This window comes from Microseira sp. BLCC-F43 (assembly GCF_041929235.1).
In the GTDB taxonomy this organism is placed as follows: domain Bacteria; phylum Cyanobacteriota; class Cyanobacteriia; order Cyanobacteriales; family Aerosakkonemataceae; genus Microseira.
Genome location: NZ_JBHFNP010000057.1, coordinates 1 through 57,671, shown reverse-complemented (window position 1 = coordinate 57,671; position 57,671 = coordinate 1). Strand labels below are relative to the sequence as shown.

The following is a 57,671-nucleotide window of genomic DNA, read 5'->3' as shown; positions in this document are numbered from 1 at the left end:
CGCCATTTTGTAAAAAACCTAAATCTCCAGTCCTTAAAAATGCCCCTGTGGGGCAGGCATCCTGCCTGCCATCAGCTAAATAGGCGCGAAAAGTTGCTTCTGTTTCTTGTTTTCGATTCCAATAACCCTGACCAATACTTGGCCCAGATACCCAAATTTCCCCCACTTCATCGGGTTGACAGCAGGCTAATTTTTCAGGATGTACAATAACAATTTGCTGTTCGGGTAAAGTGCGTCCGCAACTGACAAAACTTCGGATATCCTCTGTTTTATTATCAGCTTCAATTACGCGATCGCACTCCAACCCCGATGCGCTAACTGTCTTCACCGCCGGAAAATCTGCCTTTACTTTGCCGGAAATCATTAAAGTTGCTTCCGCCATCCCGTAACAGGGGTAGAAAGCTTCCCGACGAAAACCGCATGAGGCAAAGGTTTCCGAAAACCTTTCTAAAGTTTCCCATCGAATCGGTTCGGCACCGTTAAAAGCCACACTCCAACTGCTTAAATCGAGAGTTTGGCGTTGTGCGGGAGTAATCTTTTGAATACACAATTCATAGGCGAAATTAGGGCCACCGCTAGTAGTACCTCGATAATCGGAAATAGTCTTTAACCAGCGATAAGGATTCTGTAAAAAAGATGCCGGAGACATTAAAAAGCAAGGAAATCCGCCATACAAAGGTTGCAGTATCCCACCGATTAATCCCATGTCGTGGTAAACAGGCAACCAAGAAACAAATTTACTTGCTGGCGAATGTTCCATGTATTGGTAAGTCGTGGCAGCGTTATGCAATAAATTGCCATGACTCAACATTGCGCCTTTCGGTATTCCCGTGGAACCGGAAGTATATTGTAGAAAAGCTAATGTATCTGTTTGAATAAACGGTTCTTCCCAACAATCTTCTATTCCCGCAGGCAAGTTATCGGTAGTTAACCACTGTAGAGAACTTACATCAATTAAAGATTTAATTTTGGATTGAATTGCCGATGTAGTAAGCGCGATCGCAGCCTGTGCATCCGATGCGATCGCTTTGATTCTTGGCGTATTCCGATGATTGCGTGGCGGATAAGCAGGAACCGCCACCACTCCCGCATACAAACAACCGAAAAAACCCGCCAAATAATCCAACCCCGGTGGATAAAGCAATAAGGCACGTTCCCCACTCAAACCCATTATCTGAAGTTGAGATGCGATCGCTCGGCTGCGTCGATCCAACTCACAATAAGTCCAGCTTGCTTGTGCAGTTTCGACCTCTTGCAAGAAAGTAAAAGCAGATTGCTCGCTCTGGTGCAAAGCCCTGTGGCGCAACAGTTCTACAATTGTGGAACCATCAACCGGAAGTTGTGGAAAGTCATTCTTGGGGGTCATTCTTTTTAGTGCCAACTCTACCTAATAGCAATGCAGTTTCCGTCGCTCTTGTGGGGTGGGCATCCTGCCTGCCCTTGAGGTTGTTTTTTGAAGAGGTCTATTGGTGTCTGCGAATTTTTGCGGGGTGCAAGCGATCGCAACACCTCTAATCGCCGCAAAGCTGGACAAAGGTGGAAAACGCATACATTTACCCCTCATTTAACGTCAAATCAGCAATTCTAAGCAGGCGCAAGCATTCTGAGATTGTGCAAGACAAAACTTACTTCTTCAGGACGCATTTCGCTTAACTCGACTTTTGCACAGGGGTAGGGGGTATTAGCTTTGGCGACAGCCAGCCGCTCGTCCATAGCGACACGGAGTCCGGGTGATACGCTACCGATCTTCGTGGCCAAGATATCAGACCTTGAGCAGCAATGTTTCCGTATCCAATGCCGTAGTGCTGAGCTTGGCGACTACGAGGGCAGTCTGGCTAACCAGCTTATTTAACAGCTTCTCCTTTAAGCTATTGCTTTTTTTTATCAATAACTTTACTAACAGTAGAGAAACTTTGCGATCTTGACAAGCAGTAAACGAAAAGTATTTGCAAATTATTTCGGTATATATATAAACAAAGCTAATATTCTGAGTCTCTAAAATTAGGTTGAAGTTATTTAAAGTCCTCTGAGGACAATCAATACCAACGATCTGACGCTCCAAGATCCCCTCGTCTTAAAGTAACCGCCTCATGGCTGGCTTAAAACTTTTACTGTAGAAAATTGGCTCAAGCGATCGCATTCAGGATGAATCTCCATCTATCCAGAGAGGCAAAAGCTGTAACCCAGCCAGATGGTTAAAACTTAATGCATAAAATTTTCATTAAACTTGCTTGCTATTCTCAACTAGAGCATGATACTTATTGAAAATTATTCTTGATTACTCAGGCAGATGGCTGCATCGGGACGCTGCAAGCAAAAGATCTTTGCTGCGCCCACCGACCGCCTTGAATTTTCAACGATTGTGTGAGGAGACGCGAGTGAAACAAGTACAATTCCTGAATGCCCTTGGATTGGCAGGTATCGTATCGGTGTTGGTTTCCACACCAGCCTCGGCGCAGATTGTCGAGGTGACTGGCGTGCGACTTAACCCAACACCGGGAGGCGTAGAGGTAATCCTAGAGACGGAAAACGGTAAACCGCTACAAGCCTTCAGTGCCAGCTACGGTCAAACTTTCTTTACAGATGTAATTACCGCAAAGCTGCGTTTACCAGAAGGCAAACCGTTTCGTGCCAACAACCCAGCACCAGGAATTGTTTCCGTCACCGTTGCACCATTGGATGCAAATAGCATCCGAGTCACAGTTATCGGTGAGGCAGGTGTACCCACCGCAAGAGTGACTTCCGGGAATAGGGGTTTAATTGTCAGCTTGAATTCCACGCCTGATAGCACCGCTGTTCGACCCACACCGACTCGACCCCCAGGAGAAGTGGGGATAGAAGTTCGTCCTGTCGAACCCACCAGACCATCGGGTCAACTGGGGACACAGGTTCAACCTACCCAACCAACCATACCATCGGGTCAAGTGGGGACACAAGTTCGCCCTACCCAACCAACCACACCAGAAACTCAGCCACAAAGAGAACAGCCAATTGAAATCGTCGTCACAGGACAGCAGGAAACATATCGAGTCACCGAAGCGACGACTGGGACCAGAACAGATACCCCCATACGAGACGTTCCTCAATCGATTCAAGTTGTTCCCCAACAGGTATTAGAAGACCGACGAGTTACCCGCTTAGAAGAAGCCCTCAGAAATGTCAGCGGCGTCAATCAAACAACTTCATCGCTGAGTACGTTTGAGCAATTTAACATTAGAGGCTTTCAAAGCCTAAATATTCTCAGAAATGGTTTGAGGGATAGTAGTAACACTCAAGTGCCAAACGAAACTGCACTGATTGAGAGAGTAGAAGTCTTGAAAGGGCCAGCCTCAGTTTTGTTTGGTCAAGGCAGCCCCGGCGGTGTGATTAACATTGTGACAAAAAGACCCGAACGCGATCCCTTCTATGAACTTGAATTCACAGCAGGAAACTATAACTTTTATCGTGGAACAGTCGATCTGACCGGACCGCTGAACAACCGCCGAAATCTTTTGTATCGATTCAATTTTTCCTACCAAAATTCAGACAGTTTCGTTGATTTTGCGGAAACTGAGCGCTTATTAGTTGCCCCCGCGTTGACTTGGGCGATTAGCGACCAGACAAGAGTAACCCTACAAGGAGAAATTATCAGATCGAGTTTTCCAAACTATCGCGGTTTACCAGCCATTGGCTCAGTGCGCTCCAATCCCAACGGTAGAATACCGATTAACCTCAATATTGCCGAACCCGGTAAAGACTTTAACGATAACCGCGTTGAGCGAGTTGGGTACGAGCTTGAGCATCGATTTAGCCAAAACTGGTCGTTGCGTAATGCTTTCCGGATTACACTATTTTCTTACGACCAAGACAGTTTCTTTCCGAATAGTCTAGAACCAGATGGTCGCACGCTGAATCGCGGTTACGCAACAGGAACTAGCAGTACAGATACCCAAATTTTTACAACAGACTTGGTTGGTAACTTCTCCACAGGGCCAATCGAACATAAGTTACTGGTTGGAGTCGAGTTATTTAGAGAAAATCTGTTCAAAAACAGATTTGATATTGGAGATATTGCGCCCCTCGACGTTTTCAATCCAGTCTATGGCGCGCCTTTAGGCCCTATTACCTTCAGTATTGACAATGGGACCTTGACACAATCGGCTGGGTTTTACATCCAAGATCAAATTTCACTTTTAGATAACTTGAAATTAGTTCTGGGTGGACGTTTCGATCTATACGAACAAAGGCTAACAGATAAATTAGCCGATACCAGAACAGAGCAATCCGAGCAAGCATTCAGCCCCAGGGTAGGCATTGTATATCAACCCATTCAACCTATTTCACTTTACGCTAGCTTCACGAGGTCATTTAATCCTGTCAGCGGAACTGGCTTTGACAACGCGCTATTTCAACCCGAAGAAGGCACTCAATATGAAGTGGGCGTCAAAGCTGATTTGTTAGGAGGAAGACTTTCTTCCACCCTCGCTTTTTATCAACTGACGCGCCAGAACGTTCTCACCCCAGATCCTAGAGATGCTAATTTTTCTATCCAAACAGGCGAACAGAGAAGTCGGGGAATTGACTTAGATATATCTGGCGAAATCTTACCGGGATGGAGAATAATTGCTTCTTACGCTTATATAGATGCGCGGATTGTTGAAGACAACGCCTTTGCTATTGGAAACCGACTGGATAACGTGCCTCAACACGGCGCTAGTTTGTTTACAACTTATGAAATTCAAAGCGGTAATTTGCAGGGGTTAGGTTTTGGTTTGGGTTTGTTTTATGTTGGAGAACGCGAGGGCGATCTTGGCAACAGTTTTACTTTACCAAGTTACTTACGCACCGATGCTGCAATTTTTTACAGGAGGGGAAACTTGAGATCGGCTCTCAATGTTAAGAATTTGTTTGACAATAGATATTTTGAAAACGCTGAAGGCCCTTTGCGCGTTTTTCCCGGTTCGCCTTTGGCAATTCAAGGTTCAATTGGTTTTGAATTTTGATGGCTTTTTTGTCAGTTGTCACTAAATTTTTTCAACCATTAGGAGGCTCAGCAGCAATGAAGTTACGGCAAGTTGCATTATCTTTGCATAGGTATATAGGTTATATCGCTGGATTGGTGCTAGTTTTTATTGCTTTAACTGGTAGTTTGTTGGTGTTTAAAAATGAAATAGATCGCTTTTTTGAGCCGCAGTTACTACAAGTTGTTCCAGGAGAAAAGCGCGTGCCTCTACAGTCTGTAGTGGACAAAGTTCGCTTCAACTATCCAGAGCTTTCAATCAAATCTGTTGATATCCCGTTGTCAGCGGCAGGAGTTTATAAAATTTGGAGCGAATCTAAGAGCAAACAAACAGTTTTTTTGTACGTCAACCCCTACAACGGAGACATTCTTGGCTCCCGCTTGCAGGAAAAAACTTTGATGGATATTCTCGTTAACTTACACATCAACTTGCTTATGGGTGAAACAGGTGCAGTTGTAGTAGGAATTTATGGGCTGTTATTGCTAATATTATGCGTAACAGGGCTGTTTTTATGGCCTGGGTGGAAAAAATTTGCTTCAGGATTTAAGATCAGGTGGAAAGCTCCAGGGAAATTGATTAACTACGATGTCCATAAAGTAGTTGGTATATTATCGGTTGCGTTTCTCTTGCTGATTGTATCGACAGGGGTAGCAATGAGCTTTTTCACTCAAGTTGAAAAAGCACTGTACTCGCTGACAGCAACTCCAATGCCTACTATTCCTTCAAAGTCCCAGCCTGCTGCTGGTAGGAAAACTGTGGCAATTGATTTGATTTTGAGCAAAGCTGAGCAAGCTTTACCAGGTACTCAAACAATTTGGATCGATCTACCGCCTGATTCGCAAGGATTGTTTAGAGTTGGTAAACGATTTTCTCAAGATACTTCTCTGAGTAGCGCTAGTAGTGATAGCCAAGTATTTGTTGACCAATATAGCGGAAAAGTTGTGCAGGTTAATACGGTTCAGAATGCACCTTTAGCTACTCAAATTATATATTCGCTTTACTCTTTACATATTGGTAGTTATGGTGGATTGGAAATGCGAATACTTTATGTATTTATCGGGTTAGCACCGGCTGGATTATTCTTTACTGGCTTGGTATTGTGGCGATCGCGCCAGTGGGCGATCGCTCGTCGCCAAGAAGCTATTCGGCGGAGTCAGCAAGTTATATCGTAACTCGATTAAAATTAAAAATTTTACCGATAAGCTATTGACAAATAGCAACAAAGATGAGTAAAAACATAAGCTGTCTTACAAAGCCAACATCAGAATATTTGTCATCTCCTGATTTGTTAGCTACGAATTACCAAAATGCCCCAATTAATCGATCGCGTTCTTAAAGGTTTGTTACTAGCTTGCTTGTCTTTTTTCTTGGTGGCAGGTTGCAGCGGCAATTTTCATAAAAATATAGTAACTTCTCATTCGCCAAGGGCGATTTCAGCCTGTAGAATTATTAAACATGCAATGGGTGAAACTTGTATTCCTGCTAATCCCCAGCGCGTCGTAGTTCTTTGGACACCCACTCTAGCTAACTTGCTTGCCCTTGGTATTAAGCCTGTTGGAATTACTTCCTATCCGGCTGCTTCTGGGATACAGATACCAATTTACTTGCAAGATAAAGTGACTGGGGTTGAATGGGTTGGAGATCAGAATCAACCTAATTTAGAAAAAATTTTGCGACTGAAGCCCGATCTGATTCTGGGAATTATTATTAATCGGAAGATCTACCCGCAATTGTCTCAAATTGCTCCTACAGTGTTGTTCGACTGGGAAGGAACATCATTTTGGAAAAAAAATTTTATTGATGTAGCCAACGCACTTGGTAAAACTGAGACAGCAGGGCGACTGCTGAAAGATTATAGCCAACGCTTGAAAAAGTTGGAAATGGCCTTGAGCGATCGCAACAAACAACAGAAAATTTCTTTTGTACATCTCTGTTGTGATGAAATAGCTGTCGATGCAAAAAACTCGTTCATTGGCTCGATTCTTGAAGCAGCAGAACTGCAACGTCCTCCCGCACAGGATATTGTAATTCCTTCGGGCAGAATAAAGCTTTCTTCTGAAGAATTAGAAAAAGCAGATGGTGATATTCTGTTTGTGGCAACTTTTGCGGAAAACGATCGGCAGATATGGAACAGGCTCAAGCAAAAACCTCTTTGGAAAAAATTGCGAGGTATCCAACAAAATCGCGTATATTTAGTCGATTACTCGGTCTGGCGCGGGGGAGATATTCTGGCGGCAAATGTAGTAATCGATCAGTTGTTTAAATATCTTGTTTTGGCAGAAAAGCAAACCTTATTACCTAGTATATCGTGCGTACATTCAGCATTATTTGGAGCGGTCAACTTGTTTCTACAATTGGCAGTTATATGACCGAATTTGCCCTGACCTTATGGGTTTGGCAAATTACAGGTTCGGCAACTGCACTCAGTTTAGTTGTTTTCTTCTCCCAACTGCCTCGTATTCCCATTTCTTTATTTGCTGGTGCTATTGTAGACCGCTGCGATCGCAAGCACCTGATGATGGTGGGGGATGCGATCGCAGCACTTTGCACGATTGCTATTTTACTGTTGCATATTACAGGCAATCTACAAGTTTGGCATTTGTTTGTCACCAGTGCCGTTAAGAGTGCCTTTGGTGAAATACAGTTTTTGGCATACTCGGCTTCAATTGCGTTAGTTGTCCCCAAACAACACTATACTCGCGCCAGTAGTATGGGTGCCGCCGTGCATTACGGTTCTAGCATTGTTGCTCCTGCAATTGCCAGTATTTTCTACCCGTTGGTTGGGCTAGTTGGAATTTTACTGATAGATTTAATTACCTTTGCGATCGCTATCTACACGCTGTTATTAGTAACGATTCCGCAGCCCACTCACCCAGAGCAAGATTATCCTAATATTTGGCAAGAATTGATTGTTGGCTACCGTTATATTGTTGCCCATCCCAGCTTGCTAGCCCTCTTAATTTCTATGTCATTATTTGTATTTGCCCATGACATTGGTGATGGGATTTATTCACCCATGATTTTGGCTATAACTGGCAATAATGCAACTTTGTTAGCTACTCTTTACTCTGCCGCTGGAATTGGTGGGGTTGTGGGTGCCTTTTTGGTTAGCATTTGGGGAGGCCCTAAACGGCGAATTCACGGGATGCTAATCGGTTTTATCGGTGCTGGCTTGAGCAAAACTATCTTTGGTTTGAGTCAATCGCTTTTTATCTGGATTCCTGCCCAATTTAGTTCATCGCTCAATTTTCCCTTACTGGGTAGTGCTAATGATGCTATTTGGCTGACCAAGGTGCAGCCACACCTACAAGGGCGAGTGTTTGCTACTCGTTCTGTAGCAGTACAAATCTGTGGGGCACTAGCCAGCTTGATTGCTGGGCCGTTGGCTGACTACGTTTTTGAACCAGCTATGATTGAGGGGGGCAATCTTTGGGCTGTTTTCGGTGGCATATTCGGTACGGGAAAAGGTGCAGGAATGGGGCTGCTATACGTTATATCTTCTGTGAGCTTGTTGCTTGTTGGCGCTATTAGTTATACCTTCCGCATGTTGCGCGAAGTAGAAAGTATTGTACCCGACCACGATGCAGGATTGGACTCTCAGAGGTGAAGATAATTCCCGTCCGAGGCAGTCCGATTGGGGGTTTGATTTGACGAACCTGTCGCGATGCGATCGCATGTAACAGGGGCTTTAGTCCCGATCTGTTTGTATTTCCTCGCGATCGCCAGCTTGCGAAGTGGGATAAGTTTGTCGAAAAATCCGCCTGACAAGGCGGATTTTTAAGCATCGACTGACCGAAAATTCTGAAGTTGAATTATTTGTCGGTTATCAAAGCACAGAAGCAATGGGGCATGACTTTAGGGGAAGGCGAACTGACTAAAATAGCTGTCACATTTGAGCGCGAAACCGAACCGCAAGTTATCCAGCGCCTATGGGAATTAATTGCCGATTGGGTTGATACAAATAAACATATTCCTTTAGAGGTCGCTCACGTTATTGGTTGCATTCCAGATCGCTTGCATTCGCAGAATTTGTTGGAAGGCGGTGTGGCTGGCTCTGTTATTGATACGCTCAATGTCATGGCACTGTTGGAAGATTCTAGACTCCTTCCCCTCCTGGAAGAATCGACGCGCCAACTGCTACATCAAATCGATATCAAACGAGTCCAAGATTCAAAAGTTGTTGATTTGTTGGGAGCGTTGGGGCGAGTGGACGGTCAATTTTTGCAGACCCTGGTTGAGCGAGATTGTCCGCCATTTCCTAGCAGAAATATTCGAGCAGTGGCTTTAGCCATTCGACGAGTAGAGCGAGAAGCTTCGTCCCTACTCGACCCGATGTTGGCTAGCGATTGGTGTCCGGGGGAAGTCAAGAGCCTAATTCTGGAGTGGCGCAGGGCTTGAATACTTTTGCATCCAGTACGATTGGAGATGCGATCGCTACAACGACAGTCAAATTGCGGTTGCTCGCAGCCTAACTTTGACTGTTCATTCATTCCACTATCTTGTAAAGGTGTCGCTGCCATCATTTTTTTTCCTAAAAATAATTAAAAAATAACTCAAACCTCTTCTTTAAGTTGATCGCAAACCGCCATGAATCCTGTTGAAAACAATGAGAAATCATAAAGCTTCTAGACTGGGCTTTCCGCGATTTCGCCGCCGCGACTGCTTCTTCTAGCACCGCCAAGCGCTGCATAATTTGAAGACATTATCAGCACATATAAATACTGCGCCTTCATCCTGGCTTTGTATTATCTAAGCCTAAATATTCTGTGTAGCAAATACACAAGTATTATAAAACACAGCCAAGCTTACTTTTGTAAGTATAAAAATTTATTTTATTAGTTTTTTTGTGTTTTTTGGGAAAGATTATACAGAAATAGTTGTCATTTATGGGTTTTATAAAGCATCATTTTTGTTAAATAACCGATCGCATTTCAGGCAGAGAAAAGCGATCGCTCTCCTTGCGTGTCAATAATGATGAGGAGATTAATCATGCTGGAAAAAATTGCCGTAGCAGCTACAGCAGCAACACTGTTTACTTTCTCTGTTGCAGAGGCGGTACAAGCTGCAAGTTTTACAGTTTTAGCCAGCGGATTGGACAATCCCAGAAAGCTTGCCTTTGGGCCGGATGGCGCTCTTTATGTCACAGAAGCGGGAAGAGGCGGATCTGGGCCTTGTCTGACATCTGCTGAAGGGGTATCCTGCTATGGGACAACCAACGCCGTCACGCGAATTCAGAACGGCGTCGCCGAGCGGGTGCTAACTGGTTTACCCTCCACTGCTTTTCTCAATGGCGATTCTGGTAGTGGAGCTACGGATATTGCTTTTGATAACGCTGGAAACCCCTTCATTCTGTTGAGTTGGATTGGCACACCAGAACAACGTGCTTCGGATAGTCGATTCTCCCCTTTTGGCACCCTCGTGCGCGTTGATAACTTAAATTCCAACCCAACTTTCAGCACAATCGCAGATTTAGAAGCGTTTGAAGTAGCGCAAAATCCTGATGGCGGAGAAATTTTAAGCAATCCCTTTTCTTTACTAATTGAAGATAATACTGCTTTTCTAACTGATGCCGCAGGCAACGATGCTCTGAGGGTGGAAACCAATGGCAGTAATTTAGCGGTGCAATCGGTATTTCCGCCACGCTTCGTACCCAGTCCTTTTGGTGGCCCTGCTTTTTCAATGCAATCGGTTCCCACATCAATTGCTCGTGGGCCTGATGGTGCTATTTATGTAGGCGAACTGACAGGATTTCCCTTTCCCCAAGGTCAGGCACGTGTCTATCGAATTAACTCTAATACTAATCAACCAGAAGTTTTTGCTACAGGATTTACCAATATCATCGATATTGACTTCGATTTGTTTGGCAATCTTTATGTCCTACAATATGCCGCGAACTCGCTTTTATCACCAGACCGAACCGGTGCGCTGCTGCAAGTCTCTCCTACTGGTGAGCGCCAGACTTTGATTATGGATGGACTAATCGCGCCTACAGGTTTAGCAATTGATTCAAATGGTAATATCTATGTTTCAAACAACGGTTTAAAAGCTGGACTTGGGCAAGTAATTCGGATTAGTCAAGTTCCTGAACCTAGTGCCGCATTAGGTTTGCTAGCCTTTGGTGCTTTAGGTGCAACTTCAGCACTTCTTCGCCAGCAGAACCAGCACAAATCAGCTACCAAAGGAATCTTCTTTTGATAGCAACCCGTAAAACTGATGCTTTGACCAGTCTTTTTCAAGTCGCGGATTGCATCTCGTGCTGCCGTCACATCAATTTCTAGCAGGATGGGGATATGATGCCGTTTGCTGCCCCAAATTAGTGTGAAGAGTTGTAATCAGGAAAATCATCTATGCAGAAGTTAGTCACAATTTATCTAGATCGAGAAGGTTATCGAATATTAGGAAAGCGATCGCCAGAACAAAGTCACGGTATTGTGCAAGAGCATTTAGAAGATTATCTCGCTGCTGGTTGGGAAATTAAATCGATCGCTGGTGGTGGTGCTGGTGCTGGTGAGGGTACTGGAAGTATTGGTTGTACTTGGGTTGTTGTTCTTTTAGAGAAACCTTGATTGCACTCGGTAATCAGGTGAAGTGACGGGAGAGAAGGTTTTTTACAGCTGCCAAGGGAGCCGTTATGCCGACGAATCGCAGGCAGGGTGAGGCACAATAAAGAGTTAGACAGCAGCGTTAAGGAAGGTAACCATGAAAACTGAACGCTCTGAAGATGTTCTCCAGTTCTGGTTTCCCAGTCAACCAAAAGGCGAAATAGCAGCAATGGTTCGTCAGTGGGAATGGTGGTTTCGTTCTGGTGCTGATGCCGATATAACGAAGCATTTTTCATCACTGCACCAACAAGCGGCGCGCGGTGAACTTGATGCCTGGTCGAATGAGCCACGGTCGCGGCTGGCGCTGATCGTCGTTCTAGACCAGTTCTCACGCACGCTCCACCGGGGAACTGCTCAAGCATTCGCACAGGACTCGAAGGCTTGCACCCTGGCACTCGAAGGGATTGAAATGGGTCACTACGCGGCTCTGGAAACCCCCTGGGAGAAGACGTTCTTCTTCCTGCCACTGGGGCATTCTGAGGATCTCAGAAAACTAGAGTTGGCGGTCAAGCTGGCAGAAGAACTCGTGCAGGAAGCATCGCAGGAGTATCGCGAGTTGCTAGAGTTTTCCGCCGCACAAGCACGCAGACATCGCGATGTGATTGCCCACTTCGGTCGCCATCCACATCGCAACGAAGCTCTAGGACGCCAATCAACCTCCTCTGAACTTGAGTACCTTGCCAGTGGGCAGCTCGTTCATACTCGTTCAATGCCACCCCACCTGTCGCAATTTCTTTCCAATACTTGAGGTCCCTTGATGGACGGAAGCCAAGGCTATGCAGGCAATTACAGAACACAAGGGAACGGGAGACACAGGTGAATGTTCGCCAAATCGAAGCTGCTATCTCAAACTAAGCAGTTCAATATCGAAACTACCATCATCCTCGAACACAAACGGGCCGCAGGCAATGTCGAGTGTGGAACGGTAGTGGTTGGAAACTGCCAAACCTCCAATCGTCTGGGCAGCAACGAGCGGGTCTGTACCGGGTGGTACAGTATTGATTGTTTGGACGTGCATCCAGTGAAACCAGGAACCCAAGGGAACGCCAGCAGCAGAAAACTCACCGTAGTAAATGCACAAACGTCGTTGGCCTTTGAGCAGTTCTTTTTCATCTTCGGTGAGTTCTTGCCTTTCCAGCAGGCGGAAAAACTGTTGCCGCAGTTCGTTGGAATTTGGATATTCCTGGATAGACCGCAAAACGATGGGGTAGCTTTTATCGATGCGATTAGGTCGTAGCAGTGCTATGCAGTGGTAGTTTTTGCCGGAAACGCGGCCTTCTAAACAGGGAATTAGCACCCCAAACAACTCAATCGTATCTGTAGGGGCGTAAAGTTGGCGATCGCTGAACAATCGATGGTACAGCAGCGTATGCGGGTTCTGCCGACTGGGATCTTCTGCGTGTGTCAAGATGCCTTTGTTCGTTCTACGTTCGTATTCCCACTTAGCCTCCAGCTGGAAGGGAGTCCCTGGTAAGGGATATTGGTGATAGTTAAGTTTGACTTTGGTATATTCTGCTTGGGTAATCGCTCCGTCCGGTGGCGGTGTGGCCTGCTGGCCTTCTCTGGTTGGGTCAATCTCGTCGGAAAGGGCAGCCGCCAGGGCAACCGCAGCCGCAGCCCCCGCCAGAATACTACCGCCTACGGTATCTGGGGTATCAATTCGCACAAAGTTCGCCGGATGGCAAACGTCGAGTTGGAAGCCAATCTCAAAGCTGTCATCCAAGCCGACAGGACTGGGTTGGTGAACAGTTTCTCCAATATCCCCATCCAACACGTGTTCGTTGGAAAGCACCATCGGGTTGTTGGCATTATCGAAAACAATCGCACCCAAGGTGCCATAGGTGAAGGGGCTAGAAGCATGTCCGATAGCAAGTCCGCCCAATAAGGGGTCTTTGCGGTTGGCACGGCTTCCAGATGGGGCAACGGACTCAGTAAATGGCCCCAATTGCACCACATCCGTTGGCACGCCGTCTATATCTGGAGGGACAAGTTGCCAGCCCCGGTGATTTGCGTCGGTAGCAGGTAACTTTTGTTGTACGAAGATTTGAATCGCAATTTCATTGGTGGTGGTAGCATCTTTGACTTTATAACCCACACCAATACCCGTGACGTTTTCCTGCTGCAACCAACTGTCTGCCACCCGATCCTTAACCGCGATCGCTTGTTCAATGGCTTGGCGGATTTGTTCGCTTTCTACTGGTTTTTGGAATTCAATTACATCCACTGGTAAACCATCTAATTCTTGAGGCAGCGGTTCCAAATTTCGTTGTGGCAGAGTTTCTAAGCTCAACTTTTCTCGAACGGTAATCACAACCGCAGCTTGACCTGTTAACAAACCGGCGCGGCGCTTCACACCAGCACCAACAGCAACAACACCCGGTCGCCGCAATAATTCTGAGCTGTATTGGTTGGCAACTGCAATTGCCCGTTCCAATTCGGCAGAAAATTCTGGAGTCGTCATAGCCTTTTTCCTATACGTTGAAGTGAAGATCGAACAAATTGACCACGTCTCGAATCGGGTTAGCGATCGCATTGCTGCCATCGTCGCTGACTGGTCCTGCGAAATTCAGCGCCACGGGTCTGCGACCGATCAGATCCACCCATAAGGAACCGGAATCTCCCCCTTGAGACAAAGGCTGATTGTTAGGCGCAGCCAGCTGTGCAATCAGCACTTGGTTGGTATAGCTAACACCATCGACGTTAGTGTTCAAGCTGATACTGGATACCAAGCCTCTTGTAGTGGCACTTCTGGCACCAGATTTGAAGACCGCATTGCCCAAGATGGCATTTTGAATTCCCCGATCGCCGTTATCCGAACGGTCGATGGCAACTGTACCGCCCGTGCTGCCGTTGATCGGTAAGTTGTTGTTACGGTCATCGCTTTGGGCTTCCAACACATTCAAGTCTATGGCTCTAGAGCCGTTCAGGCGGGCGATCGCTGCATCCACATTGCTGCTGCTGCGATTAGACTTGGCAGTAATATTGCCAATGACGAAGTTGGGGTCTTGTCCGGCAAAGATATAGTCGTAAACCAGGGAAGCCGCCGCTAGCAATGCCGCCAGAATAATTAAGATAACTTTCCACCACGGGTCCTCAAAAGCTAACGGGCCAAATTGACCGGCAAACGGTGGCGAAGGCACAATCCGATATTCAAACTCGACAGGTAACCAGTTAAAAGGTTTAAATCGACACCAGTTATCGCCTCCAGGGCCATCCCCCAAACCACCAGAACCGGGGTTAGTTTCGCCTGTGCCTCCCCCATCTTTGCATTCCGGGGAACCGCTGCAACAGGTATCCAACAAAGCATGTAATCGGCAAGGATCGACTGGTTTACCCGACAATAAATCTTCCAGGCTGCGTTTCAAATCATCCCGCAACCTATCGCGGTCAGAAGTTTTGCTGTCTTGTCCTGGTCTTGGCGGCTGTCGTTTGCAAGGATTTTTGAGTGCAGCCAGGGTTGCTTTCTCCAAACTTTCCTTATCGACAATAACCTTGTTCAACCGCATGTAGACCGTACCTTCCGGTACTTCTGCAACCAATTCTCGGTTCAGCGGGTCATAGGTAGAACGGGAGATAAAGATTTGCCGTGCTACTTGCCGTGAAGGTGCATCGTAGGCAGGGTCCCACGCCACCCGTTGAGCCACAAAATTCACATTGGGTTTACTTGGCTTGGCGCTGCTAACATCGAGTTTGAAGTAAATTGTGCGTTCTTGCCCTTTTCTCAAGACAGGTATTTTGACAAAACCGCCAGACATCTCTTGTTGCAAAGCCTTTTGTTCTGGCGTTGTCCACGCATCAATCACGCGAATTCCCTGAGATTGCAATTGGATGCGACTGGTGTTGGAAATCGAGATCGTCACACCCGTTGTTTCATCCCAGTCGTAATCCCAATCGTTGCGGATACGCACACCCATATATTGAATGCCTTGGCTGACATCAAAAATGCCGTCCGGTAACATGGTCAGAGTACCGCGATCCACTGCAAAGGGACGCTGAACCACATCAAAGATTGGATCGAGATCGACAGCAACGATCGTTAAATCGTCAAAATCTCCATCTCGCTGGTCGGGGTAATTGTCATCTGCCCCTAAAATCCGAATCAGTACTAACGGACTGAGAGAACCAACGGAACTTAAGACAGCGCTTTCCTGCCAGCCAGAACCAACTCCATTGTTCCATTCCAAAGTAACTGTCCAATTATCCCCATTGACAACTACTTCAGTGCCAACAACGCCAGGATAAATTCCATTCCCGCTACTGGCTCCTTCGATGCGAAAGCGCTGGTCAAATCCGGCATTCTTTTCGGTCACGCGCCATCGCCAATTTCCTTGAAAAACTTCAGACATTTGTTAATCCTCTATTTACTTGATTGCCGATTTTTTCGATAAAATTAGTATTTTTACAATGAGCAACCTATACCTAGAATCAAAAACTTGAACCTAAGTAAGTCGGATCTTCTACTACGTCTCTCAGCCGCAAAATTGTTAGCCTGATTTCGCTGAATGTCCTTAATTAATAGATCTAACTGTTTCCCGGACAAATTACCAGTCGCTTTTTTTGGTTAAACACGACTTGGGTAGATCATTTGAGTGTCACTTAAACATGCAAATATTGAGGTGCTTTACGAACGAATTTTATCGCTATAAATCTGCTTATGGCTTACGCTCATATTCCCAGCTTCTAAGAAAAATCGTTTGTTTGGTAACTAAAGAAGAACGAATAAATCTGGTTGATAGCCTCGTATTGCATAATTCCTACAATGCGAAGTAAAGCAAATTTTTCAGTACAAAATAGCGAGCAATCAACCAGATTTGCCCTAACAAATTTGATCTATTATCGTTTCCAAGTCGAGGTAGGAGTCTGCCACCTTGAGCAAAGCATCACTGGTTCTAGAACCAAAGCTGACGACCTCCACCCGCTTACCTCGGCTTTGCACGCTCTTAACCGGAAAGGTAAAGTCTCCATCCCCACTGACTAAAACAGCCGTATCGTAAGAGTTGGCTAAATTTACCAGATCTAAAGATAGTTCTACATCCAGATTTGCCTTTTTTGAACCATCCGCCCGCCGCACCACTTCTTTGCTCACAATCCGATAACCCTGCCGCCGCAACCACGATAAAAAACTCTTTTGTTTCTTGTTCGTTGGCTCGACACCCGTGTATAAAAAGACTTGGCAAACACTAGACTTTGCTTTCAGAAGCGAAAGCAGATGAGTGTAATCAATCTTGATACCTAGTGATGAGGCAGCGTGATAGAGATTGGCATCATCAACAAATATAGCCACTCGTTCCTTTTGACTGCGATAGGGCGATTTAGCAGTTGCTGGAATTGCTACCAAACTGGGTGGAATTGTTCGGCTAAAAACCTCTATTTTTAATGCCTGTTGTACTTCTGCTAGCTGCTGTTGCCATTGCTCCCAATTGCGAGTACGGTCGTGTAGAGCTTCGGTGCTGGCATCCAAATTTTCTAGCAGTTCCTGCTGTTCTTTCACCTGCTGTGTTAATGTCTGAATCTCTCCTAGCTCTATAATCTTTAACTGATGCTGGAGTTGATGCATTTTAGAGATAATGGGCGTTAAATGCGTCTTGGTTAAATACTTTTGAGGCATTGGGTCTGGTTGAGTGTAGGCTGCTTTCAAATTCTCTAATTCTGGAGAGTGCTGCTCGACATCAGCAACAGCACTCTGGTAGTTTTGTCGGGTCTGTTGTAGCCACTCAAAGCGGCGACGGTTGGAATCGTTAAGCAGCACTATGGCAAAAGAAAGCGGTACGACAGCATAGACTACTTGCCCGGAGATTGCTGAAATTCCCGCTCCAATTACCGAGCTAAACAGAGATATTTTGTTGGCAAGATTGAGTAGCTTGTGTTGCTCGTTATTAAGCGTTGACATAACTTACACCTAGACTGTAATAATTTGGTATTTGTCAATTAGTTAATTCTGGATTTTTTGGTCAGCTTTTGAAGTTACGAGAGATTTTGACTAGCTCCTGATGAATTCCAAATAACAAAATCAAGGCTTCACAAAAAATCCGCCACAATAAATTAGCCAGGATGATGATTCCCAATCCCACCAGAAGATTTCCCAAAGCTTGCTGTAACCCATAAATAGTGATACCAAGCAATCCGATAGCGTAAATGATTCGGATAATCAAAGAACTCACCATCATCCGAAAACCCAAAAAATCAACTACAAAGTTATTCATTATCCCTTGTCCTCCATGCTGTTGCTTGTCTAAAGGTTTTGCTTTATAGTAGATGCAGACTTAAACCGGCACGCGAATGTCTAAAACTTCGCTGATGCCAAGCCAAAACTTTTAAGTTGTTATCGATTCATCGGTAACTATCAAAAAATTGTTCAATTTGTTAGAAAACTTTACATTCAGATTGGGACGGGCTACAGCTTCACAAGAATTAATAATTTTTGGGGGCAGTGCTGCGTAATTTTTTAACTGGCTGCTGATGACTGAATGTTGGGTGAGATTCACGTTTGAACAAAAATTGGGCGATGAATGACCTGACTCCTGAGAAACAATGGGATTTATTAAAGGCAACCAATCTAATCTGGGGTCGTTGTTCTATGGATGAGCTAAGCGCGAAGCGAAGCAAGCTAATTGAAGATACCTGTAAGCATCCTCCCAGGAGTGTTGAGCGACAAAAAGGCTTGACGGAGATTATACGAGCCATAGAGCAATCCGGCAGGCTATGGCAAGAGAACATCCCCGATTATGAGGACGCCTTGCAACAAACGTGGTTGTATTTGTGCCGCAATCTTTGCGAAGCGAATACGGCTCAACAACCCTACGATCCCAATCGCAGTAGCGTTATTACTTGGCTGGATAAGTACCTCAAGCGACGACTGCAAGATTTCCGCATCGAGGCGGACAATCAGAAAGCTAGAACTGTTCAACCTATTCCAGGAAGTGAGGGAACAACCGATCCAGTGGATAATCTGCCAGCAGGTTCGGATCGTCCGCTGGCTATCCTAGAAGAGACAATCGAGTGGGTTCAGACAGATCCGGATGGGGAGTTAAGGCGCGTTCATATTAACGGACATCCAGAGGTCAATTGCCAAGTTTTAATTCTGCGCTGCTTACCTCCAAGAACTCCGTGGAAAAAGTTATCAGAGGAATTTGGCCTGCCGATTTCAACCTTGAACTCTTTTTATCAACGCCAATGCTTGCCCCGTTTGCGTAAATTTGGCGAATCTGAGGGATATCTCAACGAAGATTAGCGATCGCATTTTCCCAACCAAATGCCTTCTAACAACCGAACAATTAGGAAAACATTATGATTGGCAGCTTCCAAAGCATCGAAGAAAAATTCTTACCCCTACCCATCACTACCCAAGCACGACGGATAGCACGACAGAATGCTGACCAAATTCCCGATGCACCTACAGCACAGCAGGTATATCTCAACACATTGGCGGTATTGGCTGTCAACGACTACTTGCAAATGATGGGAATTGACACCGATCTCAAAGCCAGCGACAGCTTTAACCCCGTTCTGCGTCTAGCTGCCGATGTCGCCGACCTTAAAGTCACCGGACTGGGACATTTAGAATGTCGCCCCGTTACGCCAGGAGCGTCAACCTGCCACATTCCCCTTGAAGTTTGGGACGATCGGATCGGTTATGCGATCGCACAGATAGACGAATCTGCACGCAGAGCAACGCTGCTAGGATTTGTGCCATCGGTAACAACTGAAGAATTACCTATCAGCCAATTGCAACCCTTAGAAGCACTGCTGCGTCACCTGCATCAACTGAGGCAACCCGCAACTGCCGAAACACCAACGATCCTCAGCCAATGGTTTGAGAATCTGTTTGCCGCTGGTTGGCAGACCCTAGAAACCCTGTTTGGTTCCGATAGCGGGAATTTAGCGCCCAATTTTAGGGCCAGCTCCTCCTTGAGAGACTTGACAGAGGGGAGCATTAGAGCAGCCAAGCTGATTGATTTGGGCATTGAGTTGGGGAGTCAAACCGTAACCCTGCTCGTAGCCTTAATCCCCGAAGCAGACGGGCAAGTGGGGATTTGCGTGCAAGTGCATCCAGTACCAGGAGAAACCTACCTACCACCCGATCTCGTCCTAGCCGTGCTTTCGGAAACCGGGGAAACATTGCGTTCGGTGCGATCGCGCAGTCTCGATAACTATATTCAACTGCCCCGCTTCCAAGGTCGTCCGAGCGAGAGTTTCCGAATTCAAATCGCTCTCGATCGGGTTAGCTTGACGGAATATTTTATCATTTAATCGGCGTTTGTTGGTTGTTGTTTATTAATTTTGCCTGAATATGAAACTCGAACAATTAGCCATAATTGATTACCACTTACCTATTCCCAAAATAGTATGAGTTGGTTGGTGGTCTTGCGGCTGGGAAAAGGTTCCTGGCAGCAAGGATTTCCAGATGTAACGGTACAAATTGGCGAGGATGACAACCCTCGCCAGATGCAATTGACTGCCAGCTTACCGCCAGCTCCTGATTTGCCCCGACTTTACCGTAATTGGCAGTTGTTTTATACAGCGCTTTACGAGCGTTTGGGGTGGCGGCTCCGCATTACTTTTAACGAAACTGAAGCAACGGTGACCAATGTTTCCGAAGCCGAGTTTCACAATATTTGCCAGCAGTTAAAAACCCGTTTCAATACGTGGCTGCGCTCAGAAGAGTTTCACCCGATATCCAAGAAATTATGGCAGGAATTAGCTAAAAAAGACCAAGAAATTCGGCTGCTAATTGAAACCGACGATCTGCAAGTGCGGCAATTTCCTTGGCATCTTTGGGATTTGTTTGAGGATTATCCAAAATCAGAAATGGCTCTGAGTATTTCAAATTATGAGTTAGTGCGATATCCGGCTCAAAAAACACCAGGTAAAGTCAGAATTTTGTCTGTTTTTGGCAATAGCCAAGGTATCGATCGAGATCGAGACAGGACTGTATTGAAGCATTTACCGGGGGCAGAGGTAAAATTTCCGACAGAGCGATCGCGCAGAACCATTAGCGACGAATTATGGCGGCATAGGTGGGATATCTTCTTTTTTGCCGGACATAGTTCGACCCGGATAGAACAGGGTCGGATGGAATTAGATGATACTCAAAGCCTAACGATTGACGATTTGCACAATGCTTTGCGTCACGCGATCGCCCAAGGATTGCAACTGGCTATTTTCAACTCTTGCGATGGGTTGGGATTAGCTAACCAGCTAGCCGCATTGCACCTACCTCAGAGTATCGTGATGCGAGAACCGATACCAGACCGCGTGGCAGGGGCATTTCTGACCTATTTTCTGGAAGCGTTTGCGCGGGGGAAATCCTTCTATCTGGCGGTACGGGAAGCGCGGGAACGGTTGCAAGCACTGGAGGATGAATTTCCCTGCGCCAGTTGGCTGCCGGTCATTGGTCAAAATCCTGCCGCCGTACCTCCCACCTGGCAAAGCTTGCGCCGGATTGAACGTCACCGACTGCGAGTAGCTTTGTGCGCGAGTCTGGCAAGTACTTTTTTGATCGTAGGATTGCGATCGCTGTCCCTACTCCAGGGATTAGAACTCAAAGCCTTCGATGGATTGGTGCGCCTGCGCCCCGCCGAACAGCCAGATCCGCGCCTGCTGGTGGTTGGGGCGACCGAAGAAGATCTCAACCAATATGGATTTCCCCTACCGGATGGTATTTTAGCGCGTGCGATCGCCAAGCTAGAGCCGCATCAACCGCGATTCATCGGCTTGGATATCCATCGCCCGCAGGTCAAAGATAGGAATTTAATTGCCCAGATGCGTCAAAATCGCCGCCTGATTGCTGTATGCAAAGTCAGCGAGGGAGACAATTCGGGAGTTCCTCCTCTACCAGGAATTCCCGACCAACGTTTGGGGTTTAGCGATATAGTGTATGACTTTGATGGCATTACCCGCCGCCATCTTTTAAGCCTTACCCCCACTCCTGATTCTGCTTGCAGCACCCAGTTTTCTTTTAGTCTCCGATTAGCATTGCACTACCTGGCAGCAGAAGGAATTGAATCGCCCCCAGAATCAGTTTTGCAGCTCAAAAACATCATTTTCAGAAAATTGCAACCCACTACCGGAGGCTACGCCAAACTGGATTCGCGAGGTTATCAAATACTGCTCAATTACCGCTTTCCCAATGTTTCCCAACAAGTTAGCCTGACTCAAATTCTCAGCGGTCAATTTGAATCCAACTGGGTAAAAAATCGCATCGTCCTGATTGGTGTAACTGCTCCTAGTGCTAAGGATCTATTTTTCACTCCCTACAGCGAGGGAGGACAAAGTTATCAGCAAATGTCGGGGGTAATTATTCATGCACAGATGACAAGTCAGATTCTCAGTGCTGTTTTAGATCGCAGACCCCTATTGTGGGTTTGGTCTCCGATAATTGAAATGCTTTGGATTGGGGTTTGGTCTTTAGTAGGCGGATTGCTATTTTGGCGCTGTTCGCCGATGCTATTTTTAGTGGCAGGAGGGGCGGCGATTATTGCTTTATCTGGAATCTGCTTTGTATTTCTACTTTTGGGTGGTTGGATACCGCTGATTCCAGCTGCGTTAGCTTTGATAGCAACTGGAGGAATTTTGGCAGCTTATAACGCTTATCAAAATCGACAACATCCGTAAAGAATGAGCAGGTGTATGATGGGAAAATACGATTGGGATGGCAGATATTCAAATTTAATCGGGATGCTTCAGCAGCACCGCATTTACCTGGGCATAAATCCTACCAGAAATTTTCAAGTTGCAACTATGTTTGTTGAAGTTGCACTTATACTGACAGTGCTTGGCTTGAGCGGTAGTCCAACAAAGTTGCAGGCGCATCCAGTTTCGCCGAAAATGTTAGCAAAGACGCCTACTGAGCGATCGCTGCCTATCAATCTAAGCGTACAATTCCAACCCCCAAATGACGGCGCTCCTGGGCCTCGCAAAGGTGGGGGAACCCGACCCGGTTGTCCGGCTGTCAATCAGCCTTTAACTGCTTTGGTTCCTACAACAAATTTGGGATGGACAACGGCGGCACATCCAACTTTTTGGGTGTATATTCCCTATCAGGTGGCATCCTCGCGCCCTGTTGAGTTTATCCTGCGGGATGCCAACCAGAATCAAATTTACAAGAGTACTTTTCAGTTTACGGGTCAACCGGGAATTGCGAGTTTCCCCCTGCCAGAAACAGTGTCGCCGCTGGAAGTTGGCAAGAAATACCGTTGGTCTGTTTCTTTCTTTTGTACCAACAATCGGGATGAAGCTCCAGCGGTATCGGGATGGGTGAAGCGGGTGACGCCAAGTGCTGCTGCTGTGAGTCAGTTACAAGCGGTAACAGCAAGAGAGCGAATTGTAGTTTATGCCGAAAATGGCTGGTGGTACGACACTCTGACGGCTTTAGCCGAACTGCGCCAAACAGCGCCAGATGCCTCGCTGGATGCTGCTTGGGCTGATTTGTTGCGACATCGAGGGGTGCGTTTGGATGAGCTAGTTTCGCAACCTTTGGTTCGGTGCTGTACTTCCCAGCAGTAACCGCGAAATGGATTTAATATTGCGCGATCGCTATGAAACTCAAAAGCTTTTATCTCACCGCATTGATCGCTCTTTTCGCCACTGTTTCGACTCCTTGGTTGGCGAATTTTCCAATTTTTTTCCCAACGCAACAGGTATTGGCTAGAACTACAGAGGCGCGGAAAGCAGAGGCAGACCGACTTTTACAGCAAGGGATGCAGCAGAACGAGGCAGGTAATTATCAGGCGGCGTTGCAGCCTTTGCAACAGGCGTTGAAGATTTATCGGGAAATTGGCGATCGCGCTGGGGAAGCGCAAAGCCTTGTCAATCTTGGGCTAGTTTACTCAAGTCTGAATCAGTATTCCAAAGCTCAGGAATTTTTCAGTCAAGCTTTTACTCTGATTAGTCAATTTGACATCACCCCAGAGACCGGACTAAACCTTGACAGCTTTGAGCAATTTTACAGCAATTTTTCTCGCCTGATGTCTCAGTCAAACAATAGCTCGATGCCTTTCTCTCCCAATTTTCTAGCGCAATTAACACCGCCGTCTGAGTTGGATCGAAGAGAACAGCGTGCCCAAGAAATCGTGCGACTATCCCAGCAAGGAATGCAGCAGATTAATACCAGGCAATTTCCAGCTGCATTGCAGTCTTTTGAACAAGCGCTGACTATCTCTAGAGAAATTAACTCTCCTATACTAGAAGCTGTGAGCCTCAGCAACATTGGGAACGTTTATTGCTCTCAGGGTCAGGCTCGCCAAGGATTGGAAAAACATCAGCAAGCTTTGAAGATTTGGCAACAGCGAGTGACTATTTCCGATCCAAGCGATCGCCAAATAGAAGGCAGGATAATCAACAATATGGGTATAGCTTATTATTCTTTGGGTGAGTATTTACAAGCACAGCATTTTTTTGAGCAAGCCTTAGCTATTCATCAAGCAATCGGCTTCAAACTAGGTCAAGCGGAGAGCCTTAACAACCTCGGAGAACTTTATAGCAGCCAGGGCAAGTATGACCGAGCTTTAGATTTAGTGCGGCAAGCTTTAGCCATTGTCAGAGAATTTAAAGACCCCTTCAAAGAAGCTACAGCGATCAACAACATTGGGGTGATTTACATGAATCTAGGTCAGTATGCTCAAGCTCTAGAATCTTATTACCAAGCCAATAATATTTTCAAACAATTTGGTTTGGTGGTAGGAGAAGGACGAATCCTCACCAACATCGGGCTAGTTTACTACAATCAAGGTCAGTATTCCCAAGCCTTGGATTTTTATCATCAAGCTAACTCGGTTTTGCAAAAAATAGGCGATCGCGCAGGAATGGCACTCGTCTTTAACAACTTGGGAGCCTTATATGAAAACTTGGGGCAGTATGAGGAAGCCCAAATAAATTTTCAGCAAGCTCTAGAAATTAGCCGGGTGATTGGCGATCGCGCTTTGGAAGCAGTGACTCTCAATAACCTTGGGCAAAATTACTTCGATCGGAGCAAGTACGATCGAGCGGTAATGCTGTTCGAGCCAGCCTTGGTGATTGCCAAAGAACTCGGAATTCGCACAGTTGAAGCGGGCACTCTGAACAATATAGGGATAGTTCACCTCTATCAAGGTAAGTATCCCCAAGCCTTGGAGAAATTTCAGCAAGCTTTGGCGATTGAAAAAGAAGTTGGTAATCGATCTGGGAAAGGAACAAGTCTCAATAATATTGCAGGAGTTTATTTCGCCCAAGGTGCGTATACCCAAGCACTGAATTTTTATCAGCAAGCCTTGGCGATTCCAAAAGAACTCAATGAAAAAGCTGTTGAAGGACAAATCCTCGGCAATATGGGGGTTGCTTTCTTTATATCTGGCAATCTAGTATCGGCAGAGAAAACGCTGCGCGAGTCCGTTGAGGTTCTAAAACCTCTTCGCTCTAAATTAAAGGACAGGGATAAAGTCTCGATTTTTGACACGCAAGCTGGTCTCTATCAGGCACTGCAACAAGTTCTAATTGCCCAGAATAAAACCAATGAGGCTTTGGAAATTGCCGAGGGAGGTCGTGCCAGGGCATTTGTGGATTTATTAGGTGCAAAGTTAGCTTCCTCTAATACAGATGTTCAACCGACGATCAATTTGGCAGAAATTCAACAAATTGCCAGATCTACTAATGCCACGATCGTTGAGTATTCGATTATCTATGACTCGTTCTGGTTACAACTCCAAAAGCAAGAATTAGGACTCTATATTTGGGTAATTAAGCCAACAGGTGAGATCGCTTTTCGCCGCAGCGAACTAAAATCCTTAAAAACTCCGCTCAAAGACCTTGTTTCCAATACCCGCGAATTGATTGGCGGCAGAAGTCGCGGTAACACCGATCAACTAGCTTTTGCTCCAGGCGATCGCATCGCGTTAAACGACGATATCCCCAATTCGCCCCCTTGGGAAGTAGTATCAGTTAATACCCAAAATGCAACGCTTACTCTCAGGCAACCAGACTGGGAAGCAGGAACGACCATAGAACGAGCGATCGCAGATGTAACAAGCAAGACTGAAAATCTCCGCATCACTGACCCCCGCCTGCAACAACTTTATCAAGTACTGATCCAACCGATTGCCGATTTGCTGCCAACTGACCCCAATGCCCGCGTTATTTTAATTCCCCAAAGAGAATTGTTTCTGGTTCCGTTTCCAGCCTTGCAAGACGCTGCTGGAAAATACTTAATTGAGAAACACACGATTCTCACTGCTCCTGCAATTCAAGTTCTGGAATTAACTCACCAGCAAAAGTCTCGCGTTTCCGGTGCGGCTAAAGATATTTTAATAGTTGGCAATCCCACCATGCCTAAAGTGTCGCTGGTATTGGGAGAACCCCCGCAACAACTATCTCCCTTGCCGAATGCCGAACAAGAAGCGCAAGAAATTGCCCAACTGTTGCACGCACAACCTTTGATTGGGGCTAGAGCGACTAAAGCAGCGATTGTACCGCAGTTACCCAGAGCCAGGTTGATTCATCTGGCGACTCACGGCATACTGGACGATCGGCGGGGTTTGGGGAGCGCGATCGCTTTTGCTCCTTCTGGGAATGATAGTGGTTTGCTCACTGCTGAAGAAATCCTAGACTTGAAGCTGAACGCCGAATTAGTGGTTCTGAGTGCTTGCAATACAGGTCAAGGTCGAATTACAGGAGATGGGGTAATTGGACTGTCTCGTTCCTTAATTTCTGCGGGTGTTCCCAGCGTGCTAGTGTCTCTGTGGTCAGTACCGGATGCTCCTACGGCTTTCTTGATGGGTGAATTTTATCGCCATTGGCAGCAGCAGAAGTTGGATAAAGCCCAAGCGCTGCGTCAGGCAATGTTGACGACGATGCAGCAACATCCTCATCCTAAAAACTGGGCAGCCTTTACGCTGATTGGAGAACCTTGAGGAGCGATCGCAATCTCCAAATTGGTAGCGATGTTCCCGTGGGGAAAACTCCGAATTAGATTACTAAAATTAACAATTGCTTCTGCATAGATTAATGCTTCTATTGGCTGTACTCCAAACCAAGTAGTTGTTGCCCAATCACGCAATATCTTAATTACAGCAGATTGCAAGCGAGTGAGGTACAGCTTTTTGGTGCATTTTCTGTAACTGTAGAGACGTTACATGTAACGTCTCTACAGCGCCTGCGATCGCGCACTGTACCTCATACGGCTGCAAGGCGCTATAAAGTGTCATCCAATTTATCCAAATTTTCTGGCAACAGGGAGTAGACGATCTGGGGTTGCGATCGCTCTCTTGCACAGTTTTGAGAATCAACTGGAGGAAGTCGAGATATGCTTCTGGATTAGAGGGTAGTTTAGAGTTCATTACCGACCTATTGTACAAAATGCTGCCCAATAGAAAGGAGATTGAAAAGGTTCGTCGTTATCTGAGATATTATTTAACCTACGACCCATAGACATCCTAATTGTTTCCTATAGAAAAATTTTACTGTCTGCAATCCATATTTCCAGTTCCTTCTTGGTAATATCTCTCAACCATATTTTGGGTTGGAAATAGCCCAACACATGCTTATCTGACAGACGCTGTTGTTGCTCTAGTTTGCGTTGTTTATGTTTGAGCGAGCGCTTGCTAATTGACTTACTTTCTCAGCAGTTGCGATCGCTTTGGATTTGGCGATCGCTCACCTGTTGGGGGGCTTAAACCGAATTCAGGTATTTCGACTTCCTCTTTTGTTACTCTTAGTAAATACTTATTAACAATTGTTTATTATGCCAGATTTATTACCAAAATAATGATTAAGATGATAGTTGATTGATGACTTGAGTTTACTTGTCGGGGTCAAGCTTAAGTTTTCACCAATTTATATAAAGTCACTCAATCAAACACATCATTTTACAGTGGGTGCATCAGGGGTAATTCTTCAGGATAGAGTAGAGCCATTTTTAACATCTACCCCAAGAAGTTTTTTTTCCATAATACTTTGAGCCAGAAAACGATTAAATCTTGATGCCTGGGCCTCAGAAAAATTAATCGCCAATTTTTTGGTCTACCCATCTCAATGACGAATCTCCCACTCGGGGCAATAGTGACCTGGGATAGTTCATACTGCTAAAAATTTGTGTCAGTGGAGAAAACGACAATGGAATCAGCATACGGTGGATACAACCTCAAACTTAAAGATTCAGATTCCAAATGTTTTTATGAAGGTAGGAATCGGTCTGCACCCACTGACAACATACCACAGCCAGGTCAAACAGGTTATGTGCGCCAGTTGCAAGAAGATTTGGAAAAACTCGGCTTTAAACTTTCACCTACTTACGGTGAGTTCGATCTCAAAACAGAGTGGGCAGTACGGGAGTTTCAAATCTATGCCAAAATGCCATTTGTTGCCAAGTTGAAGGCAAATGCGCCTGCAACTAAAAGATATGTAGATACTCTTGAACCAACTCAAAATACCAACCAATATAAGGATTATATTAGTGGAGTAGTCAACCAAAGAACGCGGCAATTAATTCAATTTTGGCTAGCTAATAATTGGCGCTGTCCTGTTGTCGTTGAAATTTGGTATAAAAATTTTAACAAAAAAATAGTTAACCAGCCAGATGGAACTCCTCAAAATATTTGGTTAACCGAGCAGTTTAATGATAAAAAAGCTCGGATTTTTGTGCGAGATTTTAGTGGATATTATATTCCGGCTGATACTATTCGAGACGATTATAGACGTTACGATGACTTCTTGCCAAATCGCCCACGGGATGAACGCGACAAATTGATTGTCCTCGGCATTGCATTAAAGGGGGGGCCGCTTTCTGATGTTCCTAATAATGTTTGGTATCCCGAAACGGAAATTTTGCCAGACAATTTAGTAGGCAAGGCACTTAATCAACTCACTGCTGAAGAATTATCCACCTACAAAGTTATTCGGACTGCTGCTGAACAAGAATGTATTGGTTACTTTGACTGCATTAATGCTTGGGATGATGCTGTTATTTCTCTTGGCCCATGTCACTGGACTTTACTGTTAGGAGAACTCGGGGCATTTTTGGCATACCTTAAATATCAAGACGAGTCAGCATTCAAAAAAGCGATTGGCTTTTTTGGCATCCAAATAGATAAAGATTGGTTTGAAGGTGCTGGTGCTGCTAATGGCGAATCTTTGTTTAATTCCGGGATGCGTGCTTATGCTGCATGGCCCTCACAAAACACAGAAGCCGGCGACTATGAAACTATAGCGAAATATAACAAACAGGCAGGATTTAAGCGGGAAGAAACGAAAAAGTATGCCAATTACTTTAAAACGTGGCACTGGTTCTATCGTTTTGTAATGGCGAGCCGTACAATTGAGGGTTTTCGTCGCTGTATGTGGGACATGGCACGAATACGCCTGCGAGATATTCTTTCTACTCCTTGGTCAAAAGAAACTGACCCGAATGGAGGTGCAGGCGATCGCCGGACAAAAATTGGCGATGTTTATACCTCAGAAAAAGCAGTTGCCCTTTTGCTGCGCTACCATATTTGGCGACCTGCTTCTATAGTTCTCAACGGTAAAGTTAGCAACTTAGCGGCTAGCAAATCTAACCCACCACCTTTACAGCAAGCATACCAAAGAGCAGTTGAACGCGCTGGTAATAATCCACCCAGTCAACCTGATTTAGTAAACGCCATCATTGAGGTAGTTACTAACTGGGTTGGAAATAAACCCGCCGATCTGGATAGCAAGGAAGGGAAAGAATGGCAAACCCGGAATGGTTTCCTCGAAACCCTAAAGCAAGTGCGCGACTGGCCTACATGGCAACCTAATAACAATCGCAGGAGATATCAGCTGCGAATTGATACAGGTCTGAGTATAGAGCCTAATTCTTTAAAATTGTTCTCCAGCGGACTTGCAGGCATACCGCTACCCGATAAATCAAAACTCTACGGCGGCTATAAACTACGACAAGGAGACTTTGATAAGGATAAAAGCAACCCGCCGAAGAAGTTTAAATACGGAGGATCTTTCCGTTCTGCCAGTCAGGAAGAGCCGCTACCAGACAGCGAAGAAAAGGGTTTTGTGCGCGAACTGCAAGAAGACCTACAAAATTTAGGATTTCTGCTTAAAAAACCCGACGGAATCTTCGACAAAAAGACAGCAGAAGCTGTGAGAGAGTTCCAGCGCTACGCCCAGATGGAATATGTTGCACAATTATTGCAACCGCCCCCACCAGATACACAATATTATGTTGAACGCTTGCAGCCATTCAAAAATTTTCAGTTTTACAAGGGTGCGGTCAGTGGTGTAGCCAATGAAGCGACGCGAGGATTAATTAAAGAATGGTTAAGGAGGGATTTGCGCTGTCCGGTGGTGATTTACGGCAGGAATCTGACGCCCCCCAATCGTTTGAACCTGCGGGAAAATGTTCAACCAGAACCGGATAATATCTGGCTGTACTCGGACGTGCAAACCGAGGGAACGCAGATATTTGTTAAAGACTTTACGCAACACTACGCAGACGGTTTACCTCCGTCCCATCAAGATGGTTTGTTTGCACTCGGGCACTATTATGCGCCAGGAGAGTTTCTTTTTAGTGCCAGATTGGAGTTGCAGGCAGATTTAGACAATAGCCCTAACTTATCAGATGCTTGGCGTCAGGAGTTTGCCCAAGCAACGCCACCGATAATGGTTTCCAATACCGTAACAGTAGAAAGCGATCGCGCGAACCATACCTGGATAATTAAAGATATTCAAAACCACAAAGAATATACAATTCGCCGCACAGAAACAGCACTCAATGTCTTCACCAGATTACCCGGCGGGCCGCGTATCCTTGGCTTCAGCCAAAACGCTTCCAATCCATACCATAACTGTTGGCAAGAAGCGGAAATTTTGCCCGTGAATCTGATTGGTAAAGCGCCATCTGAATTGAACAATGCCGAACGATCTACTTTTTTAGTTTTGCGTGCTGTTGTCGAAGCTGCTTCCCAAAACGAAAGTTTTGGCTTTCTCGACAGCGTGCGAGCTTATGACCGCAATATTCCGGCATTTGGATTGTTTGACGTCCAAGAAAACAGCGACGGTCAAGAATTATTTGCTCACCTCGCTTACTTGCGTAGCATCAACCCAGCGGCGTTTAAAAAAGCTTTTGAATTTTTTGGCATTCGCGCCGATAAAGATTGGGAAGACAACAAAGGCGAAGCAAATGGCGTTGCTCTCTACAATAAAGAGCAGCGAAACTATACTGCCTTGCCAGCACTAGAAACACTAGCATCCGACGATGAAACGGTAACAGAAACGGATGAGGATATCAGCGAGGATTTCGCAACTTGGCACTGGTTTTATCGGTTTGTGATGGCAAACCGAACGATTGCAGGACATCGGCAGGCAATTTGGGATATGACTCGCGTCAGGTGGCGGGATTTGCTGGCAACTCCATTTCCCAAAGGTTTCTTACCAGATATCGGTACGCGCCGCGCCCTCCTGGGGGATGTTTTTACCTCGGAACAAGCGATCGCAATTGTTTTTTACTGGTATTTGCGCTTTCCCCAAGAGATAGTTGATAAGGGAATTGTTGGGGAAAAATTGCGTCATGTTTGCACCCGTGCAGTGACTAATAATTCATCGCCCACCTCATGGACAAACAGCGAGGAAGAAAGCTTAATCCGCGAGTTAATTACTGAAGGCATTCAACGCCACGGTTCCGAATTTGGACAGGTACTAGAAAATCTTTGTCGATGGCCTTTATGGGTAGAAGGAAGCAATCCTCACGGATACCAATTATGCCCAGCGGATGTATTTGCACAGCCGCAAAATCGCAAGTTGGAATTAGCGCCAGGACGTCACAGTTTCCAATTCGATGCTACCCGGATGACGCCGCCAATTCCTAAGAGCGTGACGGCAATTAAACGGGCGATTCGATTGAGTTCTCCGCCTGTATCGGGAGAGCGGCTCAAGTTTAGCGTTTTGGCATTGGCAGAAGAAGATGAAGATGCTCCCGGAAATGAAATTATCCCAGAAACTCTCAAAATTACTGCTGTTATTCTGACGATAAAAACAGAGAATGAAATTGGGATCAAATTGCCGATCAAAAGAGCGCCAATTGACTTCAAATTCAAACTGAACCAGAACCCAAACGGCAAGACTAAAGTTTGGGATACATCGAATAGCGAACAGCAATATTTTGATATTTACGACATCAGCGACGATGCTGAACTGCCGCCGGAAACTTCTTGGGAACTGGATATTTCAGCGATGCAGGATGGGGTTGCTAATTTATTGCAGGTAGAAGCAAAGTTAAACTGGAATTCCCAACGGCAAGTTTATCTTCAAACAGAAATTAAAGCGCCATTTTTTAGAAGTTCGCTGAAATGGGTTTTTGCGGCGGCTGGAACTCCCCAAAGCGATCGCGCAGACTTTTTTAACTTTAGCATCGAGGAAAGACAGCTCAAATTTGAGTTAGCTTCGGTACTAAAAGTATTCCAAAATGTTTTGCCTATTACTTTTACCAATGCTATTAAAGCGAATTTAACCTTAGAATTGGTTGAGCAAGCATTGAGCTGGCGACTGGAAACAGAAGCAGCAGATAAAATTGCCATCGATTTAGGTTCGTCTTTAGTACGTTTGGAATTGGGATTGCCTAAACTTACCCTGGATGCTTTCGAGGGTTTGTCGGTGTCATTTCCCCAAGCGGGAGCAAAGGTGGCTTTGTACCTTGACCTCTTTTCTTGGGCAGAAGAAGACCAAAAGATTATCAATAATCTTTTTTCAAATGATGCCGTTGTTGGCTCCACAGATGTTGGTTTCGAGCCATTTAATTGGCTGTTAAAACTTACGTCTGCATCGGGGGCGCTAGATAATCTACCGACCGTTTCTGACTTGTTTATTTGGAAGACGGGAATTTATCCCACCATCCATAAAGATTTGCTGGCAGCGCTGACGGAAACAACCGTTAATGTTAAGCGCAAGTTACAGGCATTTGCTGGGGATGTTTTAGGTGCAATATTGCCAACTCAGGTGACTTTTAAACCGGCTCAAAAACCGATTGAGTTGGTACAAGAGGAAGATTACTGGCGATTGTTGGTATCGCTAATCTTGCAAGTTAATGGGGTTAAGGACTCTACCCTTCAGCCCATTTTCCAAGCGACGGGTAAATTTGGTTTTTCTGCGAGTGTATCTGAGCAAGATCCAGAAAACTATTTAGATATTCAAGCGGGTGCTTTCAGGGCGGATGATAAAATTGAAATTCAAGTCTTAGAGGATAATGTTTCTAGTTTTGCCAATTTAGTTTCGCTCTACATTCCCCAAGGAAGCATCTTTGATTTTTACACTGATCCCCGCAGCCCAAAAATCAAGTGGGTTACAGATAAATCGCAACAAAAAACACCTAATAAAATCGCCTTACGCATTCCTGGTTCCAAAACTCAGGATATTGGCAAGTCTGAAGCAGGTTGCTTTACCTTTGAAATGGAAAAATTCTCGTTAGGAACGGATGGATTTGACCTCAAGGGTGCAGTGCGAGTAGAAAGTGTTTGGCTGGGCGAACCAAAAATTACGGGTTTCCAAAAACCGCTGGCAATTAAAGGAATTGAAACAAAGAGGGAGGAATCTCAAGAATCGAAAATTGGTGAAATCGAATTTCGCCAAAGCAAGCTGGTTTATGGCAGCTTGCAAGCTGTTGCCCAACTGAGTTATTTTGACGATGCGATCGCCACATTTTCTCTGGCTATTTCCCAAGACAAAACCAGTGCATCTCTAGCCGTTGCAGGTACGCTCGATATTACGGGTTTGTCTGAATTTCACGTCGATGCCTTATTTGCTACCTTCCAAATTACCTTGTTGCATTTAGAAACCAAATATCAAAACGGCGATTGGAACAGTAGCGGTGCAATGTCGGGGCGGGTGAAATTCGAGCCAGCAAAAGGGAAATCTGCCGCCGAAATGGGCGAGTTGGCAGAATTATTTAAGGGCGTTACCGTCGAATTTGAATCCTTGAACCCGGTTGAAATGGGGGTAGAAGACTTGACCGTACAATTCCCGTCGAAACAATTTGAATTTGCCAAAATCTTTAAGATTGACTTGCGCGGTATTAAAATTCTGAAAGAAAAAGGATTTGAACTGTTAGGCGATATTGCCATCGAACGCTTGCCCGGTGTTGACGCGCAACTATCTTTTGGTGGCATTACCCTCATGCCACGCGCCAACCAAGCACCCGAATTCACAGTGCGTCGCATCGGTGCTGGTTTTAGCGTTGCGGGCGGCTTTGAAATGCACGGTCAAATGGACTGGATTGATGATGAAAAAGAAACTGGTTTTGGGGGGGCAGTAACAATTAAAACAGAGGCACTGCCTCAATTAACTGGGTTATTGAAACTGACGCAAGCGAAAACCCTCAGCGGCGAAGTTGTGGCTGCGATCGCAGTTTATTTCGAGACAGAATTAGAAGTGGCATTGTTTGCAGGTTTCTTCTTGCGAGGATTGGGACTGGGGTTGGGTATTAACCAAGCATTAAACGGACTCCAAAATAAAGATTTGCCACTGCCGCAACGCATTATTGCTTTTGTAGACAATCCTCGCGGACTCCCCGAGCCAAAATTGTTACCTTCATGGGTTGCTAATCCTCCAGCGAATGCTTCCCAACCGATTAATTGGATGTTGGTTGGCAAAGGTGTAATTAGTTATGGGAAATTGCCCCCCGATAAAGAGCATCCTTTAGTGGGCAGTATTCTACTGGCAATCGATCAAGATTTAGATATCGTTGCAGCGGTAAATCTTTGGCTATTTTGTTCGCCCCAGCAAACCGGACAAGAACAATTTATTCGCAACCCAGCAGGTAGAGGGGCGCTGGCAATTTCGCCGCGTGCGGAACAAGTGTACGGACTGTTCCGCACGATTAAAGATCCCAAACTGAGTGACAATGCACCCAAACTGTTGGCGGATGTTTTGAAACAGGTTAGTACCACGTTAATGTTTTTGGGCGATCGCAATGGCTTTTTGTTAGAAGTCGGCTGGCCTTGGGAAACAAAAATCACTTATCAATACGGTTCCATACTCAAGGGAACGCTCTCCTCTGGTTATCGGTTTGGTATTTACCGGGGTTTGATTAGTTTTGGCTTAAACTTTGCCATTAATGTAGTTCTTAATGCTCAAGCCAAGATTGAATTTAGTACCCGTTTTGGTAAAGCTGGCGCATCCCTCAGCGTTTACGGCGAAGGTTATTTCCGCTGTTCGTTTGTCGGGGCTTTAACTCCTAGCTTCCGCCCTTACTTGTTGGGTGAAGTGCGAGTGGCTGCAACGGTGGAAGTGCGAGCAGCAGCTTACTGCGAGTTTTCTAAGAAAATTTTAGGCATCCGAATCCGACTAAAAATTAGCTTCCGCACCTCGCTCAAAGTTTCGATTTCGGCAATCTTAGTTGCGGCAATGGAAGGGGCTGATATTGGTTTCAAGGGCGATGCTAAAGTCGCAATTTCTGTGGCGGGTTACTGGCTTTCTGGTAATGTTCCCTTCCGCTATCAAGACGATAAGGTGGCTGTTGTCGAGCAACAACTGCACCAAATGCTGCCGCGTCCAATTGCTGCGAAATCTGCTTTTCGCGCCCCAATGGCTGCGTTTGCATTGCGAGAAACTGAATTGAAAGTCGCGGCACCCCAGATATGGAATTATCGGTTTCGTCGCGTGCAAAATCAGATTCGTGTCCTGCTGTTTCCCAAACCAGGATTGCCCGAACCCGGTCGAGAATATCCGCGAGTTCAAAAGCTATTTGATGTGGTTGATGACGGCAGCATAGAAACAGGGTTAAAGGAAAATAAAATTGCGCCGCTATTACGCACTCAGTTTGTGGATACTGACAAACTTTCCGAGCATATATCTGTTGCTAAAGTTAGGAATCACTGGCGAATTTATGACAGCGATCGCCAAAATTACTACAGCATTTGGTTAGATGCAAAGCGGTATCACGTTTACAAAATTAGCAATGCGCCTCGCTTCCAAGTAAATTTGCAACAAACAACAGCATTCCGGGGATTTTTGGGTTCTGGGCTGGCGAGCGATCGCGATAGCACAAATTCGCTGCTAGAGTGGGAAGAAAACCTTAATCGAGTGGTCATGATTCGCGACGAAGTACTCGCTAATCGCGATCCTTCTGTTGTTAGCGATAATTCCGCCGAAGTTCGCAACCTCACCGTCGGTGACTTATTATTTGCCCTGACAGAACCTTCTCAAACTCAAACTGCCTTCTCTAACTTCCAGGCTGAAAATGTCACAGAAACTGTCGATCCGCGCACCCAAAATCCAGTAGCAGCCAACGCAGATGACGAGACAGCAGGAATTGCACCGGAAGGCCAATATTCGCCTTATTTTAAACCAGACGATCGCGAAGATAGCTACGATCGCAAACTCGCCGCCGCTTGCGAACCAGACGCACCTTTGTCTAATGAGGTGGGCGATTCAGAAGGACTTTCGCCCGGTTTATTGATCGGCGAGTTAGTTTCTTTGGTGAAAGATACTCAAGCCAATCCGCAGCAAAATGCAGCGTCTTATACCCTTGCACCTCACCTGAATCTTGTACTCGTTTTTGAGGACAACAAGGCATTATTGCCAGATGAAGACCCCGTACCAAAATTGCTCGACCTGGTAAGCTTCAAAGTTGATGGTCAGGAAACTAAGTTAGAGTCTCCGGTAGGCGATAAAAAGCCAAAATACGATTTAATTGCAGGGACGCATTTTCAACGAAAATCGCAAATTTGTCTGACTTGGAATTTCAAACGAGAAGACGAGAACACAGAAAGTATTGAGAATCGCGAAATTCAAGAAATAGGAAAAGTTTACGAAGAGTTAGACCGTTTTGTAGTCACGCGGACTGTTCTGCAAAAGCCTAACGAAACACGAATTTTCCCCGATCTGCATCCCTCAGTCTTGGTGGCAGAATCAGAAGTATTACGACCCCAATTTCAATTTGTGGACGATCTCGTGCAAGATGGAGAGGGCAGTATTGAAGACGGCGACCTCGTACAATACAAAGTTGTCGCTCAAACCTTGGACGATCGCTTGCTGGCAAGTTGCATTATTAATGTGGTTCGCCGGACAATCAAACCGTTACAACCTCCTAGTCAGTCGCTGGCGTTGCATCAATTGCAATTTGCTAATAATAACAATTACACCCAAGGAAATTTTGAGGTTGCTGTTGCTTTCTCGGATTTAGCAGGCGAGGAACCCAGGCAAATTATTACCCAGTTGCAATTGCTTTATCGTTTGATTCCTGCTTCTACAGTTGGACTTTACGGATTTGAACAAAGTCCAGAGATGAAAACGAAATGGTTGACAAAAAAAGTCGGTCAAGATGAAGAGAATTCGATCGCTATCAGCTACGCCGAATCGGAGAGCGATCGCACGCTGACTTGGGAAGAATTGCAACGCCTAAACCTCTCCCAACTCAATCCAGATCGAGGATGGGAAACGCTTTCAATTTCTACACAGCACGAACAAAATAATCAAGCTGTGCAACTCGGTTATCACCTCCTATTTAGCGAAGAAAAATTGTGGCAACAAGTGGGAGAAATTCCGCCAGGAATGGCAATTGAATTTTATATTGGTCGCGAACAAAAACAAGGGGAACGTATCGAACAACGTTCTCAACTATTCCGCTGTCGTCACGCAATTCAATTGCCTTTTGCGGCACAAACTAATCAAAGCGATGACGTCAAAATTCATTACTTTAGTCGTGGTAATCCTGTCAACGCGATTGAAAAACTTCCCCCCCATCTGCCAGTAATAACTTACTTAGCACCTCACTTTGTTCAAGGTCAAGTTAGTTACACCGAAACAGCCGCGCAGTTGCTGTTAACTTGGCGACACGATCGTTCTGGTCGCGGTGACACCAACTTCAGCTTTAACCCGGTGGCAAACTATCGCATTCACCGCAGTGACGAATATTCCCCATTGGATTACGTGCGCTACGCAGATGAAGCCAAAATCCTTGCCAGACCAGAATTAACCATCCGGGTTGTGCCAGAAATTATGTATAAATCTACGCCAAGTACGATTGAAGTTCAGGGGCGAGTCAGTCAAGGTCAAATTGTTACCGATTGGAATGTTAAAGAAATTGAGCCGGATTTATTGTGGAAAAAGCCTGAAAGTCGCAGTCAGATCCATGCCGAACCGCTGCAACGTAAATCCACTGAATCTGGCCCAGTTTGGTTATTAACTGCAATCGTCGAGGTGCTAGACAAAATTAAGCAAATTCTCGCTCAAAAACAACTAGACATCCGCTACATTCTCAAATTCCATTATCCCTTGGAAGATCGAAGTTCGACGGCGGTTTCGCAAGAAGGAGGAACCGTAAAAGAGCGACTGGAAAAATTAGTCAAAACCCTTGATGAAAAAACCGATCCATTCGGTTGGTGGGCGTTAGAAGCTTTGGGTTTAAGCTGCGAATGTCACTTTGAAGACAGAGAAGGACGCCCGCTTGATTCCCACTATTTGACAAAGATTTTACGGCAGGAACTAAAAGATACAATTAGCGATTACCCGATTAGCTTTGCTTTGTTCCTGGCTGAAGATGGTAAGACTTTCTTAAACGTTCTGCGAGTATTTTATGCCGAACCGTTGAAGTTTGACGAGGAAACAAACGGGACGCTACCTTATCTTTATCTCAAAGCACCTTTGGGCGTGAGGTTACAGGGTAGAGAAGACGAGAAATCCGATCAACCGCTAGACCTCAAACAATTAGATTTTACTAGCAAAGAACTGCTGGAAACTTGGTTGAGAAACATTCAATATCGACTCAATCGCCAGTTCGTACCAGGTAGTGTTGTAATTTACCAATACAATGCAGCTGATGCTGAGAGGACAGAGCGATCGCGCCCCGCACAAATCACCTTGCCGATCAACGCCGAAGGACTGATCGAATGCGATTTACCCATCCCCGATCTTTGGGCGCACCAGTATGCGATCGCGCTGAGAATAATTCGCCGCTACGATACGCTGTGGAGTCGATTGCAACCGCCGCAGTTAAGTACTAATGTGCAAAAGATTCCCTACAGCCACCTCAAACATATTCCTGTAGAGCGATCGCTTCCCCTGGTTCCTCACAATATTATTGCCACACCCCTACCAGGAGGAATTCAAAGTCTCGTTTTCGCCCATCCGGCTGCATTTGCGGCTGCTGCATCGGCGGTAAATGCCGTTAGCGGCCAATATTCCGGTCAAACCGTACTATTACAGCGTCGCATTAATCCCGACGAGCGCAACAAGATTGCAAATTTGTATAACGCCGCCGAAATTCAATGGCAACTTTATCAAAACTGGCTCAATACCGCTGGCTTTGAACAAATTAAACCGGGGCCTTTCGTGCTAAAAAACGAACGGGGAGAGTGGAATACCCTGGCACTCAAACCGATCGAAGGCACGCAAGCAGGAATTTACGGTGCAGATCGCTACGTATTCCCAGATTTACCCGCTTATTACGAATATAGGGTAGCCGCTTATAGCACGGCGGGTCGAGTTTGCAGTGAGGTGAAAACAACAAGTTTCACTGCGCCACTGTACGATAAAATTCGCCAACGACCCCGAACGGTAGCGTGTCGCGATGCCATTTTCAACCCTGAAGATAGCACTTTAAAACTCACCTTGCGCTTAATTCATCCCCGCTTTCACCTACGAGATGAAATTAGTCCGTTATGGGTGAATGCGGAAGAAATGTTTGAGGTAAGAAAAGGTGAATTTATCCGTTATGGCAGTTTGCCCGATGCTTACCTCAACTATCAGCTTTACATCCAAGAAAATCCCGACGAAAGTTTCTCCGATCCCGTTTTGCTACCCTTGGCGGAAATTGTCCCGCCATTAATAAAAGGCATGACACCGGAGCGGTTAAGTTGGAAAGCTAAAGCGCAACTAATTGGTGCTACATTCGATGGCAATAGCGAATTGAACTTGTCAGTTTTGCAAGCAGGTGACAACGCTAATGCTAGCAGGCTTGAATTAGGAGAACTTTACCTTGAATTCAAATTGCACCTGAACGATTCTCAGTGCGAAAAGGTTTTACATCTACTGCGTCAATACTCCAATCAACCTGAAAAAATTCGCAGTTTAATTTATCTTTCTGTTGCCCGCGATGGCGTCTGGTCGCCTATCGTTCAAACACCGTGAGTAAGTCGAGCCAACTATTACCAATGAGCCAGCCATTAGCAATTATGACTAACAATCCACGCTTACCTCAACAAATCAAAATTCGAGTGCGGTTACCGCTGTACGGTACTGCTTTTGGTCGCGCCGACATTACCATCGAACGTTTGGACGGCAAGACATTTGAATTGCAGCCTTTGCGCTATCGACCAAAAGACGGCAGTAGCAAGTCTGCGGTGGAATGGTATCTCAGGTGCAGCGTTCCCGTAAAGGCGCGGGTAGAAATTCAACTGGTAGGCGATCGCATTTGGCAGCAGAACAATTTGAAAGTGAATTACTCAGAACAATTACCCCTAGAATTGGGGCTGGGTTTTGCGAGTGACGATTTATATTTTGTCATTCAAGGATATATAGCCGTTCCGCTAATTTTTTATAACGATATTAATAAAGACCAGCCGCTCCGGGAATTGTGGATAACCAACGATATCCAGGGAATTTCGTCCCTGTTAGTACAACCCTCCGGTTTGTACTTGCAAGGAATACTTCCCGACGCTTTTTATTTAGGAGAACAACGCTTACCCGTCACCCTGCGCGTCCCCCAAACCGAAGAAGACCGAGTTCAAAAAGACGAGGATCTTGCTAATTCATTGCCAAATTTAAATCTATTGGGAAAACGATTTTGGACGCTGGCAGCTCAAAAATTTTCTGGCAATTTAGACGCGGGAACTTATGTTAAAAATTGCGCCGATCGGGTGGAAAACTTTCGCTTACCTGCTGCCGATCGCCGTTTAGATACATTTCTCGATAACGTAGAATCTCAACCGGGAACTAACTGTATCGTGCAGTTTTTCCGGGAGGATCGGAAAATTGATTGGATCGCTCAGTCTCTCAATACTCGGATGACTATCGGCGGCGGGACGACAGCAGAAGCAAGCTTTCAACCGCAATTTCTTACCGGACAATTGCAACGCCTATCAGGAAGAAATGCGCCTTGGACGCTAACATCAATTCAGTTTGAATCGGCGGGGACAATTGCCAATCCCCCACACCCAGAACCAGATATTGCCCTGACTTTAAAAAAGACGGATTCGGTACTTGGGGATGAGGTAAAATTTAGCTTTCGTGAAACTTTAGTGCAAGCAATATCAATTCCTGCTGTTGTTTTGTCAGATAGCAAGTATCGCTCTTGGTTGTGCCTTGCTGAAGGTTGGTTGGCAATTGATAGTAGCGATATGCGGGCAGAGATTGAGTTAGAAACAGATACCCAAGGAGCGGTTTTTGGAATTGTTGAAATTGATAAATTGCTGCGAGGGTTGCAAGAAAATTCTGCTCGCAATACCGCTGATATTACCGCTACGGCGGTACAAGTTGCCACGCTGCAAAAAAGTCGCGTAGCGGTGAAGTTGAGCAATGAAGGCGGCATCGAGCAACTTAGCCTGGAATTTTACAATCCCATGACGACAGCGATCGCACCCAATGTTTGGTTCCAAGCACAACCCACCGATCCCGCTAAAAAAATAGAAAGTCACCCGCGCTTTATTCCATCCTTGACGGCAGGAACAGCAACAACAGAAATGAATCTAGAAAGTATCTTGAAACAACGTTTAGTTTCTGCTGTTTTCGTTTCCTCTAACGTCGTTAAACCTTCCCCGCAAGGACTGCCAGTTGTTGCCAGAATATCTTGGAAAAAACCAGCATTTCAATTCCAATTTAGACATGGTGCTGTTCCGGACAACCCAGACGCAACCAAGCTACAGCAATTGCTGCTATGGAACCGCCCTGTAGGTTATCCCATCGTCCAAAGTTTTCCTCTTTCACCTGTTAAAGACGAGAGCGCTTTTCTCGATACTTCGCGCGGACTGATTCCCTATCAACCCCAGACTGAAACTTGGATTGAAATTCAGTTTCCCGAACGGGGACTGCCTCGCTGCTTGCCCAAGTCTCCAGACTTAATAGATGCTGCACCCTGGCAAATTGTTACCCAATTGCTGACATCTAGATACTTTCTCCCCACACTTCCAGGCGTCGAATTAAATCTCAACCGTCAACCGATGGAATGGATTTATCGTCACAGCGTACCCGTTTTAGATGAAGCTTACGCAGAGGTCAGCGAATCCGAGTCTGAAGCCTTAACGAACGCTGGCAATGTAGAGGGACGAGATTTTACCCGCGTTGTCGGCACTGAAGCATTTACCCTGGTTCCTGCTGAAAAATCCCCCAAAGCATGGGGTTGGTTGCACAAAACAACTACGAACAAAGAAGGCGCAATCGAAATTTCCATCATTGGGGATGATGCCACGCGATTAGCACAATTGAAAGGCTCCGATCCTCACTTTGAATTCACCCTGAAAAATCAACCCAATCCTATTACCTTTAGCCGCAATATCGAAACTAGCGGCGGTTTAACTATTCCTTTGCAAACTAACATTTCGACTAGCAGCACAACCTCGTTGCCAGAATTTCAAATTGATGTAGCTAGTAACACTAACGAACCAGCTCGTTACCGTATTTTCCACAATGGTCAGCCGCTGATTGCCGAATTTCTCAACGCACAGAACCAAGGAGTAGTCACTTTGGATGGCGAGGGGCTGGTGCAAGCCGAAGCGATGGGAGATTACAGCACCTATCGCGGCCTCGATTTCGCCGAAAACCGACGCTTGACTAAAAGTTTCGCCCTCCTGCCCACACTGCACCTGGAAGTCATCGGAGTGCCTCTGGGCGAGTTTTCCCGCACCGAAGACTTGTATCGACAAAGCTGGATGCTGCACGACGGCAATGGTGGTTGGGCGAAGTTGGCGGGGTTTCCCCTTTACCCGCTTTGTATGCGTAAAATTGCGGAGAATAAGGGTAAATTTAATATCATAATTGAAGCGATTTGGCTGAACGCAACGCCATTGCAAAATCGACCTATAAGTGGCATTGGCGTGATGACGCTGAATTTTACGGGTAGCGAAAGTAACTGGAACCTGCAAGTAACGGGTGATATCGACTGGCAGTTTACCGCGCCAGAGGAGGAAGCAAGCGACTCTCCGCGCCTCGCACGACTGCAAGCGAAGCTGAAACCCAATCAAATAGGGACATCCGAGGCGTTTGAGTTGGAAGATTTGCAACTGGCGATCGCGCACCCGGTGGGTTTAATTTCGCTCACCTCATTGTCTAACGCCAGTTGTGCGATCGCTGAGGGAATTTTGCAGTTTGAGGTGCCGCAAACTACACAAGCGTCTTTCCAATTTCGGATTGGTGCTACTGAAATTAATGCGGATCAACCGTTACAACCCCTCGATAATTACTCTTTCAGATGGCAAGATCCAACGAGTGATAGCGATCGCATCCTCTTACAAGAAGCATTGCGCCTTCCTGGTGTCGCCGAACAAACTATAGAAACAATCATCTCTCTCGTGAAGCGAGAAGCAGATTATCTCAACGAATTTGGCTTATTTAAAGTAGACGATCCTCAAGGACGAATTGGCACGCTGACGCCAGACAATCCCAAATATGCAGCCGCAGCTTTATCAGAAAGGCGACTAGCTGTTTTCCCCGCTAATACCCAACAATTGAAAGTAGAGTTGCCTGCTGCCCAATTGATGGGAATGTACCTGATTCAAAACAGCACAACATCAGATTTTCTCCGGCGCAATCCGGAAAATAAACTCGGAAAAGAACCTTTAGCATTTTTCTCGTTTGTTGCCGCCAACCCAGATAAATTGTCACACTTAAAAACTGAATTAACCGAGCAAGTGGCGCGGCTATCATGGGAAGATCGGGAAGGTGCGGGGGATAGAGATTTCAACGACTTGGTAGTCGAAATTAAATTTAAACTGACTAATTTGGTCTGGGACTTAGAATTAGAGTCGCGGGCGAAAGAACCCTGCTGGAGTCTCGACATTCGTCGGGGTCAAGATTTACTCGTTTCGCTGTTATTGAAACAACACCGAATTGGCGCCTCTAAATTCATTTTTGCCACCGATGCTAACCAAAATCTTCTGTCCTTGGGCGAGAATTCCTGGTTTGAAAGGTTAGAACCGGATAGCGGTTTGCTGGGGATTGAGTTTCACATCTCGCCGCCAGGACTGCCAATGCTCAAAACCATGATGGCAGATTTGCAATTGCGCCTCACCGATAAAAGCGATCGCGCAACGCGACTTGTCCTCAGATTGAAGCTTAATTTATCCCATCCCCGACCCGCCAAGCAATATGAAATTGAAGCCGCCGGACAAATTACCCTCATCAATGCCATTCGCTTTCAAGGATGCCAGCACGTAGCTCGATTTTATTTCGACCAAGCCGATATTTCAGAGTCAGCCGCGTTTAAAATTCTCAGCGGTGAAGGACCAAAAGAAACCGTCCTGATTGGTGGGATTGCCCATCACCAATTGAAATTCAACGACGGTAAAACTTTTGACTGGCAATCTCCTCAAATCGCTCGATTCACGACTTTAGAACAATTCGCTAAGACTTTTCTGGGCAAAACAATGGTTCGTCCCCCAGAAATTGTTGGATTTGACAGCAATCAAGCTCAGATTGAGACAGAAAAACAAATTCAAACCCTGAATCGAGTCTTGCAAATGCTCAAACAAAATCCTGATGATACAGCCGATATTGAAGGGCATAGCGACAATCAAGGAACCCCCGATATCAAGCAAAAAGTTTCCGAACAACGAGCCGCATCTGTGAGGGATTGGCTGATTAGAAATAACATTGATGCCTCGCGTTTGACGGCTAAGGGATGGAGCGATTCCCGTCCTAGAGGAGATAATTCTACCCCTTCAGGAAGATCGCAAAACCGACGCGTAGAAATTATCATTTACACTACAACTCTGCCCGATCTTCCATCTGATAAAAAATCAAACTTGCTGATTGAATCGGGTGCCGTGTTTGAGATTCGAGAAGAGACTTATCCCACACCAAAAATCGTACCGCCAACAGCGGATATTGAAAATAAATTTATCCGCCTGTTTTTACGTTCCCGCGAACTCCAACAACTGGAAGCACAACCGGCGCACATAGTGCGCCTGCCTTTAGCAGCATGTAGCCAGCGCGATCGCGATTTAACCTTGTGGCCCCAAATTCAATTGCAACCAACGCCGCCAGACTTAATTTATCGTACCTTTGGTATCCAAAAGCAGATTAAACCCCCAATTTCATCCTTTAATCTTCAAACCAAAGCGTTTGAAATTTTCTATCGCACCACCCAGGCGCAGTGGCTGGCGTCCGCTTATTTGCGCGAAGCAATTTCCGATCGAGAAACTGTCGAACTCAAACCCGCATTTTTAGAAGCAGGTCGAATTACCTTGCGGCTGCCGGAACAATTGGGCGATTTAGAATGGTTGCGAAATCGAAATTCTAGCCAATTGAAAGCAGCAACTCTCGTCACGCCTTACAATCTAGACCAAGATGATGTACCCGTTTTTGACGAGCCAACTTTGTTTGAATATCCCTTAACGATCGAGGAGGTTACCAATACAGAAATTGCCGCAACAGTTGACGTGCAATTGATTGTTTTTAGCCACAATCGGCTGCAACGCATTGCCCGCGATCGCCTCAAGCCTGATGAGGATATTTTACAATGGGCTAACAATATCCTGCGCGGCAAACGTCGCAACGATGGGGCAGTTGTTCTCAAGAATTTTGAGGAGATAATTTTGATTCCCCGTGCCTTAGAAGCTTGGCGGGAAGAATTAAATAATATCCCCAATTGGGAGTTAGATCGACCGAGCGATCGCGCGAGTGCCTATGGCGAAGAAATCGATCCGCGCTGTCGGTTGCCCCAAATTAAACCGAAACCATTCGCTATTAAAGCCAACCCTAACCTGGGATTGCTGTTATTCGATGCTACTCCAGCTGACCCAGAAAATCCCCAGCTAAAATCGGTGGCTGCAACTCGCTTTCGCCTTGCACCTACGGGTGATTTTTCAACCGAATTCGCCGGAAAATTACGGCATGCACGCATTGCTAAAATTGAGTCCAAGGAACTGTTTAATTGTACCAAATGGGAGCAAGTGTCTTTTGAGCAATGCCAACTGCGATCGCACGGCGAACCTTTGTATCCGCAAGTAAATCCGCGCCCGATTGTTAACCGTCCTTACCCGATCGAAGGTTTGGCAAAACTAGAAGACGGCGATGCCACAGCAACAACGCTCCTACCACCCCTGATCGATGTGGTGGCTTGGTCTTCTCGACCAGGGGAAATGATGCGATCGCTTTGGTATTTTAACAGTCTAAGTTCCCCATCTGGGGCAAATAACCAACAACTCTATCAATTAGCTGGTTCTGCTGGAGTTTCTGTTAGTTTGCGCCAACCTCGTGCCGTCGCAGGACTTGACGAATCGGTCAGCGTAAGTGTAGAAACTTCTTACCCCCTGTTCAATTATCAGTTTTACTACGCTCGCTTGTTGTTAACCCAAATTTTGGGCAATACACCTGCTCTCCAATCAGGCGAAATCTACCCGGTTTTAGCGACTAAAAACGACTTTTACCTGTTTAATACTGGCAATTTTTCCCAAGCAGCTAGTTCTCCGGCATTAGTTTATTACAATGAAAATCAGCAGAAAGAACCGGAACCAATGGAACTGTACTTGCTAGCTGATGCAGCTTTTAAACCAAAAGATTTTGCCCCGGGCGACCCGCAAAAAATTACGGCGAAAACCGTACTTTTAGCAGTCAAACCAGGCGCGACAATTCCCGATTTGCCAGATGCTCAAAATTCCGAGGTAGAGCTTTTAATTGCCGATTTAACGGCTCCGTCACAAACAAGTAAAAGTTGGAATCAGCTTTCTGAGAAAATCTACCACATGCAAGTTCCAGGACTAAGTGACTGGGCCACCCGTTATATCAACGCCCCAAATGCTCCTACCACCGCCAATATCGTCTTGGTTAAGTATGAATTCAAGCAAGAGGAAAACATTTGGAAACCGCAGTCACCCAAAGTTGTCGGCTGCATTGCTTTCTTAGATCGAGGCAATGCGATCGTTGCTCCCAAGTTAGGTTTGGCCTTACTTGCACTACCAAAAAATAAACTAAAAGAGCAAGTGGTGCTATCTGGATATGGTCGGCTCAATGATGACAATTTTTCACCGATAAAACCTTTGTCTGCTACAGATAACGGTATAGACTGGGCGCGTACCGCCTGGTTGCACGCCCTGGAACGCATGGATTTAGAAATCGCTTTTATAGCCGTTGAACAACAGCCACCATACTTGTATGACTATGACCCTGTTCTCTACGGATCTGGAGGAGAGTTAATTCCAAAAATGAAAGATGGGTAAGCTTTGCATCTAATTATTTGGACTTTGGACAAAGAGAAAAACGGTTCGCGAGCTAATGACGCGAAGCCAACTTGTGTTTGATAGGCCAGCTGTAGCTATCATTCCCTCTTTACTTATGAGCTAATCAATCGCATTTCTCTGGTATAATCTCACTTTCACCGTCGTAATATAAATCAAGTTAACTGTTAGTTAAAGAATTAATAGTGCGATCAAGTTCATCGATTTGGGTACGTCGAAAAACTTGGACTACCGCTGCGATATGCTCCTCACTACCAGCCCGTCCTAAATGTTTATACTTACTCTTTTTTTTGCAATATGAATGCTTGCTCAAAAATCTCATCAGTAGCTTGGAGTTTATAGTACCAATAAACTTTCTGTCGTTGTCGTACCTGATAACGAGCCACATAGCAACTCTTGGGAGCTACTTCACCTTCATCAAAAATTTGTTTAATTTTTACTTTTAAAGCAGCAATAGTAGCAGTTAAACGCTCAGCTCTTTTAGCCAAATCGGGAGCTAGCTTCGGTTTATGGCGATTCATAGTTGGCTTGATCAAAACAGATATATCCTAATTTAATGGGAAAATAATTCGCGATTATTAACCGCGAAATTAAATTTTTACCAGTTTTTTATACCCACTCTACCTTGTGAAGACCAGCTCGCCCAATTGCAGCAATTTCGCCAGCAGTTATACGACCTCTTTCCCCATAGCCATGACAGTTTAATGGATTTACTGGACGCACTTTCAGGGAACACAACGGCTCAGTCCCCAGTAGAATTGTGCTTTCCATCCCTTGTTTCGTCGAGGCTATAGCGCTTTATATAAAGCTATTGTACAATTTTTCCAGCCGAGATCGTCTGTCTCAGCGATTGAGGAAAAAAACTTTTTCAACAGTCTTTACTTAAAGCGCTGGCGCCATTTATTCCGACACCGACTCAGAGGCAGTTTCATTTATTTGGCCTAGACGCCACCCCCATGCCCCGCTATGATTGCTAAAACTTTGGAAGACCGTGCATACATTCATCAACCCAATACCATTAAAGGCAATAAACCAATTAATATTGGGCATCTGTATTCACTGTTGTCTTTTTTACCTGAACGCGCTCACAATTCTCATATCCCTTGGTCAGTTCCTTGACGCCTTGGGGGATAAGCCTAATACAATCATTGTGACTAGAGCGCGTAGTAATCGCGTTTTTTATCGTCAACCTGAAGTGGTTGAACCAGTTAAAGTTAATCGTGGACACCCTTACCGACAACGATTTGACATGGAGCATATGCTTCGTTTTGGCAAGCAACGGTTGTTAATGGGGTCGGATCAAACTCCAGATGTGGAGCATGAAGAAAACTGGGTGCAACTGACTTTACTAGCTTATGTACAACTGTGGGCAGCGCGGGAATTAGTTGATAATCTGCCTCGCCCTTGGGAGAAATATCACCACAAAAAAAATCATAATTTCATCACACCTAGTTTGGTACAACGGGACTTCTACCGAATTATTAAACAGATTGGCACACCCGCTGTTTCTCCCAAACCGCGTGGTTTTTCTCGTGGCAGAAATCCAGGTGAATTGAGGGAAAAAAGAAAGCGGCATCCGGTGATAAAAAATGAGATAGGTTTTTTCGCTCACTTTCCCCTAATAATCCTCCTAAATAGTTTCTAAACTCTCTTTTTTGGGCTAATGTTTTGAATACATCATCGAACCGACTGCACCATCGCTCAAAGCATGGTGGCATGGCGGCGGGGGTCGTTTCCTTCATTCACCCTCCTTTGACATAATATCCCTTTTCCACTTGCATTATAGCCTTATTTGTCCTGGTTTTTTGTTTAAGTCCCGATAGCAGATTTACATCTAACTCATCGAAACAAACTTATAATCCAACTGATCGTAAGTGGTAAAAGAGCAAATACCAAAGTAGCCATAACTAGAACCAGAATAAAAGAAAATATTGCTCTCAGTCGAAAAAGCCAAGAAACAACATGCACATAGATTTTTTTAATTCTTGGAGTCTTAATTAATTCTTTCTCTAAAATTATGCATGGTATCCAAAATTTACCCTCCGAATAAAAGCCTGATTCACGATTTATCTTATAGCCAACAGATTGATAAAAATTTACTGTGTCCAGTGCGGAAATCACATGAGTGACTTTGTTGCCTTTATCTATCGCTATTTGCTCCACAGTTTCAAGTAGTTGTGTGCCTATCCCTTGACGCACGAAATCTGGATCGACATACACGCCAGCAATTTGGGACGACTGAACAAGAAGCGATGCAAATCCAACAATGTCATTTTTATGTTCTGCTACAACCTCTATCTCTTCTTGGGCAAACCTAACTGATGCTTGGCTGCGAACCAGAGACTCAATCTGAGTTGAATTGTAACTTGCTGATAAAGTTCTAAGTGAACTGGTTTGTAGTTCTATAATTTTCTTTGAGTCTTCAGGCTTAGATAGACGAATTTGAAAATCCATAATTCGTAACTACTGTAATAGATGGGAGATCCTACTCTAAAGTTACTTGATGGGTTTTTGAAATCTAAATTTCACATTGTTATCAGGTTTCCAGCAAGGGCAATCACATCTAGAATAATTATCGCATCAAGTGGTGCGATCGGAATCACTATTTCTTCTTGGGATTAACATGAACGAATTGAAAAAATTGTCGCCTTTCTGAGACAGCGCTGTCTCTGTTGTTGCGATCGCTATCAGCGTATAGAATAGTTTGTTTACATAGTAAAGCCTGACTCTGTTGAACGAACCATCAGGTGCTTGGAATTCTATCTCCCTTCCAGAATAGCCATCAAGTTGAACATGCCGCCCAACAGAAATGGCAGTCGCAGAAGTACCTAGAGCTGTGATAGTTGATAGAACTAAAACAACTACTTCAGCTCCAGAAAAAAGCTCGATCGATCCGGGAATATATTTAGCTGAAGAAGCGCATATTTTGCAGGAAAATCCCCTCAATCAACAGGAGCGAAATTTCCAATTTGGTCAGCTTGCAGAAGCTAGTTTGCTAACACCAATTGTTGCTTCAGATCGAGCCAATTCACCGACAGCAAATCAAAATCAAGAACGCTTTGTTATCAAACTCAATCAACCATTGAAAGATAGCAATGGACAAGCTTTACTTCCTGCTGGGGCACTCGTAATATTTGTAGTTGCGGGAGTGAATGCAAACGGACTGGTGATGCCTAATGCGATCGCAGTCGTTGTCGATGGCAAAGAATATCAGCTTCCCCCCAATGTTATCAGCCTGCGCGGCAGCGATGGCAAACCCCTGATCGCGTCTAAATGGGGCGATCCTGGGGGAGCGATCGCACGCATGGACGCAACGACAGCAGTTATGGGGGCTGTTGGGAAAGTAGGTCAAATTATGAATCAACCTCGCCGCGAACAACAGGAAGATTCTGACAATATTTATGGCAATAGACGTAGCACCACAATTGAACGCGGAGAACCAAATTTATTAGGAGCTGTTTTGGAAGGTGGATTGAATCCCTTACAACAACAAATTCAGCAACGCAACCAACAAGCCGTACAAGAAATGCAAAATCGTCCAACACTTTGGTATGTACCGGAAGGCAAAAAAGTCCAAGTGTTCGTCAATCATTCTTTTGATATGTAACGTCAGTTAGCCGCTAATTGCTAATCTGGCTAAAACTATCATATTAGCAATTAACCATTAGCAATTAGCCACAAAAAATAAATTATAGGAGGTAGAAACATGAAAAAACTGCACGATTCAAATCTGATGTTTTTAAGCTTTTTAACCTTAGCTGTAGGAGTTCTTGGTCACGGAGGGAGAGCCGTGAGTTTAGAGACACCAACTCCCTCTCTACATCGCATTACAGTTGCTGAAGCTACAGGAAAAACAGGCATAACCCCAACTTTATATCTGGTTCCGGGCTACGGTCTAAATATCAGTTTTATTTCCACTGGGGAAATCATCGAAAAAGTTTGGCTGGACAATCCGCAATTTATCACTTTAGATGTAGACGGTTGTTTAGCAGGACTAAGCAGACAAGCATGTCCTCAACCAGGAGCTACTGTAGTGCATTTGCGGCGAATTGAGGAATTAGATATTCCTGGTTTACCTCGAACAAATAGTACCTTGCTAACTGTGATTACTGCCTCTAGGACGGGGCGGCGAATCTATACTTTTCGTTTGAGCAAAGGTTCAGGAATGCCACAATACCACACCGTAGAAGTTATAGCATCGGCAGAGGTAGCTCCTGCTCGCCAAACGTCATTTGTTTCTTTAACATCATCTGGGGGAGATTGGTAAACAATTGAAAATGGCGTGCGCGTAGCGGTTGAGCGTCGGCTTTTGCGTCAAGGTTCGCCTTTGTGGTACCGAATTGAGAATTTTTTACAGCGGCTTAAGATCGGTAGCTCTACAATAGAAGCTGCTAATTTATCTGGAATTTCTGTTGAGTTAGTCGGAAAATTACAAGAGTTAGGAGCTAGGCAGCAACCTATTAACAATTCATCTCCTTCCCTACCACAGTCATAGCCTTCTGCGGTTTTAATAGCGAGATGAATAAGAAAAGAGAGGTTTTTCGCAACCCAACTTTATTGTTCCCGAAAAAGCGATATGCCATCCGGCACGCTGCGCGATCGCGCCTCTACAAATTATCCAGAGTGGTTGAGCCGCTAACAACTCATGATATCAAGCAGGCGAGCTGAACGCATTAAATCGATTAGAGAGTGGAAAATCCGCCTTCAAAGGCGGATTTTTTGGATCCATCGGCTCAACTCTCATCCCGCACCGAAGAAGTAAAATTAAGGGAACATTCGGATTAACTTGCAAAAATGCAACCTTAGAATCAGTAATCTGCCCCAAATATCGATTAATCTGCTAACAGTAACAAACTCTTAACACCTTCCATGACCCAACAACGACCCCCACTACCCCAACCACAACTCGAACCTGCTGGCATTACCTTCGAGCAATATGAGGAATTCACTCCCCAAAAACTGGAACTGGTGGATGGACATTTAGGCTACGGCGGACAAAACCCAAGCGGATTTCACCTCGCTGTTTTAACCAATATGGGATTACTTACAGCGATTCGCCGTGTCGGTGTATCCTTGTGGATCGAAGCCTTAGATCGTTACATGCTTACGCATTTATCAACCGTCAATGCCCAAGAAGAAGTTGCTGAAGCTATGCTTAATAGATTCAACCGGGCAATGGAAGACTTAAAAGCAGTTGCCGAGTTTCTTCAAGAATAGGAAGTTGTTCGGGTAGTAACTAGCGATGGAAATTTCCATTACAGATTATGCTGTTCTCAAAGCATACAAGTGGAAAAGCGAGACATGATAGGGGATGAAACAACCAGATTAGCCTTGAAAACTGAACTGTTGCAACGAGTGGAAGCATTAGAGACTTTTCAAGCTCTATTTCCATCACCAGCACAGCCAATCGATCAAATTGTCCAACAATTAGAGAGCCTCAATCCCATCCCGCACCCGCTAAGTCCCAAGCATCTCCCTTCTCTAATCGGTGACTGGCAATTAGTGTACGCCTCTAACGGAACGGTCGTCACGCGAGCGATCGCATCAACACCAAATATGTTGGGAGGAATCCAAATCAAACAGGTGTGGCAAAGCTTAGTTACAGGCGAGCCAGGTAAAATTAATGCATCTAACGGTGCTTTGATTGACTTGCCATTACTAGGTGAGTGGCAGTTACAGGCTGACGGAACTTGGAATTGGGGCGAAGATGACCAAATTGCCAAGGTAACTTTTGGCACATTTTATATCCGAGCCACCAAACCTTTTGGTTCCTCTAGCTGGAATTTACCCGAATTAAAAATCCCAGTATTAGAATTCCTCCGAAAAGAAGCTTTGTGGACGACTTCCTATTTAGATGCAGAAATTAGAATCGGGCGAGGAGCAACGGGTAATCTGTTTGTATTTCGTCGCGCGCGCCAGCTTTTGAATTAAAACCGATGCAGTGCGTCGGCTCTTGTCGCATTTATTATAGTTGGGTGGTGCGATCGCGGTCTTCTGGATGATAAAGCTTGAAGTTCGCTGTATTACTAGCAATACATATAGCTTACCTCGCGAAGTGGGAGAAGTTTGTCGAAAAATCCGCCTGACAAGGCGGATTTTTAACCATCGACTGACACGGGCAGATTGGGTTTTTTAATGTTGTAGCAGGCGAGCGATCGCTTCACTGAACAGATGACCTCATGAGTCAACCGTTTCCGATTATCGTAGTTCCAGCAGATGCAGCCGTTGCCACCGAGGCGATGGGAACCAAATTCAAATTCTGGTTCCATCACCCGGAATTGGGCTATTGCCTGTATAAACAAGCCCGACTCAACACTGGCGAAGATTGGGCAGAAAAGATAGCATCCCAGTTGTGCGAGTTACTCAGACTGCCCTATGCCCGAATTGAACTAGCCATCTGGAATCACAATCGCGGCACGGTTTTCCCCTCCTTTGTACCCGATGCTGGCAATCTAATTCAGGGAAACGAGATTCTTGCTCCAACTTGATGTCGGCAGGGGTCGCCCGTTATACCGAAGGTTAACGGGTGGGGAATGCCGACCAGCAATAAACCTTCAAGGGTAGCGAATCCTTATTCTGGATTTGCCTGTTGCTCAACATATTTTTTAAGCTGCTCAACAGTTACCCCGCCACAACTGGCTACAAAATAAGAACCCGTCCAGAAAATAGGTTTTCTGTAAATTCGATTGAGATAGTCACCGAATTCTTTGCGGACTAGGCGACTAGAAACCGTTTTGAGATTGGCAATAAACTTACTCAGTTCAATTTGAGGATGATATCGAACCAGCAGATGTACGTGGTCGTCCTCTCCATTGAACTCTAGTAGGGTCGCTTCCCATTTTGAACAAGTTTCATCAAAAATAGTGGCTAGTCGTTCGTGAATCGCTTTGTTGATAACTTTCTTGCGGTATTTAGTCACAAATACAATATGAGCGGTAAGCGTGTAGACAGATCTAAAACCCTTGTCATACTGTATTGTCATGGTTAGCGATAAGCTATAAAATGATAGTTATGATTCTAACCTACTTCTACCGAATTAAACCCAGTGCCTCACAAGAAGCAACAATGCTCTATACGTTAGAGCTGCTTCGTCGTCACTGGAATTACTGTTTGGGGCAGAGGTTAGATTGGCTACGACAAACCCGTTGTCAGATTGACCGTTGCAGCATTGTTTCTGAACCCATTGGTGAGATACCAAATAAAATTGATTACTACACTCAACAGTCAGGCTTAAAGCAAACAAAGGTGCTGTTTCCTGAATACAAAAACATCTGGTCAGAATCACAACAGGTTAATCTGCAACGATTAAACAAAGCTTGGGAGCGTTGGCTATTTCCTGATAAGTCAGGAAAGCGCGGGGGTAGACCGAAGTTCAAGAAAGTTGGTGAATTACGCTCATTTGTCTACCCTCGAATCAACTGTCCTAAAGCTGGAGCGCATTTGAGCAATGGTGTACTGAAACTATCAAAAATAGGGAAGATGCCGGTTATCATGCATCGCCCTATCCCTAATGGTTTCACCTTGAAAACTTGCACCATTGTCCATAAAGCTGATGGGTGGTACTGCTGCATTTCTATGCAAGATGACACCGTACCTAAACCGATGCCGTTGGATGAGGTGAAGACTGCTGTCGGTGTCGATGTTGGACTTAAGGATTTTCTTACCACTTCTGTTGGTGAGACTGTTCCCATCCAGCAAACTTACCGCAAAACCCAGTCTCACTTGGTTCGTCAGCAACGCAAATTAGCCCGCAAGGAGAAAGGGTCAAATCGTAGCAATAGACAGAAAAACAAGGTAGCCAGAATTCATCAACGCATTGGTAGAATTCGAGAAAACTTTCACTACAATACCGCTCACAAATTAGTCAAAAAGTATGACCTGATTGCAGTGGAAGATTTGAACATCAAAGGACTTGCTCGTACAAGATTGAGTAAATCAGTTTTAGATGCAGCATGGGGGAGGTTTATTACCATATTGGACGCAGTGGCAGTCAAATGCGGTGTCCGAGTGGTGAAGGTAAGCCCTCAAGGAACATCTCAAAATTGCTCAAGCTGTGGAGTAAAGGTGCCAAAAACTCTATCCATTCGTTTGCATGAGTGCCACAAATGTGGACTGGAAATGGATAGGGACGAGAACGCAGCTCGGAATATACTAGACCGAGCTTTAAACGAGGTGGGACTCCGGAAAGTCTGCGCGTGGAGGCCGAGGGGATACCCAGCCCGCGAAGCGCGAAGCTTTTTCAGGTTGGGATGGTGTACAACTATCTCTATTCTGAATTAGAAGCTCCCGTTATAGTGCGAAGCACACTTAACGGGAGAGAACGTCACACCTTTAACGTGTCGCAACATACCCTCGATATCGTGCTAACAGCCATCAGCAACAACGTGGTGCAACTGCCTCTTTCCTGGATACCTCCAAAGGGCATCACAACAGCAGTGGAAACCTTCGTAGGCTACCTACTATTGGATGCGTGGATTGGGAATAGCGATCGCCACCATGAAAACTGGGCATTTATCGAAACCCCTATAACCTCATCCACATCGCCAGCAACGCTAAATTTAGCCCCCACCTACGATCGCGCCTCCAGCTTGGGGCGGGAATTGTTGGATATTAAGCGGCAAGAAAAGCTTAACAATCGTTCCGTATCGGCCTACGCAGCAAAATGTAGATCCGCACTATATGTTCAAGTAGGAGACAGAAAAGCCCTCAAGCCTTTGGATGCCTTTCGATTAGCTGCACAACGTTATCCTCTTGCTGCTAAGGTATGGCTAGAACAGCTAGCCAGCGTATCTATGACAAACACACTGGCACTGTTTAACTGCATTCCCAACGAGTTCATTTCAGAAATTGCGATCGCCTTTGCTCAACAAATCCTAGAAATAAACCAACAACGACTGCTTGACCTGCAAAAAGAACTACGATGAAAACATTGTTTCTAGCTTGGCAAAACCCACTGGATCGCACTTGGTTTCCGATTGGGCGATTAACCTTTGACGGAACTAACTATCAGTTTGTTTACATCCAAGGCATACTAGCAGCACAACAGCAATACGGCTTAAGGTCATTGCCGTCGTTCCCAGAATTAGACTTAGTTTATCAATCTCCAGAACTGTTTCCATTATTCGCCAATCGTCTCTTGCGTCGCAGCCGACCCGACTACGCAGATTTCTTGCGGTGGTTGAACATCCCAATTCATCAAGACGACCCAATGGCAATGCTAGCGAAAAGCGGAGGGCAACGGGTTACAGACACCTTGTTTGTCTTCCCCTGTCCAGAACCAGATGAGAATGGATTCTACCACTTCCACTTCTTTGCTCAAGAACTCCTTAATTTGTCACCATTAAACGCTAGTCGAATTAGCCGCTTACAGATGGGCGAGGTGTTGCGTCTAGTTGGCGACCCTGAAAATTCGTATGACCGCGCTGCCTTGATGCTGTGTACTGAAGATGATGATTTAGTAGGCTATTGTCCCCGGTATCTTTCTGATGTTGGCTTTGAGGTGTCGGGTCAATCTCCCTGTTTAATTGATGTGGTAGTTGAGCGCATCAACATGGCTCCTGCACCACTCCAGTTCCGGTTGCTGTGCCACATGACAGTACAGATGCCGCAGGAGGAGCGCCCGTTCTTGGGTACGATGTACCAACCACTAAACGCTCTGAAGGCAGCAGCTTGACCGGGATCATCAACATGCGCCTGTAACAATTTTTTACCTTAGTTGTCCCGGTGAGAAATTAGGTCAAATTTAGGGAAAAAATTGGCTTCAAAATTGAAAGATCCTACAGACAAGGGCATTGAATGTTGCAATTATAATTGCCTTTAACCTCGAAATTCAGTAATCCCAAATTTGTTGCTTCTCTTCTACAGAGTCTCTCTCGTTTCCGTGAAATTGGTTTTTTTAGGGTTGTTATAATTGTTGTGTTGGTAACTTGTCGAGTAAGAATTCAAGTTTAAGTTCCCACGACTGCAATAATATTATCTCCTGTAACCAGGTTATTCAGTTTTTTTCATGTACATTCGACTGTATATCTTTTGCCGGAGGTTTAACCGCATAACCCAGGCTAAATAGTTGATGAGAGAACTGAAGAATTGATCGCTGCTCAAGGGCGATGATAGCGCGATATGCCTGTGGCACGCTGTACGCGAATGCATCTGGTGTATTTGAGAGCATCGGGCAGGCAGTTTTCTTGAATATAGGTTCATCACCACAGGATGAGTTAGGGATGCATCGCCAAATTCATAGAACTAACCAAATATTTTCTTTTTTTGCACAGAGAGTTCCAGAATATGGTGTTATTTGTCAACAAGCAAAAAGCGACGGAAGCTCTTGGTTTAAGTAGCGAAACCTTGAAGCGTTATCGGCTTCAGGGCGAGTGGATTGAGGGAATTCATTGGGTAAGGATTAACAGTCGTTGCGTGAGGTACAATCTGGAACTGATTCAAGATTGGTTCCACAATAGACACGATCCAGCAGCTCATCTACGGGCAATTGAATTCTATCAAGCGAGCTTATTAAGCAATCAAAAGAAATCTAATAATTTTATTTTTAAAACAAATAATATTTCTCATAAACGGGACTTGTTAATTCTCATCCGTTGCACCAAGCTAAACATTTAGCGAGATGGCAGAGGATTTCAAATTAAATAACAATCAGGAATCAGAAGACATTGACAGCTTCTCAAAAGAGGAGATGGAAGTAATTATTTCTGCATTCGAGAATCATCCTCGCTATAAACACTATGCCTCATTTG

The 57,671-nt window shown here is 45.3% G+C and carries 35 protein-coding genes and 1 pseudogene (1 of these 36 running past the window's edge); 25 read left to right on the top strand and 11 right to left on the bottom strand.

Going from position 1 to position 57,671, the window contains the following annotated elements:
- On the bottom strand, positions 1 to 1,366 hold the 5' end (the start) of the coding sequence (locus tag ACE1CM_RS09815) for an amino acid adenylation domain-containing protein (RefSeq protein WP_374877228.1). 3,959 nt of this gene lie to the left of the window's left edge; 1,366 of the gene's 5,325 nt are visible here — the first part of the coding sequence; the start codon lies at positions 1,364 to 1,366; its stop codon lies beyond the left edge, outside the window.
- A 218-nt stretch (positions 1,367 to 1,584) separates the two neighbouring features.
- Positions 1,585 to 1,713, bottom strand: a complete 129-nt coding sequence (locus ACE1CM_RS09810; RefSeq protein WP_374877227.1) for a hypothetical protein — start codon at positions 1,711 to 1,713, stop codon at positions 1,585 to 1,587.
- 665 nt (positions 1,714 to 2,378) lie between these two features.
- Between ACE1CM_RS09810 and ACE1CM_RS09805 the strand changes: the two genes are divergently transcribed.
- From ACE1CM_RS09805 to ACE1CM_RS09770, 8 genes are all read left to right on the top strand, one after another.
- Positions 2,379 to 4,982 (top strand): TonB-dependent siderophore receptor, encoded by a 2,604-nt coding sequence (locus tag ACE1CM_RS09805; RefSeq protein ID WP_374877226.1) that lies wholly within the window; start codon positions 2,379 to 2,381, stop codon positions 4,980 to 4,982.
- Between the two features lie 56 nt (positions 4,983 to 5,038).
- Complete coding sequence (locus tag ACE1CM_RS09800; RefSeq protein ID WP_374877225.1) at positions 5,039 to 6,172, top strand: PepSY-associated TM helix domain-containing protein; 1,134 nt, start codon at positions 5,039 to 5,041, stop codon at positions 6,170 to 6,172.
- Positions 6,173 to 6,307: 135 nt separating this feature from the next.
- On the top strand, positions 6,308 to 7,369 hold the full coding sequence (locus tag ACE1CM_RS09795) for an ABC transporter substrate-binding protein (RefSeq protein ID WP_374877224.1): 1,062 nt from the start codon (positions 6,308 to 6,310) through the stop codon (positions 7,367 to 7,369).
- Entirely contained in the window at positions 7,366 to 8,607 is a 1,242-nt protein-coding gene (locus tag ACE1CM_RS09790) for an MFS transporter (RefSeq protein WP_374877223.1), read from the top strand. Before ACE1CM_RS09795 ends, ACE1CM_RS09790 begins: the two co-directional genes overlap by 4 nt.
- Positions 8,608 to 8,816: 209 nt before the next feature.
- On the top strand, positions 8,817 to 9,398 hold the full coding sequence (locus ACE1CM_RS09785) for a hypothetical protein (protein WP_374877222.1): 582 nt from the start codon (positions 8,817 to 8,819) through the stop codon (positions 9,396 to 9,398).
- A gap of 591 nt (positions 9,399 to 9,989) precedes the next feature.
- Entirely contained in the window at positions 9,990 to 11,195 is a 1,206-nt protein-coding gene (locus tag ACE1CM_RS09780) for a ScyD/ScyE family protein (protein WP_374877221.1), read from the top strand.
- A gap of 152 nt (positions 11,196 to 11,347) precedes the next feature.
- On the top strand, positions 11,348 to 11,566 hold the full coding sequence (locus tag ACE1CM_RS09775) for a hypothetical protein (RefSeq protein WP_374877220.1): 219 nt from the start codon (positions 11,348 to 11,350) through the stop codon (positions 11,564 to 11,566).
- 133 nt (positions 11,567 to 11,699) lie between these two features.
- Positions 11,700 to 12,350, top strand: coding sequence for a DUF924 family protein (locus ACE1CM_RS09770; RefSeq protein WP_374877219.1), 651 nt, complete (start codon positions 11,700 to 11,702; stop codon positions 12,348 to 12,350).
- 93 nt (positions 12,351 to 12,443) lie between these two features.
- Here ACE1CM_RS09770 and ACE1CM_RS09765 read toward each other — a convergent pair whose 3' ends face one another.
- The 4 genes from ACE1CM_RS09765 to ACE1CM_RS09750 form a co-directional block, all read right to left on the bottom strand.
- On the bottom strand, positions 12,444 to 14,063 hold the full coding sequence (locus ACE1CM_RS09765) for a hypothetical protein (RefSeq protein WP_374877218.1): 1,620 nt from the start codon (positions 14,061 to 14,063) through the stop codon (positions 12,444 to 12,446).
- Between the two features lie 10 nt (positions 14,064 to 14,073).
- Positions 14,074 to 15,948 carry a hypothetical protein gene (locus ACE1CM_RS09760; RefSeq protein WP_374877217.1) on the bottom strand — a complete coding sequence of 625 codons (1,875 nt, stop codon included), beginning with the start codon at positions 15,946 to 15,948 and terminating at the stop codon, positions 14,074 to 14,076.
- Between the two features lie 470 nt (positions 15,949 to 16,418).
- The gene (locus ACE1CM_RS09755) at positions 16,419 to 17,492 is read right to left on the bottom strand and encodes an NYN domain-containing protein (RefSeq protein WP_374877216.1); all 1,074 of its coding nucleotides are present in this window, start codon (positions 17,490 to 17,492) and stop codon (positions 16,419 to 16,421) included.
- Between the two features lie 61 nt (positions 17,493 to 17,553).
- Complete coding sequence (locus tag ACE1CM_RS09750) at positions 17,554 to 17,805, bottom strand: hypothetical protein (protein ID WP_374877215.1); 252 nt, start codon at positions 17,803 to 17,805, stop codon at positions 17,554 to 17,556.
- Between the two features lie 284 nt (positions 17,806 to 18,089).
- Between ACE1CM_RS09750 and ACE1CM_RS09745 the strand changes: the two genes are divergently transcribed.
- From ACE1CM_RS09745 to ACE1CM_RS09725, 5 genes are all read left to right on the top strand, one after another.
- Positions 18,090 to 18,833, top strand: a complete 744-nt coding sequence (locus ACE1CM_RS09745; protein ID WP_374877214.1) for a sigma-70 family RNA polymerase sigma factor — start codon at positions 18,090 to 18,092, stop codon at positions 18,831 to 18,833.
- Between the two features lie 56 nt (positions 18,834 to 18,889).
- Positions 18,890 to 19,852 carry a DUF1822 family protein gene (locus ACE1CM_RS09740; protein WP_374877213.1) on the top strand — a complete coding sequence of 321 codons (963 nt, stop codon included), beginning with the start codon at positions 18,890 to 18,892 and terminating at the stop codon, positions 19,850 to 19,852.
- 96 nt (positions 19,853 to 19,948) lie between these two features.
- Positions 19,949 to 22,216, top strand: a complete 2,268-nt coding sequence (locus ACE1CM_RS09735; protein ID WP_374877212.1) for a CHASE2 domain-containing protein — start codon at positions 19,949 to 19,951, stop codon at positions 22,214 to 22,216.
- A gap of 15 nt (positions 22,217 to 22,231) precedes the next feature.
- Positions 22,232 to 23,107, top strand: coding sequence for a DUF928 domain-containing protein (locus tag ACE1CM_RS09730; protein ID WP_374877211.1), 876 nt, complete (start codon positions 22,232 to 22,234; stop codon positions 23,105 to 23,107).
- Between the two features lie 32 nt (positions 23,108 to 23,139).
- Positions 23,140 to 26,484, top strand: coding sequence for a tetratricopeptide repeat protein (locus ACE1CM_RS09725; protein ID WP_374877210.1), 3,345 nt, complete (start codon positions 23,140 to 23,142; stop codon positions 26,482 to 26,484).
- A gap of 150 nt (positions 26,485 to 26,634) precedes the next feature.
- Here ACE1CM_RS09725 and ACE1CM_RS09720 read toward each other — a convergent pair whose 3' ends face one another.
- Positions 26,635 to 26,910, bottom strand: a complete 276-nt coding sequence (locus ACE1CM_RS09720) for a hypothetical protein (RefSeq protein WP_374877209.1) — start codon at positions 26,908 to 26,910, stop codon at positions 26,635 to 26,637.
- A 775-nt stretch (positions 26,911 to 27,685) separates the two neighbouring features.
- Between ACE1CM_RS09720 and ACE1CM_RS09715 the strand changes: the two genes are divergently transcribed.
- Both ACE1CM_RS09715 and ACE1CM_RS09710 read left to right on the top strand, forming a co-directional pair.
- Positions 27,686 to 39,664 carry a peptidoglycan-binding protein gene (locus tag ACE1CM_RS09715; protein ID WP_374877208.1) on the top strand — a complete coding sequence of 3,993 codons (11,979 nt, stop codon included), beginning with the start codon at positions 27,686 to 27,688 and terminating at the stop codon, positions 39,662 to 39,664.
- Positions 39,665 to 39,708: 44 nt separating this feature from the next.
- Entirely contained in the window at positions 39,709 to 46,905 is a 7,197-nt protein-coding gene (locus ACE1CM_RS09710) for an OmpA family protein (protein WP_374877207.1), read from the top strand.
- Between the two features lie 296 nt (positions 46,906 to 47,201).
- Here ACE1CM_RS09710 and ACE1CM_RS09705 read toward each other — a convergent pair whose 3' ends face one another.
- Positions 47,202 to 47,444, bottom strand: a complete 243-nt coding sequence (locus ACE1CM_RS09705) for a hypothetical protein (RefSeq protein WP_374877206.1) — start codon at positions 47,442 to 47,444, stop codon at positions 47,202 to 47,204.
- A gap of 629 nt (positions 47,445 to 48,073) precedes the next feature.
- Between ACE1CM_RS09705 and ACE1CM_RS09700 the strand changes: the two genes are divergently transcribed.
- The gene (locus ACE1CM_RS09700; RefSeq protein ID WP_374877277.1) at positions 48,074 to 48,568 is read left to right on the top strand and encodes a hypothetical protein; all 495 of its coding nucleotides are present in this window, start codon (positions 48,074 to 48,076) and stop codon (positions 48,566 to 48,568) included.
- Here ACE1CM_RS09700 and ACE1CM_RS09695 read toward each other — a convergent pair.
- Both ACE1CM_RS09695 and ACE1CM_RS09690 read right to left on the bottom strand, forming a co-directional pair.
- Positions 48,515 to 48,665, bottom strand: a pseudogene (locus ACE1CM_RS09695) (IS701 family transposase); the annotation flags it as partial. The gene ACE1CM_RS09700 and the pseudogene ACE1CM_RS09695 overlap by 54 nt on opposite strands.
- A 97-nt stretch (positions 48,666 to 48,762) precedes the next feature.
- Positions 48,763 to 49,377: a GNAT family N-acetyltransferase gene (locus ACE1CM_RS09690; RefSeq protein WP_374877205.1), complete on the bottom strand. Its 615-nt coding sequence runs from the start codon at positions 49,375 to 49,377 to the stop codon at positions 48,763 to 48,765.
- Positions 49,378 to 49,732: 355 nt separating this feature from the next.
- Between ACE1CM_RS09690 and ACE1CM_RS09685 the strand changes: the two genes are divergently transcribed.
- The 5 genes from ACE1CM_RS09685 (at position 49,733) to ACE1CM_RS09665 (ending at position 53,411) form a co-directional block, all read left to right on the top strand.
- Positions 49,733 to 50,530: a TrbI/VirB10 family protein gene (locus ACE1CM_RS09685; protein ID WP_374877204.1), complete on the top strand. Its 798-nt coding sequence runs from the start codon at positions 49,733 to 49,735 to the stop codon at positions 50,528 to 50,530.
- A gap of 99 nt (positions 50,531 to 50,629) precedes the next feature.
- Positions 50,630 to 51,190: a hypothetical protein gene (locus tag ACE1CM_RS09680; RefSeq protein ID WP_374877203.1), complete on the top strand. Its 561-nt coding sequence runs from the start codon at positions 50,630 to 50,632 to the stop codon at positions 51,188 to 51,190.
- A 602-nt stretch (positions 51,191 to 51,792) separates the two neighbouring features.
- Entirely contained in the window at positions 51,793 to 52,140 is a 348-nt protein-coding gene (locus ACE1CM_RS09675) for a hypothetical protein (RefSeq protein WP_374877202.1), read from the top strand.
- Positions 52,141 to 52,209: 69 nt separating this feature from the next.
- Positions 52,210 to 52,854, top strand: coding sequence for a PAP/fibrillin family protein (locus tag ACE1CM_RS09670; RefSeq protein WP_374877201.1), 645 nt, complete (start codon positions 52,210 to 52,212; stop codon positions 52,852 to 52,854).
- A gap of 248 nt (positions 52,855 to 53,102) precedes the next feature.
- Positions 53,103 to 53,411 (top strand): hypothetical protein, encoded by a 309-nt coding sequence (locus ACE1CM_RS09665; RefSeq protein WP_374877200.1) that lies wholly within the window; start codon positions 53,103 to 53,105, stop codon positions 53,409 to 53,411.
- A gap of 83 nt (positions 53,412 to 53,494) precedes the next feature.
- Here the strand turns inward: ACE1CM_RS09665 and tnpA are convergent, their stop codons facing one another.
- The gene (gene tnpA, locus ACE1CM_RS09660) at positions 53,495 to 53,905 is read right to left on the bottom strand and encodes an IS200/IS605 family transposase (protein ID WP_374877199.1); all 411 of its coding nucleotides are present in this window, start codon (positions 53,903 to 53,905) and stop codon (positions 53,495 to 53,497) included.
- Between the two features lie 29 nt (positions 53,906 to 53,934).
- Between tnpA and ACE1CM_RS09655 the strand changes: the two genes are divergently transcribed.
- The 4 genes from ACE1CM_RS09655 to ACE1CM_RS09640 all read left to right on the top strand — a co-directional run bounded on the left by ACE1CM_RS09655 (position 53,935) and on the right by ACE1CM_RS09640 (position 57,537).
- Entirely contained in the window at positions 53,935 to 55,203 is a 1,269-nt protein-coding gene (locus ACE1CM_RS09655; protein WP_374877198.1) for an RNA-guided endonuclease InsQ/TnpB family protein, read from the top strand.
- Positions 55,173 to 55,847 (top strand): hypothetical protein, encoded by a 675-nt coding sequence (locus ACE1CM_RS09650; RefSeq protein ID WP_374877197.1) that lies wholly within the window; start codon positions 55,173 to 55,175, stop codon positions 55,845 to 55,847. The genes ACE1CM_RS09655 and ACE1CM_RS09650 overlap by 31 nt, the downstream gene beginning before the upstream one ends.
- Positions 55,844 to 56,596, top strand: coding sequence for an HIRAN domain-containing protein (locus tag ACE1CM_RS09645; protein WP_374877196.1), 753 nt, complete (start codon positions 55,844 to 55,846; stop codon positions 56,594 to 56,596). The genes ACE1CM_RS09650 and ACE1CM_RS09645 overlap by 4 nt, the downstream gene beginning before the upstream one ends.
- Before the next feature lie 611 nt (positions 56,597 to 57,207).
- Positions 57,208 to 57,537: a hypothetical protein gene (locus ACE1CM_RS09640; RefSeq protein WP_374877195.1), complete on the top strand. Its 330-nt coding sequence runs from the start codon at positions 57,208 to 57,210 to the stop codon at positions 57,535 to 57,537.
- Positions 57,538 to 57,671: the final 134 nt, after the last annotated feature.

Bases quoted from the DNA above. Each gene is read 5' to 3' on its own strand.
- ACE1CM_RS09810 (WP_374877227.1), bottom strand. From the start codon at position 1,713: ATGGACGAGCGGCTGGCTGTCGCCAAAGCTAATACCCCCTACCCCTGT.
- ACE1CM_RS09800 (WP_374877225.1), top strand. From the start codon at position 5,039: ATGAAGTTACGGCAAGTTGCATTATCTTTGCATAGGTATATAGGTTAT.
- ACE1CM_RS09795 (WP_374877224.1), top strand. From the start codon at position 6,308: ATGCCCCAATTAATCGATCGCGTTCTTAAAGGTTTGTTACTAGCTTGC.
- ACE1CM_RS09790 (WP_374877223.1), top strand. From the start codon at position 7,366: ATGACCGAATTTGCCCTGACCTTATGGGTTTGGCAAATTACAGGTTCG.
- ACE1CM_RS09780 (WP_374877221.1), top strand. From the start codon at position 9,990: ATGCTGGAAAAAATTGCCGTAGCAGCTACAGCAGCAACACTGTTTACT.
- ACE1CM_RS09775 (WP_374877220.1), top strand. From the start codon at position 11,348: ATGCAGAAGTTAGTCACAATTTATCTAGATCGAGAAGGTTATCGAATA.
- ACE1CM_RS09770 (WP_374877219.1), top strand. From the start codon at position 11,700: ATGAAAACTGAACGCTCTGAAGATGTTCTCCAGTTCTGGTTTCCCAGT.
- ACE1CM_RS09765 (WP_374877218.1), bottom strand. From the start codon at position 14,063: ATGACGACTCCAGAATTTTCTGCCGAATTGGAACGGGCAATTGCAGTT.
- ACE1CM_RS09760 (WP_374877217.1), bottom strand. From the start codon at position 15,948: ATGTCTGAAGTTTTTCAAGGAAATTGGCGATGGCGCGTGACCGAAAAG.
- ACE1CM_RS09755 (WP_374877216.1), bottom strand. From the start codon at position 17,492: ATGTCAACGCTTAATAACGAGCAACACAAGCTACTCAATCTTGCCAAC.
- ACE1CM_RS09750 (WP_374877215.1), bottom strand. From the start codon at position 17,805: ATGAATAACTTTGTAGTTGATTTTTTGGGTTTTCGGATGATGGTGAGT.
- ACE1CM_RS09740 (WP_374877213.1), top strand. From the start codon at position 18,890: ATGATTGGCAGCTTCCAAAGCATCGAAGAAAAATTCTTACCCCTACCC.
- ACE1CM_RS09735 (WP_374877212.1), top strand. From the start codon at position 19,949: ATGAGTTGGTTGGTGGTCTTGCGGCTGGGAAAAGGTTCCTGGCAGCAA.
- ACE1CM_RS09730 (WP_374877211.1), top strand. From the start codon at position 22,232: ATGATGGGAAAATACGATTGGGATGGCAGATATTCAAATTTAATCGGG.
- ACE1CM_RS09725 (WP_374877210.1), top strand. From the start codon at position 23,140: ATGAAACTCAAAAGCTTTTATCTCACCGCATTGATCGCTCTTTTCGCC.
- ACE1CM_RS09720 (WP_374877209.1), bottom strand. From the start codon at position 26,910: ATGAACTCTAAACTACCCTCTAATCCAGAAGCATATCTCGACTTCCTC.
- ACE1CM_RS09715 (WP_374877208.1), top strand. From the start codon at position 27,686: ATGGAATCAGCATACGGTGGATACAACCTCAAACTTAAAGATTCAGAT.
- ACE1CM_RS09710 (WP_374877207.1), top strand. From the start codon at position 39,709: ATGACTAACAATCCACGCTTACCTCAACAAATCAAAATTCGAGTGCGG.
- ACE1CM_RS09705 (WP_374877206.1), bottom strand. From the start codon at position 47,444: ATGAATCGCCATAAACCGAAGCTAGCTCCCGATTTGGCTAAAAGAGCT.
- ACE1CM_RS09690 (WP_374877205.1), bottom strand. From the start codon at position 49,377: ATGGATTTTCAAATTCGTCTATCTAAGCCTGAAGACTCAAAGAAAATT.
- ACE1CM_RS09685 (WP_374877204.1), top strand. From the start codon at position 49,733: ATGGCAGTCGCAGAAGTACCTAGAGCTGTGATAGTTGATAGAACTAAA.
- ACE1CM_RS09680 (WP_374877203.1), top strand. From the start codon at position 50,630: ATGAAAAAACTGCACGATTCAAATCTGATGTTTTTAAGCTTTTTAACC.
- ACE1CM_RS09675 (WP_374877202.1), top strand. From the start codon at position 51,793: ATGACCCAACAACGACCCCCACTACCCCAACCACAACTCGAACCTGCT.
- ACE1CM_RS09665 (WP_374877200.1), top strand. From the start codon at position 53,103: ATGAGTCAACCGTTTCCGATTATCGTAGTTCCAGCAGATGCAGCCGTT.
- tnpA (WP_374877199.1), bottom strand. From the start codon at position 53,905: ATGACAATACAGTATGACAAGGGTTTTAGATCTGTCTACACGCTTACC.
- ACE1CM_RS09655 (WP_374877198.1), top strand. From the start codon at position 53,935: ATGATTCTAACCTACTTCTACCGAATTAAACCCAGTGCCTCACAAGAA.
- ACE1CM_RS09650 (WP_374877197.1), top strand. From the start codon at position 55,173: ATGGTGTACAACTATCTCTATTCTGAATTAGAAGCTCCCGTTATAGTG.
- ACE1CM_RS09645 (WP_374877196.1), top strand. From the start codon at position 55,844: ATGAAAACATTGTTTCTAGCTTGGCAAAACCCACTGGATCGCACTTGG.
- ACE1CM_RS09640 (WP_374877195.1), top strand. From the start codon at position 57,208: ATGGTGTTATTTGTCAACAAGCAAAAAGCGACGGAAGCTCTTGGTTTA.